Annotated in this window: 63 protein-coding genes and 2 tRNA genes (2 of these 65 only partly in view); 51 read left to right on the forward strand and 14 right to left on the reverse strand. The window is 34.5% G+C overall.

Translation table 11 applies throughout. The features are described from left to right. The 3 genes in view from fliD to ACYQ3X_RS00620 are tightly spaced (at most 56 nt apart) and all read right to left on the reverse strand, a layout consistent with a single transcriptional unit that may run on beyond the window. Positions 1 to 63: the start of a flagellar filament capping protein FliD gene (gene fliD / locus ACYQ3X_RS00610; RefSeq protein ID WP_460179907.1), read on the reverse strand. It extends 1266 nt beyond the left edge of the window; 63 of the gene's 1329 nt are visible here — the first part of the coding sequence; the start codon lies at positions 61 to 63; its stop codon lies beyond the left edge, outside the window. Next, the gene (locus tag ACYQ3X_RS00615) at positions 64 to 465 is read right to left on the reverse strand and encodes a flagellar protein FlaG (RefSeq protein WP_460179908.1); all 402 of its coding nucleotides are present in this window, start codon (positions 463 to 465) and stop codon (positions 64 to 66) included. A 56-nt stretch (positions 466 to 521) separates the two neighbouring features. Beyond that, the gene (locus tag ACYQ3X_RS00620; protein ID WP_460179909.1) at positions 522 to 2084 is read right to left on the reverse strand and encodes a flagellin N-terminal helical domain-containing protein; all 1563 of its coding nucleotides are present in this window, start codon (positions 2082 to 2084) and stop codon (positions 522 to 524) included. Positions 2085 to 2297: 213 nt separating this feature from the next. Here ACYQ3X_RS00620 and ACYQ3X_RS00625 point away from each other — a divergent pair, with 213 nt between their 5' ends. The 13 genes from ACYQ3X_RS00625 (at position 2298) to ACYQ3X_RS00685 (ending at position 13979) form a co-directional block, all read left to right on the forward strand. Next, on the forward strand, positions 2298 to 3221 hold the full coding sequence (locus ACYQ3X_RS00625; RefSeq protein ID WP_460179910.1) for a hypothetical protein: 924 nt from the start codon (positions 2298 to 2300) through the stop codon (positions 3219 to 3221). Continuing rightward, the gene (locus ACYQ3X_RS00630; RefSeq protein ID WP_460179911.1) at positions 3218 to 4312 is read left to right on the forward strand and encodes a hypothetical protein; all 1095 of its coding nucleotides are present in this window, start codon (positions 3218 to 3220) and stop codon (positions 4310 to 4312) included. The genes ACYQ3X_RS00625 and ACYQ3X_RS00630 overlap by 4 nt, the downstream gene beginning before the upstream one ends. 2 nt (positions 4313 to 4314) lie before the next feature. After that, positions 4315 to 6447, forward strand: coding sequence for a tetratricopeptide repeat protein (locus ACYQ3X_RS00635; RefSeq protein ID WP_460179912.1), 2133 nt, complete (start codon positions 4315 to 4317; stop codon positions 6445 to 6447). Then, the gene (locus tag ACYQ3X_RS00640; RefSeq protein WP_460179913.1) at positions 6431 to 6931 is read left to right on the forward strand and encodes a DUF4410 domain-containing protein; all 501 of its coding nucleotides are present in this window, start codon (positions 6431 to 6433) and stop codon (positions 6929 to 6931) included. Before ACYQ3X_RS00635 ends, ACYQ3X_RS00640 begins: the two co-directional genes overlap by 17 nt. 316 nt (positions 6932 to 7247) lie before the next feature. Continuing rightward, the gene (locus tag ACYQ3X_RS00645; protein ID WP_460179914.1) at positions 7248 to 7373 is read left to right on the forward strand and encodes a hypothetical protein; all 126 of its coding nucleotides are present in this window, start codon (positions 7248 to 7250) and stop codon (positions 7371 to 7373) included. After that, a complete protein-coding gene (locus tag ACYQ3X_RS00650; protein WP_460179915.1) occupies positions 7370 to 7588 on the forward strand; it encodes a hypothetical protein in 219 nt (72 codons plus the stop codon). Before ACYQ3X_RS00645 ends, ACYQ3X_RS00650 begins: the two co-directional genes overlap by 4 nt. After that, the gene (locus tag ACYQ3X_RS00655; protein WP_460179916.1) at positions 7561 to 8127 is read left to right on the forward strand and encodes a nucleotidyl transferase AbiEii/AbiGii toxin family protein; all 567 of its coding nucleotides are present in this window, start codon (positions 7561 to 7563) and stop codon (positions 8125 to 8127) included. The genes ACYQ3X_RS00650 and ACYQ3X_RS00655 overlap by 28 nt, the downstream gene beginning before the upstream one ends. Positions 8128 to 8176: 49 nt before the next feature. Continuing rightward, positions 8177 to 8401, forward strand: a complete 225-nt coding sequence (locus tag ACYQ3X_RS00660) for a NifU family protein (protein WP_460179917.1) — start codon at positions 8177 to 8179, stop codon at positions 8399 to 8401. A 4-nt stretch (positions 8402 to 8405) separates the two neighbouring features. Beyond that, the gene (locus ACYQ3X_RS00665; protein ID WP_460179918.1) at positions 8406 to 9605 is read left to right on the forward strand and encodes an N-acetylmuramoyl-L-alanine amidase; all 1200 of its coding nucleotides are present in this window, start codon (positions 8406 to 8408) and stop codon (positions 9603 to 9605) included. Next, positions 9606 to 11159, forward strand: coding sequence for an N-acyl-D-amino-acid deacylase family protein (locus ACYQ3X_RS00670; RefSeq protein ID WP_460179919.1), 1554 nt, complete (start codon positions 9606 to 9608; stop codon positions 11157 to 11159). Beyond that, a complete protein-coding gene (locus ACYQ3X_RS00675) occupies positions 11156 to 11791 on the forward strand; it encodes a gamma-glutamyl-gamma-aminobutyrate hydrolase family protein (RefSeq protein ID WP_460179920.1) in 636 nt (211 codons plus the stop codon). Before ACYQ3X_RS00670 ends, ACYQ3X_RS00675 begins: the two co-directional genes overlap by 4 nt. Positions 11792 to 11794: 3 nt before the next feature. Then, entirely contained in the window at positions 11795 to 12868 is a 1074-nt protein-coding gene (locus ACYQ3X_RS00680; RefSeq protein ID WP_460179921.1) for an AI-2E family transporter, read from the forward strand. Next, the gene (locus tag ACYQ3X_RS00685) at positions 12861 to 13979 is read left to right on the forward strand and encodes a baeRF10 domain-containing protein (protein WP_460179922.1); all 1119 of its coding nucleotides are present in this window, start codon (positions 12861 to 12863) and stop codon (positions 13977 to 13979) included. The genes ACYQ3X_RS00680 and ACYQ3X_RS00685 overlap by 8 nt, the downstream gene beginning before the upstream one ends. Here ACYQ3X_RS00685 and uvrA read toward each other — a convergent pair. Continuing rightward, the gene (gene uvrA, locus ACYQ3X_RS00690; protein WP_460179923.1) at positions 13968 to 16748 is read right to left on the reverse strand and encodes an excinuclease ABC subunit UvrA; all 2781 of its coding nucleotides are present in this window, start codon (positions 16746 to 16748) and stop codon (positions 13968 to 13970) included. The genes ACYQ3X_RS00685 and uvrA overlap by 12 nt on opposite strands. Before the next feature lie 66 nt (positions 16749 to 16814). On the opposite strand from uvrA, the gene ACYQ3X_RS00695 reads away from it, so the two are divergent. The 8 genes from ACYQ3X_RS00695 to ACYQ3X_RS00730 all read left to right on the forward strand — a co-directional run bounded on the left by ACYQ3X_RS00695 (position 16815) and on the right by ACYQ3X_RS00730 (position 23079). After that, complete coding sequence (locus ACYQ3X_RS00695; RefSeq protein WP_460179924.1) at positions 16815 to 17357, forward strand: ferredoxin domain-containing protein; 543 nt, start codon at positions 16815 to 16817, stop codon at positions 17355 to 17357. A gap of 324 nt (positions 17358 to 17681) precedes the next feature. Then, positions 17682 to 19259, forward strand: a complete 1578-nt coding sequence (locus tag ACYQ3X_RS00700; RefSeq protein ID WP_460179925.1) for a tetratricopeptide repeat protein — start codon at positions 17682 to 17684, stop codon at positions 19257 to 19259. Beyond that, entirely contained in the window at positions 19259 to 20104 is an 846-nt protein-coding gene (gene ispE / locus ACYQ3X_RS00705) for a 4-(cytidine 5'-diphospho)-2-C-methyl-D-erythritol kinase (protein WP_460179926.1), read from the forward strand. Before ACYQ3X_RS00700 ends, ispE begins: the two co-directional genes overlap by 1 nt. A 7-nt stretch (positions 20105 to 20111) precedes the next feature. Beyond that, positions 20112 to 20183, forward strand: a tRNA-Gln gene (locus tag ACYQ3X_RS00710). Between the two features lie 44 nt (positions 20184 to 20227). After that, on the forward strand, positions 20228 to 21172 hold the full coding sequence (locus ACYQ3X_RS00715; protein WP_460179927.1) for a ribose-phosphate pyrophosphokinase: 945 nt from the start codon (positions 20228 to 20230) through the stop codon (positions 21170 to 21172). Between the two features lie 16 nt (positions 21173 to 21188). Beyond that, complete coding sequence (locus ACYQ3X_RS00720) at positions 21189 to 21833, forward strand: 50S ribosomal protein L25 (protein WP_460179928.1); 645 nt, start codon at positions 21189 to 21191, stop codon at positions 21831 to 21833. A 5-nt stretch (positions 21834 to 21838) separates the two neighbouring features. Beyond that, positions 21839 to 22408, forward strand: a complete 570-nt coding sequence (pth, locus tag ACYQ3X_RS00725) for an aminoacyl-tRNA hydrolase (RefSeq protein ID WP_460179929.1) — start codon at positions 21839 to 21841, stop codon at positions 22406 to 22408. After that, entirely contained in the window at positions 22405 to 23079 is a 675-nt protein-coding gene (locus ACYQ3X_RS00730; protein WP_460179930.1) for a zinc dependent phospholipase C family protein, read from the forward strand. Before pth ends, ACYQ3X_RS00730 begins: the two co-directional genes overlap by 4 nt. An 81-nt stretch (positions 23080 to 23160) precedes the next feature. Here the strand turns inward: ACYQ3X_RS00730 and ACYQ3X_RS00735 are convergent, their stop codons facing one another. Then, positions 23161 to 23496, reverse strand: coding sequence for an ATP synthase subunit c family protein (locus tag ACYQ3X_RS00735; protein ID WP_460179931.1), 336 nt, complete (start codon positions 23494 to 23496; stop codon positions 23161 to 23163). A gap of 20 nt (positions 23497 to 23516) precedes the next feature. Further along, the gene (gene atpB / locus ACYQ3X_RS00740) at positions 23517 to 24194 is read right to left on the reverse strand and encodes a F0F1 ATP synthase subunit A (RefSeq protein WP_460179932.1); all 678 of its coding nucleotides are present in this window, start codon (positions 24192 to 24194) and stop codon (positions 23517 to 23519) included. 110 nt (positions 24195 to 24304) lie between these two features. On the opposite strand from atpB, the gene ACYQ3X_RS00745 reads away from it, so the two are divergent. Both ACYQ3X_RS00745 and ACYQ3X_RS00750 read left to right on the forward strand, forming a co-directional pair. Continuing rightward, positions 24305 to 25207, forward strand: a complete 903-nt coding sequence (locus tag ACYQ3X_RS00745) for a metal-dependent hydrolase (RefSeq protein WP_460179933.1) — start codon at positions 24305 to 24307, stop codon at positions 25205 to 25207. Continuing rightward, positions 25204 to 25830: a radical SAM protein gene (locus ACYQ3X_RS00750; RefSeq protein WP_460179934.1), complete on the forward strand. Its 627-nt coding sequence runs from the start codon at positions 25204 to 25206 to the stop codon at positions 25828 to 25830. The genes ACYQ3X_RS00745 and ACYQ3X_RS00750 overlap by 4 nt, the downstream gene beginning before the upstream one ends. Here the strand turns inward: ACYQ3X_RS00750 and ACYQ3X_RS00755 are convergent. Then, the gene (locus ACYQ3X_RS00755; RefSeq protein WP_460179935.1) at positions 25827 to 27071 is read right to left on the reverse strand and encodes a replication-associated recombination protein A; all 1245 of its coding nucleotides are present in this window, start codon (positions 27069 to 27071) and stop codon (positions 25827 to 25829) included. The genes ACYQ3X_RS00750 and ACYQ3X_RS00755 overlap by 4 nt on opposite strands. Next, positions 27068 to 28276, reverse strand: a complete 1209-nt coding sequence (locus ACYQ3X_RS00760) for an HD-GYP domain-containing protein (RefSeq protein WP_460179936.1) — start codon at positions 28274 to 28276, stop codon at positions 27068 to 27070. The genes ACYQ3X_RS00755 and ACYQ3X_RS00760 overlap by 4 nt, the downstream gene beginning before the upstream one ends. Positions 28277 to 28343: 67 nt before the next feature. On the opposite strand from ACYQ3X_RS00760, the gene pgeF reads away from it, so the two are divergent. The 3 genes from pgeF (at position 28344) to aroF (ending at position 30285) form a co-directional block, all read left to right on the forward strand. Continuing rightward, complete coding sequence (pgeF, locus tag ACYQ3X_RS00765) at positions 28344 to 29003, forward strand: peptidoglycan editing factor PgeF (RefSeq protein ID WP_460179937.1); 660 nt, start codon at positions 28344 to 28346, stop codon at positions 29001 to 29003. Between the two features lie 10 nt (positions 29004 to 29013). Next, positions 29014 to 29087 (forward strand) — tRNA-Pro (locus ACYQ3X_RS00770). Between the two features lie 184 nt (positions 29088 to 29271). Further along, positions 29272 to 30285, forward strand: coding sequence for a 3-deoxy-7-phosphoheptulonate synthase (aroF, locus tag ACYQ3X_RS00775; RefSeq protein WP_460179938.1), 1014 nt, complete (start codon positions 29272 to 29274; stop codon positions 30283 to 30285). On the opposite strand, the gene ACYQ3X_RS00780 is transcribed toward aroF, so the two are convergent. Then, positions 30282 to 30536 (reverse strand): SemiSWEET transporter, encoded by a 255-nt coding sequence (locus ACYQ3X_RS00780; protein WP_460181675.1) that lies wholly within the window; start codon positions 30534 to 30536, stop codon positions 30282 to 30284. The two genes, aroF and ACYQ3X_RS00780, sit on opposite strands and share 4 nt — an antisense overlap. Between ACYQ3X_RS00780 and ACYQ3X_RS00785 the strand changes: the two genes are divergently transcribed. From ACYQ3X_RS00785 to ACYQ3X_RS00815, 7 genes are all read left to right on the forward strand, one after another. Beyond that, on the forward strand, positions 30532 to 31428 hold the full coding sequence (locus ACYQ3X_RS00785; RefSeq protein WP_460179939.1) for an HDOD domain-containing protein: 897 nt from the start codon (positions 30532 to 30534) through the stop codon (positions 31426 to 31428). The genes ACYQ3X_RS00780 and ACYQ3X_RS00785 overlap by 5 nt on opposite strands. Next, on the forward strand, positions 31425 to 32666 hold the full coding sequence (locus ACYQ3X_RS00790; RefSeq protein ID WP_460179940.1) for a sensor domain-containing diguanylate cyclase: 1242 nt from the start codon (positions 31425 to 31427) through the stop codon (positions 32664 to 32666). Before ACYQ3X_RS00785 ends, ACYQ3X_RS00790 begins: the two co-directional genes overlap by 4 nt. A 130-nt stretch (positions 32667 to 32796) precedes the next feature. Beyond that, positions 32797 to 33582, forward strand: a complete 786-nt coding sequence (gene rpsB, locus ACYQ3X_RS00795; RefSeq protein ID WP_460179941.1) for a 30S ribosomal protein S2 — start codon at positions 32797 to 32799, stop codon at positions 33580 to 33582. A gap of 12 nt (positions 33583 to 33594) precedes the next feature. Then, positions 33595 to 34188, forward strand: a complete 594-nt coding sequence (gene tsf, locus ACYQ3X_RS00800; protein ID WP_460179942.1) for a translation elongation factor Ts — start codon at positions 33595 to 33597, stop codon at positions 34186 to 34188. Then, entirely contained in the window at positions 34181 to 34933 is a 753-nt protein-coding gene (gene pyrH / locus ACYQ3X_RS00805) for a UMP kinase (RefSeq protein WP_460179943.1), read from the forward strand. The genes tsf and pyrH overlap by 8 nt, the downstream gene beginning before the upstream one ends. After that, positions 34905 to 35462: a ribosome recycling factor gene (frr, locus tag ACYQ3X_RS00810; protein WP_460179944.1), complete on the forward strand. Its 558-nt coding sequence runs from the start codon at positions 34905 to 34907 to the stop codon at positions 35460 to 35462. The genes pyrH and frr overlap by 29 nt, the downstream gene beginning before the upstream one ends. Next, positions 35463 to 35855, forward strand: coding sequence for a TraR/DksA family transcriptional regulator (locus tag ACYQ3X_RS00815; RefSeq protein WP_460179945.1), 393 nt, complete (start codon positions 35463 to 35465; stop codon positions 35853 to 35855). Here ACYQ3X_RS00815 and truA read toward each other — a convergent pair. Together truA and ACYQ3X_RS00825 are read right to left on the reverse strand one after the other, a co-directional pair. Continuing rightward, positions 35849 to 36613 (reverse strand): tRNA pseudouridine(38-40) synthase TruA, encoded by a 765-nt coding sequence (gene truA, locus ACYQ3X_RS00820; RefSeq protein WP_460179946.1) that lies wholly within the window; start codon positions 36611 to 36613, stop codon positions 35849 to 35851. The two genes, ACYQ3X_RS00815 and truA, sit on opposite strands and share 7 nt — an antisense overlap. An 83-nt stretch (positions 36614 to 36696) precedes the next feature. Further along, complete coding sequence (locus tag ACYQ3X_RS00825; RefSeq protein ID WP_460179947.1) at positions 36697 to 37650, reverse strand: chordopoxvirus fusion protein; 954 nt, start codon at positions 37648 to 37650, stop codon at positions 36697 to 36699. A 233-nt stretch (positions 37651 to 37883) separates the two neighbouring features. On the opposite strand from ACYQ3X_RS00825, the gene yedE reads away from it, so the two are divergent. From yedE to ACYQ3X_RS00845, 4 genes are read left to right on the forward strand one after another with little or no spacing between them, the layout of a single operon-like run. Continuing rightward, the gene (gene yedE / locus ACYQ3X_RS00830; protein WP_460179948.1) at positions 37884 to 38972 is read left to right on the forward strand and encodes a YedE family putative selenium transporter; all 1089 of its coding nucleotides are present in this window, start codon (positions 37884 to 37886) and stop codon (positions 38970 to 38972) included. A 3-nt stretch (positions 38973 to 38975) separates the two neighbouring features. Further along, positions 38976 to 39194: a sulfurtransferase TusA family protein gene (locus ACYQ3X_RS00835; protein ID WP_460179949.1), complete on the forward strand. Its 219-nt coding sequence runs from the start codon at positions 38976 to 38978 to the stop codon at positions 39192 to 39194. 11 nt (positions 39195 to 39205) lie between these two features. Then, complete coding sequence (locus tag ACYQ3X_RS00840; protein ID WP_460179950.1) at positions 39206 to 39745, forward strand: DUF3343 domain-containing protein; 540 nt, start codon at positions 39206 to 39208, stop codon at positions 39743 to 39745. After that, positions 39730 to 40578: an NAD(P)H-hydrate dehydratase gene (locus tag ACYQ3X_RS00845; RefSeq protein WP_460179951.1), complete on the forward strand. Its 849-nt coding sequence runs from the start codon at positions 39730 to 39732 to the stop codon at positions 40576 to 40578. Before ACYQ3X_RS00840 ends, ACYQ3X_RS00845 begins: the two co-directional genes overlap by 16 nt. Here ACYQ3X_RS00845 and ACYQ3X_RS00850 read toward each other — a convergent pair. Beyond that, positions 40569 to 41465 carry a tetratricopeptide repeat protein gene (locus ACYQ3X_RS00850; RefSeq protein WP_460179952.1) on the reverse strand — a complete coding sequence of 299 codons (897 nt, stop codon included), beginning with the start codon at positions 41463 to 41465 and terminating at the stop codon, positions 40569 to 40571. The two genes, ACYQ3X_RS00845 and ACYQ3X_RS00850, sit on opposite strands and share 10 nt — an antisense overlap. Before the next feature lie 43 nt (positions 41466 to 41508). Here ACYQ3X_RS00850 and ACYQ3X_RS00855 point away from each other — a divergent pair, with 43 nt between their 5' ends. Further along, positions 41509 to 42228: a glycosyltransferase gene (locus ACYQ3X_RS00855; RefSeq protein WP_460179953.1), complete on the forward strand. Its 720-nt coding sequence runs from the start codon at positions 41509 to 41511 to the stop codon at positions 42226 to 42228. After that, the gene (locus ACYQ3X_RS00860; RefSeq protein WP_460179954.1) at positions 42194 to 44113 is read left to right on the forward strand and encodes a 6-pyruvoyl-tetrahydropterin synthase-related protein; all 1920 of its coding nucleotides are present in this window, start codon (positions 42194 to 42196) and stop codon (positions 44111 to 44113) included. The genes ACYQ3X_RS00855 and ACYQ3X_RS00860 overlap by 35 nt, the downstream gene beginning before the upstream one ends. 5 nt (positions 44114 to 44118) lie before the next feature. Here ACYQ3X_RS00860 and ACYQ3X_RS00865 read toward each other — a convergent pair whose 3' ends face one another. Both ACYQ3X_RS00865 and ACYQ3X_RS00870 read right to left on the reverse strand, forming a co-directional pair. Next, positions 44119 to 45204 carry a type II secretion system protein gene (locus ACYQ3X_RS00865; RefSeq protein WP_460179955.1) on the reverse strand — a complete coding sequence of 362 codons (1086 nt, stop codon included), beginning with the start codon at positions 45202 to 45204 and terminating at the stop codon, positions 44119 to 44121. A 40-nt stretch (positions 45205 to 45244) separates the two neighbouring features. Next, positions 45245 to 46312 (reverse strand): MraY family glycosyltransferase, encoded by a 1068-nt coding sequence (locus ACYQ3X_RS00870; RefSeq protein ID WP_460179956.1) that lies wholly within the window; start codon positions 46310 to 46312, stop codon positions 45245 to 45247. 175 nt (positions 46313 to 46487) lie between these two features. Between ACYQ3X_RS00870 and ACYQ3X_RS00875 the strand changes: the two genes are divergently transcribed. The 12 genes from ACYQ3X_RS00875 to ACYQ3X_RS00930 form a co-directional block, all read left to right on the forward strand. Further along, the gene (locus tag ACYQ3X_RS00875; RefSeq protein WP_460179957.1) at positions 46488 to 46817 is read left to right on the forward strand and encodes a nucleotidyltransferase domain-containing protein; all 330 of its coding nucleotides are present in this window, start codon (positions 46488 to 46490) and stop codon (positions 46815 to 46817) included. Further along, on the forward strand, positions 46807 to 47790 hold the full coding sequence (gene galE / locus ACYQ3X_RS00880; protein ID WP_460179958.1) for a UDP-glucose 4-epimerase GalE: 984 nt from the start codon (positions 46807 to 46809) through the stop codon (positions 47788 to 47790). Before ACYQ3X_RS00875 ends, galE begins: the two co-directional genes overlap by 11 nt. A 169-nt stretch (positions 47791 to 47959) precedes the next feature. Next, positions 47960 to 48070 (forward strand): DUF2281 domain-containing protein, encoded by a 111-nt coding sequence (locus tag ACYQ3X_RS00885; RefSeq protein WP_460179959.1) that lies wholly within the window; start codon positions 47960 to 47962, stop codon positions 48068 to 48070. A 180-nt stretch (positions 48071 to 48250) separates the two neighbouring features. Further along, entirely contained in the window at positions 48251 to 49549 is a 1299-nt protein-coding gene (locus tag ACYQ3X_RS00890) for a nucleotide sugar dehydrogenase (protein ID WP_460179960.1), read from the forward strand. A 15-nt stretch (positions 49550 to 49564) separates the two neighbouring features. Continuing rightward, on the forward strand, positions 49565 to 50509 hold the full coding sequence (locus ACYQ3X_RS00895; RefSeq protein WP_460179961.1) for a peptidoglycan-binding domain-containing protein: 945 nt from the start codon (positions 49565 to 49567) through the stop codon (positions 50507 to 50509). A 20-nt stretch (positions 50510 to 50529) separates the two neighbouring features. Next, positions 50530 to 50775, forward strand: a complete 246-nt coding sequence (locus ACYQ3X_RS00900; protein WP_460179962.1) for a DUF433 domain-containing protein — start codon at positions 50530 to 50532, stop codon at positions 50773 to 50775. Beyond that, complete coding sequence (locus ACYQ3X_RS00905; RefSeq protein ID WP_460179963.1) at positions 50775 to 50897, forward strand: hypothetical protein; 123 nt, start codon at positions 50775 to 50777, stop codon at positions 50895 to 50897. Before ACYQ3X_RS00900 ends, ACYQ3X_RS00905 begins: the two co-directional genes overlap by 1 nt. A gap of 1 nt (position 50898) precedes the next feature. Further along, positions 50899 to 51306: a 3TM-type holin gene (locus ACYQ3X_RS00910; RefSeq protein WP_460179964.1), complete on the forward strand. Its 408-nt coding sequence runs from the start codon at positions 50899 to 50901 to the stop codon at positions 51304 to 51306. Positions 51307 to 51437: 131 nt separating this feature from the next. Next, a complete protein-coding gene (locus tag ACYQ3X_RS00915; protein ID WP_460179965.1) occupies positions 51438 to 52730 on the forward strand; it encodes a flippase in 1293 nt (430 codons plus the stop codon). A gap of 20 nt (positions 52731 to 52750) precedes the next feature. Further along, positions 52751 to 53437, forward strand: coding sequence for a phosphoadenosine phosphosulfate reductase family protein (locus ACYQ3X_RS00920; protein WP_460179966.1), 687 nt, complete (start codon positions 52751 to 52753; stop codon positions 53435 to 53437). 33 nt (positions 53438 to 53470) lie between these two features. Continuing rightward, complete coding sequence (locus ACYQ3X_RS00925) at positions 53471 to 54253, forward strand: hypothetical protein (protein ID WP_460179967.1); 783 nt, start codon at positions 53471 to 53473, stop codon at positions 54251 to 54253. After that, positions 54250 to 55470: the 5' portion of a sulfatase gene (locus tag ACYQ3X_RS00930; RefSeq protein WP_460179968.1), read on the forward strand. The gene runs 219 nt beyond the window's last position; 1221 of the gene's 1440 nt are visible here — the first part of the coding sequence; the start codon lies at positions 54250 to 54252; the stop codon falls past the right edge of the window. The genes ACYQ3X_RS00925 and ACYQ3X_RS00930 overlap by 4 nt, the downstream gene beginning before the upstream one ends.

Raw genomic sequence — 55470 nt, forward strand, 5'->3', positions numbered from 1 at the left:
TTTGTCAATTATTGCTCCTGTATCAACTGTTCCTGTAAGTCCTGAAATATAAAGGTCAGCCATTTAAACCTCCTTAGAGTAAAATACTCCTCTTAGTTCTTCCATTCTTCTTAAAATCTCCAAAACCCATTCTGGTGGAATCTGTCTTATTACTTCCTCTGTTCTCATATCAATAATCTTTGAAATAGGCATCTGAAGCTGCTGGTCTATGTCTATCTGTAAATACTTTTCAAGCATGCTGAATTTATGCCTGATTTCATCCATCATTCTATTAAGCTCTTCCTGTGATATTGTTACTTTATTAATACTCTGATTCTGGATTAAATCATTTTGAGCATTAGTTTTGTTTGTCTGGATCATGTTTGCCTGAATAGGCAGATTACTCTGTGCGCTGAGAATGTCTGCTTCTGTCTGTCTGTAGGGATTTATAATTATATTTTCCTTTTCTATTCCATCCACCCTCATATCTGACTCCCTAAGAAATTAAAAAGGGGAGGGAGTCCCTCCCCTTAAGTAATTTATTATCTTAGAAGCTGAAGCACAAGCTGAGGCAGAGCATTTGCCTGAGCAAGCATTGCCATACCTGCCTGCATTCTTATCTGCATGGTGGTAAATGTGCTCATCTCAGCAGCAAAGTCTGTGTTACGGATAACATTTTCTGCTTCCTTTGTGTTGTCATAAGATGTTTTCTGTCCATCCCATATTGCCTGAAGATTATTAATTACTGAACCAATCTGAGTACGAACTCTGTCAACCTTTTTAATTGCAGTATTTGCAATATCAATTGCAAGCTCAGCTCCAGAATTGGTTGTTACATCAATGCTGTTAAGATTATTGAAGCTTCCATTGCCTGAAGCTGCAACACCAAGTCCTTCAGTAGCAGTGCTTATACCAGTAAAATTATAGTTATATGAATCTGTTCCAGCAACTGTTAGATTACCAACTTTTACAGCAGAGCCTGTAGTTGAACCAGCTGCTGTTCCACTATAGGCTACTGTTCCTGATGCACCCTGAAGAAGTGTTGAAAGATCAACAGAAGGTCCTGTCGTAGCAGAACCTGTAGCTGTTGATATAACCTCTACTCCTATTGTTTCTCCTGTTGTTGTGAGGACAAGTTTATTTCCTGAGTTTGAAGCTGTTATATTAAGACCTTTAGTTGAAGCCTGTGTATTTATTTGAGAGACAAGCTGGTCAAGAGTAAGGGTTTCTCCAGCGTTTACTGTAACAGTTATTGCACTTGCAGAATTAGTACTACTACCTACATAAAAGTTTATAGTAGCAGATTGGCCTGTTCCTGCCTGAATATTGCTGAATTGTGTGTCCGCAGTAGAGATATTCTTTGCTCTTGCAGAAATTCCTGCTGCCTGTAATGTGGAATTATTGTTTATTGCATCTGCTATTGCCTTTGCATCCACTGCTCCTGTATAGCTCAGGTAAGGAGAGCCTGTTAAACTAACTCCAGCAACAGTTACTGTATCAGATGATGGATTATACTGCCAGTTTCCTGCAATCAAGCTTGCATAGGCTGTTGTTGCACTTGATGTAACCTTACCATTTGCCTGAACTACATATGCACCGATGTTTGTGGCTTTTACATTTGTAATACTTGTTGTAATTGTCTGATCTGCTCTTGGTCCATAATGGATAACTTTGTTTGCAAATGTTCCATCAAGAAGTTTGATTCCATTGTACTCTGTATCTGTGGCTATTTTTTGAATAGCATCAACAAGATTTGTAATATCACTCTGAAGTGCTGCTCTGGCATTTGGGTCATTGATGTCATTTGCTGCAGACTGTGCCTTTGTGTAAATTGTTTGAAGTTTGTTAACAATCTGACCAACATTTGATTCTGCAATCTGAAGTGCACTTATACCAGTTTGAATATTTCTATTACCTTGATCCAATGCTGCACCAACTGTTGCAAGCTGGTCTGCAATAAACAGACCTGCTGCATCATCAGCTGCTGAAAGGATTCTCTGCCCTGTTGAAATTCTTAAAAGGGATTTGTTCATTGCCCTTTCATTCTGTAAAAGGGCTGTGTGTGTTACTGATGATTCTGCATTAAAGTTAATTCTTAATGCCATTGTTTAACCTCCATGTTTAGTTTTAAGGACGCCTCCTGCGTCCAGACAGCATTGGATGATTCTCTTTCTTCACCTCCTTTCCATCCTGCTGTCTTGTTTTTATATATCGGTGGATTTTTAAAAAAGTTTAACTAAAGATAAAATCAACTTAAAAACTCTCAATGAAAGGAGCATTTTCTTGACCCTGTTAAAGACAAACTGTTAAAATGCTAAGTGAAACTGAAATTTTTGATTGTTTTCTTATTAATTTTAGCTACCAGAATTGCTTACGCAGAAACATATTTTATTCCCAAAACCTTTCTGGTTCTGCCACAGGAAAGTGTGGTGAAAATTAAATGGATACTGTCACCTGAACAGAAAAATAAGCAAGAGGTTACACCTGCTGATAAAATTCAGTTTTTCATTGATCATAAAAATGAGCCTGTTGTTGTTTATGACAATAAGCTACTTTTTAATCCTCTCACAGGATACATGGTGAAGTTTAAACAACCTGTAAAAGATGTTATATGTCTTGACAATGGGGTTTTACTTTTTTCAGATGGTAAAAATCTCGGATTTCTTGAGATTAAAAAAGATGATGGTATTATTCCCTCTGGATTAATAAAAGCTATTTCCAGACTGCCTTTACCAGAGTCTAAACTTTTCAAAGGAGATGACACAGTTTATGCCGCAGGATTTAACAAAAAAACAAAAAAATATGAGGTATATCTTTTTAATAACTCAAAAACTCTTTTTCAAAAAATCGCATCCTTTAAGGAACCCATAAACGCTCTTACAGGTAAGGGAGAGCATTTTTTCATTGCCAGTGGCAAACTGATAGAGGAGTACAGAAATGGCAAACTCTCAGTTCTTTATGAACATCCCCGGCAGGAAATAAAGGAAATTTTTTACAATGAAAAGGCTGGTTTAATTTATAAAACCTCAAATGGAGCAGGATTGGTAAAAAATAATGCTGCCCTTGAGTTTTTGCAGACAGAAAAACCTATACTCTTTCTTAAGAACACCAGTCTTTATGTTTTCTTCAGTTCAGCATCAGGAGTGCTTGAGATTATGAATATTGACGATTTAAAAAACTACAGTTTCAAAATTGAAAAAGTTATAGATATTAAACAAACTTTTCAGGAGGAACTGCCATGAGGCAGAACATTATAGTTTTAGTTTGTTTTTTTCTCTTAATTTTTCAGCCAGTTTTAGTTTCAGCAGGTAGCATTCCCATGCCAACAGGCAGAACCTGTGAAGGAAGTCAGATGCCCGATGGAACTTACATACCCGCTGGTCAGGTAAGGGAAGTAACCTATGGCGGAGTAAAATACAGATGCGTTGGATGCGGAAGCTGTACACCAATAAGCAGTGGTTCTTCATCATATACTCCATATATCCCACCAGCTTCTACACAGATGGCTATAGGACTTATGGGTGCTTTTTTCTCAGGATTTTTCAGCAGTCTTTTTAGTGGAATCTTTGATGACAACTCTGCCTATGATGCTCAAAAGCAGAGGGAGTATGAAGAACAACAAAGAAGGCTCGCAGAAGAGAAGAAAAGGCAGGAGGAGCAGAAAAAACAACTCCTTTCTCAATATAACTCTCTTCTTGCTCAGGCAAAAACTCAAACACAGACAGGAACAAACCAGAGCAGCTCACCCTTTACCTTTCAGACCCTTGGTAGCCAGCTTACAGCTTTTCAGTGGCAGCCTCCAGCTACTTTAAGTCCTTCTGATAATCCAATGCTTAACAGCACTGATGAGAGATTAATAACAGCTTCAGATCTAAATAAAATTTTTGGTAATGTATTGCAGGATAAGACAATTGAAAAAATAGAGGAAAAGATTGATGACTACGGAGGAAAAATTGTTGAAAAGCTTGATAAAAAATATGGTAAAGAATGGGGCTCAAAATATTATGAAAAAGGGCTACCAATTGTTAAAATTGCAATAACTGCAAAGACTGAGGGAATTGCCCAGGCAGGTGCGGAGACAATTGACTTTGGAATTTCTCTTATTCCCATGCCTGCACTTACAGCAGAGATAGCAGATATAGGAAGAAAAATATATACTAAGGTTGCATTCTCAGCGCTTGATAAATTTCTCACTGAAACAGAAAAAGCCTGTGCCATGTTTGGTATGAACTGTGATAAGGAAAAATTCTGGCAGGAAACAGAAAGTGAGATGAATACAGGACAAAAAATTATCTGTAACTGGCTTGGAAGGTGTGAAAAGAAAGGAGAGTGAAGATGAAAAAAATTATTTTTTTGCTTTTTATTCCCTTTATTCTTGCTCTTATAAGTTGTGAACCCATAAGAGTAACAACAAAAGTTGAACCTTTTAAAATTGAACCTCCCAAAGAAACCCCTGCTGTTAAAAAGCTTCCCTATGAAGCGGTTGTATTAGTTGATGATTCTAAGGTTTCCACTGCCACTCATTCTGATTATAATGCAGGCATTATTCACACTGTTGAGTTTCCTACTGGAAGTATTTTAAGACAGGTGCTTCCTTTATACTTTGATTTGATGTTTTCAAAAACAAGATACGAAAAAAATCTTTCTTCCTCTCTGTCACAAAATCAAATAGCAGTTTATACAAATATTGACAATATTAATTTCTCTAAAGAATGCTGTGCCCCTGCAGTATTAAATGTGAATGCAAGAACTATATTCATAATTTATGACAATGATCTGATAGAAATTGCACTGCCCATATATGGATCAGGTTCTGGGAAAACTTCCAAACCAGGGCTTTTTGCCTCAATCAATGAAAAAGACTATGGAAATACAGCCTATCAGGCAATACTTAACTCTGTAAAAGCTGCAGCTGATGGAATTTATCAGGCAATTCAAAATCCAAAGGCTCAGATTTCAGAGGCAAAACAACTTATAAACAAGGATCCATCAAACATTAATGCATACAGAGTTGTTGCAAATTTATCTTTGAAAAACAATGATATTGCAGAGGCTATGGCAGCAGCACAGATGCATGTTCAGCTTGCTCCCAAAGATCCCAATGGTTATCTCCTTCTTTACAAATGTTACCTGGCGCAGAAAAAATACAGAGATGCTCTTTTACAGCTTGAGCACGCAGTCTCTTTAGCGCCAAAGAGTGCAAAACTACATATGAAGCTTAATGAATTCTATACTGAAAGAGGTAAATATGAAAAAGCAATTGAATCAATGAAAAAATATATTGAACAAAGACCTGATGATGAGTATGCACCTTTTAGACTTGCTTTGCTTTATTTTAGAACAGGCAAATATGAAGAAGCTGTAAGAATATCTGAAAAGGCAATAAACAGCCTTTCTTTCTCAGGAATTGGAGTAAGCATTATAAAAAATGAGAATGAATATGCCAGAATAAAATCAGTTGAGCCAAATAGCCCTGCAGAGAAAGCAGACATTCAGGTAAACTACGAGATAGTTGAGATTGATGGTAAATCAACCCTTGAGATGAAATTGAATGACATAGTTGGAAAACTTAGGGGACAGGAAGGAACAGAGGTAAAACTTACAATCAGAAAACCTGAATCAGGTGAAACATTCACAAAGACTCTCTTACGAGAAAAATTCTATACTAACCCTGTGATAACATCTTACATGAGCCTTATTGCTTTAATCAGTCTTGAACTGAATGATAAAGCCACGGCTCAGAGCTATATAGAGCAGGCTCAGAAAATTTACCCTCAGAATGATTATGTAAAAATTGTCAGAGCAGCCTTTTATATAAAAAATATGCAGTATGAACAAGCTCTAAATGAGATCTCATCAATAAAAGACAGTGATTACGCTCTATTCCTTCAGTCAATAGCATACGCAAAAATGGGAAAATATGAGGAAAGCCTGAATTTGTTTAAGAAAACTTCAAAATCAAGCAGTTTACTCATTACAAGCAGAGCGAGAAATGATTTATTTACAGCACTTTATCCCTATTTAGAAAAACTTGAAAATAGAGCCATTGAATACGAAAAAGCCGGGCAGTATGGGCAGGCTCTCAAAGAATATGCCAGACTGCTTGAAATATCAGATTCTGATAAAGCTCAATGGATTAGAAGCAGAGTTGCAAGAATTATATCCCAGAATCCCTCATTAATAGAATTAAAGGATGAGGCAAGAAAACATTTCCTTCATGCAGAGGTTCTTTTCACAAGCAATAAATATGAAGAAGCAATAGAAGAGCTTGACAGAGCATTACAAATACAACCCTTTAACCCTCAGATTTATTTTAACAAAGCAGTAATTTATGAGAAAATATCCGACTATGCAAAGGCTATTGAAAACATGGAGAGTTATCTCCAGTTAAATCCCAATGCACCCAATGCACAGACAATAAAAGATCAGATATACAAATGGAGGTTTATCCTTGAAAAGGAGCTTTAGTTTAATAATCCTGATTGTATTTTTTATAGCAGGATGTGCGGGGCAAACAACAATTAAGCCTGAAGCAGAGTTTAAAATTAAAAACATAAAAACCGCATCTGTTACTGTAAATACTCTCTTGCCTGATTGTGAGAAAGAGATAATACAAATTGAAAAAAATCTTACAGAAAAATTAAAAGAAGCAAATATTTTCTCCAGAATCCTTGAAAAAGAGCAGAGCGCTGATTTAATAATCAAGGTTGACATTGAAGAGCTTGCTAAAGTATCAAAATCTGACAGATTCTGGTATGGAGCAATGGCTGGAAGAGGAAAGGTGGCTGGAAGAATAACATTAATTGAAGGATTTTCAGGCAAAATACTGGGTAGCTTTTATGTGGAAAGCCTTACTTCAGGTGGAACTATTTTTGCAGGCACAACAGAACAGGCAATAGATAATTTCATTGAAAAAATAATAAGTTTTATTCAGGAAAATATAATTCTTTAAAATGGGGGCTAACCCTTCATTTAAAAGCTCAGATACATTCATATTTTTTTCACCTCCTCTTTTATTCTGCATAATGTAGTTCAAATTGAGAGATTCATTGGGAAAATTTTTTATTTTTATAACATGTTCAAACCATTGGAAATCTTTTCTAATGTAGAAGCTGATTTCTATCCCTCAATTTTTGGATTAAGCAAAATATTTACGCCTAAATTAGTTATTACTGAACGGGTTCAGATATATCTCTGAAGGTCTTCAAAACTCTTATCTTTATGCCATTTACGGAGTTTTATTGTCTTGCTGTGGTATAATTTTTATTATGGTTGAGAGGATAGATAAAGAAGAGGCTCTATTACGCTCTAAAGACGAACTCCTGAGGGCAGAAGATGAGGCAATAGAGATGGCGAGAGATTTTTTAGAGAAGGCAAAGGCTATTTTAAAGTGATTAAAAACTACTCATTACTTCAGAAATTTGAGGACTCTTTTATAAGAAATGAGCCTATGAGCTTTGATAGGGCAATGAAGCTCTTTACTGCCCTTTACAATGAGGCAAAGGCCCTTGGAGTTTTTCCTCCAGAAGATCCCATGGAGGGTATAGATGTTGACATAAGGATTGCAAGGATTATTAATTCATGTTTGAAGAACTCCTTGCCAGAATAGGAAAATTACTGCAAAGACACAACATACCCTATATGATTATAGGAGGTCAAGCAGTTCTTCTTTATGGTGAACCAAGGCTTACAAGGGATATTGACATAACACTCGGTGTGAATACTGACAGGTTGGAGGATATACTTAAATTAATAAGAGAAATCCCTTTGAAGCCTTTACCAGATGATACTTATGATTTTGTTAAAAACACGATGGTTCTTCCCTGCCTTCACGAGGATACAGGTATCAGGGTTGATTTTATCTTTTCTTTTTCTGTCTATGAAACTAATGCAATATCCCGCGCAAGAAGGATACCTATATCAGGCAGAGAGGTTTTTTTTGCAAGCCCTGAGGATGTTATAATCCATAAGATATTTGCTGGCAGGCCAAGGGACTTAGAGGATGTAAGGACGATCCTTCTTAAGAATCCTGGTCTGGATATAAAATATATTAAAGAATGGCTAAGGGAGTTTGATAATTCAATAGAGGGCAGTGACTTTCTTAAGAGATTTAATGAGATATTGAACAATGCATGGTTGAGAGAATAGTTTGCAAATAATGTATAATTAATTTAAAAAACAACACAAGGAGGATTGCATGATTGACAGAACAAAGGTTGAGCAAGTCCTTGGCAAAATCAGGGTCGGGCTTATGGCAGATGGTGGTAATATTGATCTTGTTGACATTAAAGATGATGTAATTTATGTAAAGTTAAAAGGAGCATGTGGAACATGTCCAATGGCAACACTTACTCTTAAGAACTGGGTTGAAAAGACTCTTAAAAATGAGATTCCAGAGGTTAAAGAAGTTGTAGCTGTTTAATGGAATGTTCAGATTTTTAATAATTTTATCCATTTTTGTTTTTTTAACACTGAATGTTTTTGCACAGGAAAAAATTCAGGTTAAGGATATAAGATATTACGAGCTTTCTGAAACTTTAAGAGTAGTAATTGAAACAACTGGAGTTGCTGCTTTTGTTAAGGGTGAGCTTAAAAATCCTGAAAGACTATTCTTTGATATAAAAAATGCCTCACTCAATAAAGAATTAAAAAGAGATTACTTAGTAAATAGCCCTGTTGTAAACAAAATTCGCATTGGACAGTTTGATGCCAATACAGTAAGAATTGTTTTTGACCTAAAAAAAGCTGACTATGAATTCAAGATAATTCAGCTGGAAGATCCTTTCAGGATAGTGATTGATATATACATTAAATCATCAAACATAAAATCATCAAAAAAATCTGATGATAGGGAATCAAAAATTACACTGAAGCGAAAAGTTGTCATTGATCCAGGTCATGGAGGTAAGGATCCTGGTGCAATCGGACCTTCAGGATTGAAGGAGAAAGATGTTGTGCTTGATATTGCTCTGAAAGTTAAAGAACTTTTAAAAAATGAGCCGGTCTTTGAAATAATTCTTACAAGAGACAAAGATGTTTTTATTCCACTCAATGAAAGAACAGAGATAGCAAACAGACTTCAGGCTGACCTTTTTATTTCAATTCATGCGAATGCTTCTCCAAATTCGTATGCTCGCGGAATAGAAACATATATTCTTAACTGGACCGATGATGAGGAAGCAATAAGAGTGGCAGCAAGAGAAAACGCTATTTCCATTAAAAAAATGAAACAGTTAAAAGGTGAACTTGGATTTATGCTTGCTTCTCTGGAAAGAGAGGCAAAGAGGGACAGTTCTGTGCGGCTTGCAGGATATATTCATAATTCAATAACTCAAAGTTTAAACTCTGCTTTTTTAAGGCATGATAATGGATTAAAAGGAGCTCTTTTTTATGTGCTTGTTGGAGCTCAGATGCCTTCCTGCCTTCTTGAAGTATCCTATATCAGCAACCCTGAAGAAGAGAAACTTCTGAGCCAGGAATCATACAGAATGCAGATAGCCCAATCAATTGTTGAAGGAATAAAAAACTATTTTATGCATACAGAGCAGATTAAAAAGGTAAAGTATACAAAATACAATCCATCAAAAACTAAACTAAATGGGCAAAAGAGAAAAAAGGCAATTTAAATGGATTTATTCATAGAAAAAGCTTTAATATTTAATGGACTCGGCAGTCCTGCCTTTGAAGCTAACATAGGAATAAAAAAAGACATAATAGTTTACATTGGCAAAGAAAAATACTCTGCCAGGAAAACTATAAAAGCAAAAGAATTGATTCTTTCACCCGGATTTATTGATACCCACTCCCATTCTGATTTCACAATCCTTGCAGATCCCTCTGCAGAGGGGAAAATCACGCAAGGAATTACCACAGAAATAAATGGCAACTGTGGAGTATCAGGATTTCCAATGTTTGGTGAAGTTTTTGAAAGAAGAGCTTCAGAAATAAAATTGCTTGGACTTAAGCCGTGGAATAACTTTCATGAATACATGGATTTATTGAAAAAAGCATCTCCTTCAATTAATTTTGTTACTCTATGCGGACATGGAAATATTCGTGGTTCTGTGATTGGTTACAAAAATTTGAAAGCACAGAAAGAAGAGATAAATAAGATGAAAGAAATTTTGAAATCCTATCTTTCTATGGGTGTTAGAGGTCTTTCAACAGGATTGATATATCCACCTGGAATTTTTTCTGATACAGAGGAAATCATTGAACTTGCAAAAGTTTTAAAACCCTTTAAAGGAATTTATGCCACTCATATGCGGAGTGAAGGTGAAAGACTTCTTAGTGCATTGGAAGAAGCAATTTTAATCGGTATGAAAGCTCAGATTCCAGTTCATATTTCTCATCTGAAAACATCAGGTAGAGAAAACTGGTGGAAGCTAAGCTCAGTTTTTAAGATTATAGAGGAAGCACAAAATCAGGGAGTAAGAATAACTGCAGATAGATACCCTTATATTGCTTCACAAACAGATCTTGATGCTTTTTTGCCATCATGGATAATTGAAGGAAGCAGAGATGAGATTATCCAGAGACTGAAAAACAAAAATGTAAGGCATCAAATCAAGAAATATCTTAAACAGCGGGGGATAGAATTTTTAAGCAGTCTTTTAATCTCTGATGTTGCCTTTGATGGTGATAGAACACTGGAGGGCAGGAGATTGGGAGAGCTTGTAGATATTGAAAATGCCTCTGAGTTTATATGTGATTTACTGATTCGTTCAAATCTTCAGGTTGGAGTAATATATTTTGGAATGAGCGAGGAAAATCTTGAAAAAATTCTCTCTAAACCCTATGTTATGATAGGAACTGATAGTTCTGCAAGAGCTTCAATGGGGATTACAAAACAGGGAAAACCGCATCCAAGAGGCTTTGGAAGCTTTCCAAGATTTATAAAAAGATATGTTCTGGATAAAAAGATATTAAGCCTTGAAGAGGCAATAAGAAAGAGCAGTTTCCTGCCAGCAAAAACTTTCAGAATAAAAAAAAGAGGAGCTATAAAAGAAGGATATTTTGCAGATATTGTTATTTTTGATCCTGCTGAAATTGAAGACAAAGCTACCTTTGAGAATCCATTTAATGTTTCAAAGGGAATTAAATATGTGATTGTAAATGGAGAAGTTGCTGTATTTGAAGGTTCTCTAACAGGAAAAAGAAGTGGAAGAGTTCTTTTATGAAAATTGTTGGAATTACATGTAGTATTGATGAAAAAAAGATTTATTTAAATAGGGATTATATACAGAGCATTGTCAAACTTGGATTTACTCCTTTTATAATTTCGCCAGATATGAGAGAAATTGACAGTATTGATAAAATTTCAGGATTAATAGTCTCAGGTGGTGGAGATATAAGTCCAGAATTTTATGGAGAAAAAAATACTGCCTGTAAAAATCTCGTTCCTGATGAAAGGGTTCAGGCAGAAATTAAACTTCTTGAGCTATTTCTTCATACAGAAAAACCTGTTTTGGGAATATGCTATGGAATGCAACTAATGAATGTTTTTTCAGGAGGAACTCTGTGGCAGAACATTGAAACAGGAATAGATCATACAGGAGGCTTTCATGAAATTCATGTAATTGATGATTTCTTACTGAAAAAGGGCATTTATAAAGTAAACAGCTCACATCATCAGGCAGTTAAAACTCTTGGTAGAGGTTTTGAAATATTTTGCATAGCAAAGGATGGAGTTATTGAGGGAGTTTATCTTAAAGGTCATCCTTTTTTTGTAGGAGTTCAGTGGCATCCAGAAAGAGACTCCTCTGAAGCTTCATTAAGGATTTGGCAGAGTTTTATAAAAAGGATAAAATAGAATATGAGCCCTTCAAAAAAATACAGACTCTCTCTTGAAAGAAATTTTTACATCTGGATTTTATTGTTTTTTATAGGTATTCTTGGTTATCTTAATTTTCAGATACTTAAATCTTTTTTTGCTTCACTGGGCTGGGCTACAGTTATTGCCCTTGTATTTCATCCTGTTTTTGATTTTGTAAAAAAATTTTTAAAATATCAAGGATTGTCAGCATTTGTAACAATTCTGCTTATAATACTCCTTTTTCTTTTTCCTTTTGTTTTTATTTCTTATCAAATCATAGTTGAAGCAGGAGAGCTTATAAAAAAAGTAAATCTTCCAGAACTTGTTAATAATATAACAACCAATCCGTTACTGGCAAAAATTCTTGAAAAGCTGAGCTTTATTACTGCAGGAGATGTTTCATCCATGGAAAATTTAATAAAAAATGAAATCGGGAATTTAATGAAAGAAGGAGCTTTAAGAATTGCACATGGGTTTGGTGATATTGTAACTCTGTTTATAAATCTTGTCTTAACTTTTTTTATCGCTTTTTTCTTTTTGAAGGATGGAGAAAGCTTTGTAAGAAAAATTGGTGAGTTTTTGCCCTTTGCTGAGGCAGATAAAGTCTCCATAAGAAAACAGATAAAAAACATAATTTATACCACATTTTATGGAGGCATTCTTATAGGAATGCTTCAGGGCACAATTCTCGGAATAACCTTTTATTTCCTTGATATTCCTTCAGCAACTCTGTGGGGGTTTGCAACTGCTGTAGCATCTTTTATTCCTGTCTTAGGAGCTTTTGCTGTATGGGGTCCTGCTTCTATTTATTTGCTACTTAAGGGTTATATTTTAAAAGGAGTAATTCTTGTGATTGTGGGAGCACTGGTAATAAGCGCAATTGATAATGTTTTGAAACCTGTAATAATAAAAGGCAGAGTAAAATTACCACTTATTTTCATATTTCTCTCTGTTCTTGGTGGTATTAAGGTTTTTGGACTTATTGGATTTATAATTGGTCCGCTTGTTTTTAGCCTTTTTGTTTCATTTCTTGAGATTTTAAAGAACTTTATAGGAGGTGGTGAAAATGTTTGAAAGAAAGGATTTAGAAAGACTTGAAAAGGAAGACTTTGAAGATGCTTTTGTTGTAAGTCTTTTTCTTAATGTTTCTCCACAGGAGAGAAAAAAGCAGGCTTATCTATCAAAATTTAAAAATCTTGTAAAAGCTTTACCAGAAAAAACTCACAGCCTTGTCAAAGAAGATATAGAAAAAATAGAAAGTTTTCTTCAAGGTGAAAGAGAGTCTTTTAAAAAGTCTCTTGTTATTTATAGCTGCATTAAAAAAGATTTATGGGTACGGTATGATTTAAATATGGAGCTTAAAGAGGATTTAATTGTTGATAAAACTCCTTACACAAGCCCGCTTTTTGATTTAGTTGATAATTATCAGAAATATGGCATTCTTCTTGTTGATAAACGCACAGCAAGAGTTTTCTTAGTTTTTCTTGGAGACATTGAAGAATATGGGATGATTGAACATGAAGATGTTCCTGGTAAGCACAAAAAAGGTGGATGGTTTGCACTGGCAGAGAAAAGATATGAAAGACACATTGATTATCATGTAAAAATGCATCTTAAGGATGTTATAGATAAGTTCGGAGATTTTCTAAAAGACAAAGAGATTAGAAGACTTATTGTTGCAGGTCCTGATGAAGCAATTTCCCATTTGATGGATATGATTCCTGATGAAGTGAAGCTAAAAATAGTGGGAAGGGCAAACATTGAAAAGCATGCTTCAAAAGAAGAGGTTCTGGAAAAGGTTCTTCCAATTATTGAAGGATATGAAAAATCTAAGGAAAAGGAAACAGTTTCCGAGCTTATTACAAGGACATTGAAAAATGACAACTCTGTTACTGGAATTGATGATACTTTGAAATATCTAAGAGAAAGAAGAGTGATGAAGCTTGTCATAGCGAGGGATTATACTGTAGAGGGTTTTGTCTGTGAAAACTGCGGTTTTGCAACAACTCAGCCTGTTGAATGCTGTATGGAATGTGGTGGCTGCGTAATGAAAGCTGACAATTTACTGGAAAAGGCTACAGAGATGGCAATTGAGCAATCTGCTTTAGTTGAGGTTGTAAAGGATGAAAAAGATAGACAGAGACTTATTGAATATGGCGGTATTGGTGCTTTCTTAAGATTTTAAGTATTCTCTTAAATATTTTGCAGTATAGGAGTTTTTAATTTTAAGGAAATCATGGAGGTTACCTTCGTAGAGAAGATAACCTCCTTCATCTCCGGCTTCAGGTCCAAGATCAATTATCCATTGAGCTTCTGCTATTACCTGAAGATTGTGTTCAATTATGATTACTGTTGCCGATTTATCAATGAGTCTTTTCACAATGTGGAGAAATTTCTTTATATCTTCATAGTGAAGTCCAACAGTTGGTTCATCAAGAATGTAAATAAAGCCTTTAAGACTGGATTTTCTTGATGTGATTGAATTAAGAATTTCTTCACAGATTTTGATTCTCTGTGCCTCACCACCAGAAAGAGTTGTTGCCGGCTGTCCTAATCTGAGATAACCAAGCCCGAGTTCTCTCACAATATTTATTTTTTCTCTTAATGTAACTTCATCATAAAAAAAATCATAGGCTTCATCAAAGCTCATTGATAGCACTTCATGGATGTTTCTGTCTCTGTATTTTACTTCCAGGACCTCTTTTTTGAATCTTTTCCCTTCACAGTCCTCGCATGGTAAAAATAAATCTTCAAAAAAATACATCTGAACTCTTATAAATCCTTCACCTTTGCAGGTTGGGCATTGACCTTCTGAACTGTTTACAGAAAAGGCACCAGAAGACAGTCCTCTTACTCTTGCATCTTTTTGAGAGGCAAATATGTCACGAATTCTGCTGTAAAGTCCGAGATATGTAACTGGCATGGATTTTGGTGTTTTTCCAATGGGAGATTGATCAATGAGTTTTATTGTTTTAATATTTTTTATTCCTTCAACTGCTTCAAATGAAAGAGGCTCTTCATTGTCAATGCCAAGCTGTTTTGCTACTGCTTTATAAAAAGTATCAACAACAAGAGAGCTCTTTCCTGAGCCTGAAACTCCTGTTACTACTGTAAGAGCATTCACTGGAAAATGAACTGTGATGTTTTTGAGATTATGCCCCCTTGCATTTTTCAAAGTGATGAATTCTTTGTAAATCCTTGAAGGTTTAGCTATAAAAGAACCACCATTTTCTTTAAGATAATTGGCAGTGGGTGTGTTCATTTTTAAAAAATTCTTCATTTTTCCAGAGTAAATTACTTTTCCACCAGAACTACCACCTCCTGGACCAAGTTCTACTATCCAGTCTGCCTTCTTTATTACGTCTCTGTCATGTTCTACAACTATTACCGTGTTTCCATAATCTGTAAGCTCTTTCATAACTTTAATAATTCTATCCGTGTCTCTTGGATGAAGTCCCACAGTTGGTTCATCAAGAACATAAAGAGTTGCTGTAAGCTTATTGGAAAGCTGATTTGATATATTAAGTCTCTGATACTCTCCACCAGAAAGAGTTTTAATTTGCCTGTCAAGAGTTAAATAACTCAATCCTACTCTTTCAAGAAACTGAAGCTTTTCAGAAATCTGTTTTAAAGGTTCTTCTGCGATTTTGGCTTTTTCCTGAGGAAGTTTAAGTGAATGAATCCATTTTTTAAGCTCATTTATTGACATAAAGTTTAACTCTCCGATATCAAATCCATCTATTTTAAACATCAGTGCTTCTTTTTTTAATCGCTTTCCTTTACAAACAGGACAAAGAGAAGGCTTTCTGATTCTTGAAAGAAAAATTCTTACATGAACCTTGTATCTTTTTCTTTCAAGTTCTTCAAGGAAATCATTCACTCCATAAAAATACTGATTCCCTGTAAAGATGAGTTTTTTATGCTCTTGTGGTAGAGTTCTATATGGGATATTTACATTTATTCCTGAAAGTTTTGCTCCTTTGAGAAGCTGCTGTTTCCACCATCTGAGTGATGGTCTTTCCCATATTTCAATAGCTCCTTCAGAAAGTGAAAGCTCCTTATCGGGAATAATAAAACTTTCATCATATTTGAGTACATAACCAAATCCTTTGCATTCTGAACAAGCACCCTGTGGATGATTGAAGGAAAAAAGAAGTGGAGAGACATCAGGAGCTTTTATACCGCATTGAAGACATATTGCCTCAGAAGGGAAACTAATCAATATATTGTCTTCAACAATGTAGACTTTAACATCTCCCATCTTGAAAGCGATTTCCACTGAATCATTAAGTCTTGAAGCATCTGAAATGCGCAACCTGTCAACAATTACCATTTTCAGTCTTTCATGAAATTCTGAAGGGGCACCCCAAAAAATCAACGATTTTTTGGGGACCCTAAGCTCTTTTACCAATGGATGGCTATTTTCATATGTGAAAACTCTTGAAAAACCAAGTTGAATAAGTTTTTCCACAGAGTCTTCACTTTCAAACATTATAAATGCTCTTTTGTCAGAATAGCTTTCTAAGAGTTCCTGAACAATCTTTGAAGGGTTCCATGCTTTTATTTCTCTTTTGCATTCTGGACATATGGGAATTGCTATCTTTGAAAAAATTATTCTCAGATAATCGTAAATTTCAGTATGGGTTCCTACAGTTGCTCTTGACCCTTTAACTGGATTCCTCTGTTCAAGAGCTATTGATGGTCTGAGATTGTCAATAAGGTCCACATCCGGTCTTGGAAGTTTTTCAATGAATACTCTTGCATAACTTGACATGCATTCAATAAAACGCCACTGACCCTCAGCATAGATTGTGTCAAAAGCAAGGGATGATTTGCCAGAACCTGAAATTCCTGTAATTACAGTTAATTTATTGTGAGGAATGGTTAAATCTATGTTCTGCAGATTATTCTGTCTTGCTCCTTTAATTATGAGATAATCCTCAACTTTACTCATGGACATCTTTTATTCTAACTGTATGATAAAATATTTAATCAACATTAAATTGAAGGAGGTACTGCAATGAAGCTTAATCCAGAGAAAGAGGCAGTTGAAGCTGTAGCAAAAATAATGCTCATTTCAGCAAGAACAGCACCTAAAGCAAAGGGAGATGATGAGATTGTTACAGGAGTTGTTACCCCTCAAGAAAAGGAAGAAATTGCTCAGGAGATGGAAAAGCTTGGCGAAAAGGAGACTCATAAATTTTTCAAAAGAGATGCTCAGAATGTGAGGGATGCTGAAGGATTAATTCTTATCGGGCTAAACTTTAAAAAACCTGCTGGAGTAAACTGTGGTGCCTGTGGTTATGACTGCAATTCAATACTTAAGCAAAAGACATATGAAGTGGAATATTCAGGACCTGTCTGCACAATAAGGGCAATTGATCTTGGCATTGCAATAGGCTCACTTGTTTCAGTTGCCAAAGAACTGGGAGTTGATAACAGGGTAATGTATTCTGTGGGTGTTGCTGCAAAAAAACTTGGAATTATGGATGCACAGATTATACTGGGTATTCCATTAAGTATAAAAGGTAAAAATATTTTTTTTGATAGAAAGCCTTTATAAGTGTCCCCAAAAAATCGTTGATTTTTTGGGATGCCCCAATGATATAATTGTTTTAGAGCATGAAGCTCTAAAAAAACCTCATGAAGAGGTTTAAATCCCTATGAAAGGGAGGTGCCAGAATGATTAAGAAAGTTTCAGGAAAAGCAATGCCTACCTGTAAATGCAAAGGTTCCTGCTAAGTTTCAAAGAGGGGAGAGAAAATCTCCCCTTTTTTTATTGCTTCAGATTATGCCATAATATTTTATGCGATATGTTTTATTGTTGATTTTTATTTTTTTTCTTTTTATTCCATTCTCAGCAAATGGAGAAGTTTATTTTAATTTCATGGCTGGATATTATGCCAGCATAAACGGAGACTTAAATAAAGCAATTGCCTTTTACAAAGAAGCATTAAAAGAAGATCCTTCATCAAAATTTCTGAAAGTTCTTTTAGCTGATTCATATTTAAGAATTGACGAACTGGAAACAGCAAAAAGCTACATTAATGAAGTATTAAAAGAAGATTCTGAAAATACAAAGGCTTTACAGGTTCTTGCTTCTATATATGTGAAGGAAAAAAAAGTTAATGAAGCAGTTGAAATATATGAAAAGATTCTCAATCAATCACCAAACAGGATTGAAATGCTTTCAAAAATCGGAAATTTATATCTTCTCTCTCAAAACTATGATAAAGCAATTGAAACCTTTAAAAAAATACTGAAAGAAGACCCTGACAATATAATGGCTTTACATTTTCTTGGAGTAATTTACATTGAAAAAAAGGAGTTTCAATCAGCACGGGAGAGTTTTAAAGCAATTCTTCAGCTTAATTCTGATTATGAGCCTGCATATACAAATTTAGGAGCAATTGAGGAGTTTTCTGGAAATCTGAAAGAGGCTGAGAGATATTTCAAAAAAGCAGTGGAGCTTAATCCTGAAAATCTTTTTGCAAGACAACGCTTGATAAATTTATATCTTTCGCAGAAGTCATACGGAGAAGCGATAAAAGAACTTGAAACACTGAAAGAACAAAAATCAGAGGCAGAGCAGATTCATGAAAAACTCGCTCTTCTTTATCTGCAGACAAAACAGTATGAGAAAGCTCAGGAGGAGCTTGAGTATCTTCTAAAAAAACATCCAGATGATCTGAATCTTATGTATTATCTTTCCTTAGTTTACATTGAAACAGGAAAATTAACAGAGGCAGAAAAGATACTGAAAAAAATTATTTCAATCAATCCAAGGCAGATAAACGCCTTTTTAAATCTTGCCACAGTTTATTTAAAGCAAAAAAACTTAAAAGAAGCCTTAAATATTTATGATGAGCTTCTTCAGTTCACAAATAATGTGCCTGAGATTTATATTTATGCCACAGAAACTGCAATGGATTTAAAAGATTATCAAAAAGCAAAACATTATATTGAAGAAGCACTTAATAAATTTCCTGACAATACGGATGTGAACTTTACTGCAGGTGTTGTTTTTGATAAACTTGGCAAATTTGAAGAAACAGAGAAATTGATGAAAAAAGTCATTTCTCTTAATCCCGAACATGCTGAAGCTCTTAACTATCTTGGATACAGTTATGCTGACAGAGGCATTAATCTTAAAGAGGCTCTATCAATGATAGAAAAAGCAGTTAAACTCAAGCCAAACAATGGATATTATCTTGACAGTCTTGGATGGGTTTACTTCAAACTTGGAGAGAAGAAAAATGCTTTAAACTATCTTCTTGAAGCAATAAAATATGTAAAAGATGATCCTGTAATCCTTGAACATCTTGGAGATGTTTATAAAGAACTGGGAGATTTTAAAAAAGCTCTTCAGAGCTGGCAGGAAGCCTTAAAATATAATGAAAAAGAAGAGGGTTTAAAAGAAAGAGTAGAAAAAAAGATAAAAGAAATTCAGTCTTTAATTAAATAATGCTCACCTTTAAAGCATTCGCTAAAATAAACTGGGCTCTTTCAGTTTTAAGAAAAAGGCATGATGGTTATCATGACATTATTACATTAATGCATGCTATAGATTTATATGATAGCCTGAGTTTTACAGCTTCTAAAAATATAGAAATTGAAACAAACCTGCCAGTAAAAAAGGAGAATAACCTGGTATACAGGGCAATTCAGGCTTTACAAGAATATACTAAAATAAAAAAAGGTGTTCACGTTGTTTTAAAAAAGGAAATTCCAGCAGGTGCAGGTCTTGGTGGAGGTAGTTCTGATGCAGCTGTTACTCTCAAAGCTTTAAATGAGCTGTGGCAGCTTAATCTTGACATAGAAACACTCCATAAAATAGGAAGCTCAATAGGCAGTGATATTCCTTTTTTCTTTTATCTTCCACTATGTATTGTGGAAGGAAGAGGTGATAAAGTTAAGCCTTTAAAAATTCAAAAATCTTACACACTTTTACTGGTTAAACCCGATTTCAGCATTTCTACAAAGTGGGCTTATGAATCTTTAAATTTGAAAACTCAATTGACAACAGAGTATGAAAAAATAAATAATAATATTTGGCAGTTGTATAGTCAACTCTGTAGTGGCAATATTGATAGTTTTAAGTTGTGGAATGATTTTGAAAACACAGTTTTGGGAAACTATCCTGAGATAGATAAAATTAAAAGAAAATTGATTGAATCTGGCGCTAAAAAAGCTCTGATGAGCGGAAGTGGTTCTACGGTGTTTGGAGTGTTTAACAATGAAGTTGACGCTAAAAAAGCATTGAAAAATTTTGAAGGGTATTGGTGTAAAGTGGTTCACACTCTTTGTTGACAGTTTTTGGGGAGTCGCCAAGCGGCAAGGCAGCGGATTTTGGATCCGCCATCCGCAGGTTCGAATCCTGCCTCCCCAGTAAAACCCTCAGAAAGAGGGTAATTTTATTTTAAGGAGTTCAGAATGCCTGATGGTATTAAGTTAATAACTGGAAATGCAAATCCTGAACTTGCTAAAAAGGTTAGTAATTATTTACAAATTCCTTTAACTGAAACAATTGTCAGCACTTTCAGTGACGGTGAAATAATGGTTCAAATCAAGGAAAATGTGAGAGGCTCTGATGCCTTTGTTATTCAACCCACCTGCACACCTGTAAATCACAATATAATGGAACTACTTTTAATAATTGATGCATTAAAAAGAGCATCTGCTGGAAGAATTACAGCAGTTATTCCCTATTATGGTTATGCAAGACAGGATAGAAAAGCTCAGCCAAGAGTTCCCATATCAGCAAAGCTTGTTGCAAACCTTATTACAGTTGCAGGAGCAAGTAGAGTTTTATCCATTGATTTACACGCAGGTCAGATTCAGGGATTTTTTGATATTCCTGTTGATCATCTTTTAGCTGCTCCTGTAATCCTTGATTATTTAAAGAAGAACAACCTTTTAAATAACATCATTGTTGTCTCACCTGATGCAGGCGGAACAGAAAGAGCAAGAGCTTTTGCTAAAAAGATTAATGCACCTCTGGCAATAATAGATAAAAGGCGTGATGCTCCAAATGTTTCAAAGGTAATGCATGTAATAGGAGATGTAAAAGATAAAGATGCTTTAATAATTGATGATATGATTGATACAGGTGGAACACTGGTTCAGGCTGCAGAAGCATTAAAAGAAAAAGGTGCGGAAAGAGTTTTTGCCGCATGCACTCATGCAGTGCTTTCAGGTCCTGCAATTGAAAGACTTAATAATTCAGTGCTTGAAGAGGTTATAGTTACAGACACTATTCCTCTTCATGACAAAAAAGATAAATGTCCAAAAATAAAAGTTCTTACTGTTGCTCATCTTTTAGGTGAAGCAATAAAAAGAATACATGAAGAAACTTCTATAAGCTCATTATTTGTATAAGGAGGAGGAATATAGTATGGAAAGATTTATTTTAAATGCAGAAAAAAGAGAAAGGACAGGAAAGGGAGTAGCAAGGCAGTTAAGGAATAAAGGTATAATTCCATGTGTTATTTATAAAGGAGGGCATTCTGTTCCTGTCCAGATAACTGCAAAAGAACTTCTTCCATTTATGAATATTGCTACAAGAGAGAAACTATTTGTTACTCTTAAACTGAATGGAGAAGAAAAACAGGCAATACTTCAGGATTATCAGGTTGATCCAGTTAGTGGAAAACTTTTACATGTTGATTTTATGGAAGTAAGTGCCACTGAGAAAATCAGAGTTACTGTGCCTGTTGTTCTTGTTGGTGAACCAATAGGAGTTAAACAGGACAAAGGCGTGCTTCAGCACGGAATTTCAGAAATTGAAATTGAGGCAATTCCTGAAAAAATACCAGGTCATATTGAAGTTGATGTCTCCAACTTAAAAGTCTGGGATGCAATACATGTAAGAGACATCAAATTTGAAGAAGGAATAAAAGTTATTTCTGATCCAGATGAAGTTATTGCTACAATTACATTAGAAGAGGAAGAAGTAGAAGCAGCTGCACCTGTGGAGGAAACACCAGAACCTGAAGTTATAAAGAAGGGCAAGAAAGCTGAAGAAGAGGAAGAAAAATAAATTGAATGACTATAATTGTTGGACTGGGAAATCCTACAAGAAAATATGCAAATACACGACACAATGTGGGTTTTATGATAGTTGATGAACTTGCCAGAAAGCTTAATGCGAAGTTTAAAGAAAAAGAGGATTATTTAATAGCAGAGGTAAAGATTCAGGATAAAGATATAGTAATTGTAAAACCGCTAACCTATATGAACTTAAGTGGAAAAGCTGTAAAAAAGCTGGTAAATGAAAAAGTTTTGCAGTGTCTTCCTTCTTCCCTGATTGTTGCCCATGATGATCTTGATTTACCCTTAGGCAAAATAAAGATAAAAAGGAATGGTTCTTCAGGAGGGCATAAAGGAGTGCAATCAATCATTGAAAATATTGGAACAAAAGATTTTATCAGAGTAAAACTGGGAATCAGTAAAGATCCTGCTCAAGATACATCGGATTATGTTCTGACTCCATTTAAAAAAGAAGAAAAGGCAATAATTAAGGAAAAAATTGCTTTAGCAGCGGACGCAATTATTGCTATAATTACTGAAGGTATTAGTAAGGCAATGAATATTTACAATCAGGCTGGCAGATGAGCTGGTTTTTGTTAATCACTATTTTCATATTTTTACCTGAACCTTCCTATGCATGGGGACCGCTTACTCATGCATATCTTTCTGGTCAGATATTTTCTCTTTCAGGACTATTGGCTACAGAGATTTTAACAATGATAAAACTTTACAAAGATTATTTTATTTATGGTAACATTATTCCTGATACAGTGATTGGCAAAAAATATCTGCCTCAGGAAAAAAATCCCCACTCATGGAAAACAGGTTTTATGCTGTTAAATAAGGCAAAGACACCTGAAGAAAAATCCTTTGCCTATGGATTTTTAACTCACTTAGCAGCAGATGCAGTGCTTCACAATGAGATTAGAGAACTGAATTCTTTTCAGCATATAATTTTTGAAATAAAGGCAGACAGAATAGTTGACAGATTTTACTGGCTTCAAATAATGAGCATTAACAAAAAAGTTAAAAAGATAAGTGAAAGATTTTTTGAACAAACACTGCTAAAACCGGTTTCTTTTAAAACCTCAAAGAAAATATACAAATCATTGATTTTTCTCTCAGCATTCAATACAGGCGAATTAAAAAATCCTGAAGTATTTGATATTTTCCATTTAAAGTCTTTAACTGCCATGTTAGACATTCTTAACCATGGAGAAAATTCAAAAATAATAAGCCTTCCACCTCATAATTGATTTACAATTTTAGCTTTTTACAAAAAGTCTAAAATAAAAAGGAGGAGCAAAAGCCCCTCCTTTTTTGAAAAAGTAAAAAAATTACTTTACAAAAGGATTTGCATAGTAAGTTATAAGAACTATGACAAGCGTGTAAATAACAAGGGTTTCAATCAATGCCAATCCAATGATGAAGGTGGTAAGAAGTTTACCTGCTACTCCAGGATTTCTTGCAGAACCTTCCATTATTCCTCTCAAACCATGCCCCATTCCAATTCCACCACCACCTGCTGCAAGACCAATTCCAACTAATGCACCCAAGCTGGCAAAACCGTAATAATTTAACTTAGCAGCATCTGGAGTGGTTTCTGCAGCAAATACACTACCTGCAAAAAGAATTAAACTCAAAAGTACTACTGCTACCAAAACTTTTTTCATTTCTCACACCTCCTTTCTTTTTAATGATGCTCTTCTACAGCACCACCAATATAGGCTGCTGTAAGTATCATAAATATATATGCCTGAATAAAGCTAACAGCTGTCCCTAAAATTAAAACAAGTGTAGGAACAAGCAAAGGTGTTAAAACTCCGAGAACCATCAAAAGAAGATGTTTACTCATCATGTTACCAAAAAGTCGGACAGAAAGTGTAACAGGTCTTGCAAGATGGCTGATCCACTCTACAATAAACATAAAAGCCATAAAAGGAATTGCATAAATGCTTCTGATTGGACCTAAAAAATGCTCAAGATATCTTATTCCATGAACCTTAAAACCATAAAATTGATAGATTAAAAACACTGGAACAGCCATTGCAGCATTTGTATTTAGATTTCCTGTAGGAGACTCAAAACCTGGAATAAGTCCAAATAAATTGCAAGTAAGAATGTAAAGAAATAACGTTCCAAGAAGTGGAATAAAAGTTTTTGCATACTTACTCCCAACTGCATCTCGTGCCTGACTTGATAAAAATTCCAGGATAACTTCCATAACATTCTGAATTCCCGAAGGAACTAAAGATAACTTTCCTCTGATAATTAAAGATAAAATGATAAGAAATATAATTGCTAACCATGAATAACTAACAAAAGGTGGGATTGATGGTAATAACATTCCTAAAAAGGTTGGTGCTTCCACACTATGCCTCCTTTCTTTTTTTTGATTAAGTTATAATACATAAATTTTTTTCAAATGTCAAGCACAAAACAAAACTTCTTTTATTTATTTATTTTCTGTTACAATTTTTTATGGATCCTGTTACTCATACCCTTTCTGGATTTGTAATTGGTAAATCAATAACTAAAAACAAAACCATTCTTGCCATTATTCTTGTTACTTCCCTGATACCTGATATTGATATTCTTTTAAGACTTCACAGTAGAGAGCTTTTTTTGATGTATCACAGAGGAATTACTCATGGAATTGGAGCGTTGTTTTTGTTTCCTCTTTTACCTGCAATAATTTTTCGCAAAAAATTAGGTTTCTTAAAAGCCTATGCTTCGGCATTCATAGCCTATGCACTTCATCTTTTTCTTGACCTCACAAATCAATATGGAACAAAAATTCTTTCTCCCTTTGACTGGAACTCATACAGTCTTTCTTTAACATTCATAGTGGACCCATATGTTTTATTTCCTCTTTTGATAGTGGTAGCTGTATCAGTAAAAATTAAAAAACATGCAAAATTTTTATATATATTTTCAATGGTTTTTATTGCTTTATACATTGGAACAAAGGCATATCTTAAAGCAGAGGCAAGAGATTTCCTTAAACAAAAAATTGAAGCACATCAATACAGGGTTTATCCCCTTGTCAATGATTTTTTAAGATGGTGGTTTGTAGCAAAGCATTCAGATGAATACATAACAGGATTTGTAGACCTGTTTACAAAGCGTGTTTATATTGATGAAAAATACAGAATTAAGAATGACCCTGCAATTATAAAATCAAAAGAAGCTGAAGCAGTAAAAGCATTGCTTTCCTTTGCAAAACATCCTTTGGCTGAATTGAAACACGAAGGTGATGTAACTGTGGTAATTTGGAAAGAGCTTTCATATGGATTTTTACCTGATGATAGATTTACTGCAAAAGTATGGCTAAAGGAAACACCTGAGGGTTATAAAATAATAAATGATCGTCTGAAAATATGAAAGTCTGCGAAATCTTTGTAAGCATTCAGGGAGAAAGTTCTCTTGTAGGGATTCCTATGATTTTTGTAAGGCTAACAGGATGTAATCTAAGATGTACCTACTGTGATACAAAATATGCCTATTATGAAGGGCAGGAGCTTTCAATTGATGAAGTTTTGAAAAAAATTCATTCCTTTCCATTTAAATATGTTGAAATTACAGGAGGAGAGCCACTTTTGCAATATGAAGTTTATGAACTTATGAATGAACTTGTAAAAACTCATATGGTGCTTATTGAGACAAATGGCTCTGTATCTTTGGAAAAAGTTAATTCTCAGGTAAAAATAATCATGGACATAAAAACTCCTGGAAGTGGAATGAATGAGAAAAACTGCCTTGAAAATTTGAAGATTCTTAAAGAAACTGATGAAGTTAAGTTTGTTTTAACTGACAGAGCAGATTATGAATGGGCAAAGGATTTTATAAAGACCCATAGAATAAAAGCTAAAGAAATTCTTTTTTCTCCTGCTTATGGAATTCTCAATCCTGAAGAGCTTGCTAAATGGATAATTAATGATGGGCTTTTAGTAAGGCTTAATCTTCAAGCTCATAAATACATTTTTGGTGATACAAGAGGAGTCTAAGGCTTATAATACTTTTTCTTTTCAGGAAGATACTGCTGCTTTACATAACCACCATAATCATGAGGATATTTGTAATCCTTTCCATGACCAAGCCTTTTAGCTCCCCTGTAATGCGCATCTTTAAGATGCTCTGGAACCTGGAGTGTGCGCTGTCTTTCAATATCTTTTAAAGCTTCCTCTATTGCCCTGTAACAGGCATTGCTTTTTGGTGCAGTAGCTACATAAATGGCAGCTTGAGCAAGAATTATTCTCGCCTCTGGCATTCCTACAAATTCAACTGCCTGAGCTGCAGAACTGGCAATAACTATAGCCATTGGATCAGCATTTCCCACATCCTCACTTGCTGCAATAACTATTCTGCGAGCAATAAAACGAGGATCTTCTCCTGCATAAATCATTTTTGCAAGCCAGTAAACTGTTGCATCAGGATCGCTGCCACGCATACTTTTAATAAATGCTGAGGCTGTATCATAGTGTTCATCTCCTGCTCTATCATAGACAATATGCTTTTTCTGAATAGTTTCCTCAGCAATTTTGATGTCAATTCTTATAAAACCATCTTTATCAGGCTCTGTGGTTAATACAGCAATTTCAATGGCAGAAAGAGCCTTTCTTGCATCTCCATCTGAAGACTTTGCAAGATGAAGCAATGCTTCATCACTAATCTCAATTTTTAAATCTCCAAATCCACGTTCTTTATCACTTAAGGCTCTTTTGAGAATTGTTATAATCTCCTCTTCAGTTAAAGGCTTTAGCTCAAATACATGGCTTCGGGAAAGTAAGGCAGAGTTAAGATAAAAAAATGGATTCTCCGTTGTTGCTCCAATAAGGATGATGTTTCCCTCTTCAATATCAGGAAGTAATGCATCCTGAGAAATCCTATTGAGTCTATGAATTTCATCTATAAAAAGAATGGTTTTTTCGCCTTTACTGAGCCTATGTTTTGCTGTAAAAATCTGCTTTCTTATCTCTTCAATATTCAGAGTTGTTGCATTAAGCCACTCAAAATGAGCCTTTGTTTTATTTGCAATGATTCTGGCAAGAGCTGTTTTACCTGTTCCTGGAGGACCATATAAAATAAGCGATGTTATTCTATCTGAATCAATTGCTCTCCTTAAAAGCTTTCCTTTAGAAAGAAGGTGATTCTGTCCCACATACTCATCAAGATTTCTCGGAGTCATTCTGTAGGCAAGAGGCTCAGTTTTTAAAGGTTCTGATAGTTTATCAAATAAATCATTCATTTTATTTTCCCAAGCATCTTTATAAAAGTTTTTAAGAGTTCAGGATCATAATCACCTTTTTCTTTAACGATTATGGAAAGAGCAAAATATGGAGTTAAAGGAGGTTTGTAGGGTCTTCGGGTTGTTAAAGCATCATAACAGTCTGCAATTGCTGTAATTCTTCCAAAAAGTTTAATTTCTTCAGGTTTCAAACCAAAAGGATATCCCCTTCCAGAAAGCTTTTCATGGTGCTGAAGGACTGCTGTGAGAGAGTCTTTTGGAAATTCTTTCTGATTTTCAAGAAGTTCATAACCAAATAAGACATGCTGTTTTATAATATTGTATTCTGTATCATTAAGTTTTCCCTGTTTGTTTAATATTTCATGAGGAATCTGACTTTTCCCTAAATCATGTAAAATTGCACCCATTCCGAGTTTGAATAAAGCATCTCTGTCAAGTCCTATCTGTATTCCCAGCCCTGTAGATAAAACTCCCACATTAACACAGTGAGTGTAGGTATAATAATCATACCCCTTTAAACTTAAAAGACTATAAATTGAATCAGGCTCATCAATTATTGTTTCTATGATATCACTGACAACTTCGCCCACCTTTTTTATATTTTCTCCACTTCTTGGTTCATTTAAAATTTCCGTTATTAATACCTTAGCAGATTCTTTAATTATCAGTTCTTTTTCTTTAACTCTCTTGCTAAGAAATTCAATGTATTCTCTGAATAAAGGCAAATCCCTTCTTTCAATTAAAATATCACCTTCCTCAGGAATTGTATCCTCATAAATCATAAATGGTTTTTCCGGTGAGGCTTCAATGAGTTTTTTGAATTTAAAATCCTTTAGATTATAAATAGAAAACTCCACTTCAACACCCGGGATTAAAAGGTTTCTGTCAATCTGATAGAAATTTTCTTTGAAAAAAGAGTAATTTTTAAATGCCTTAGGAGAGTCTAAAACAGATTCAGGCAGTGCTCTTGATTTATAAGTATCTACAGCAGATTTTTCCACATAAACAAAAGTTATTCCTTTTTCCTTCAATACTTCAAGAAAACTGTTTGAAACTATTGTCCCTTTGTTGAAAATTTTTTTATTTATTCCTGAGTCACGAATATACACATCAAATGGTAAAGTTTTGTTTATTTTTAATTCTTCAATGTTGATTTTAATTAGATTTTGTTCATTTAACTTTTTTATTTTAGTTGCATAGCCCATTAATTAATTATCACAAAAAATTCTTAAAAAATGAAACATACTTTTTTTGAGATGTATAATAAAAATAATGACCATTTATCCAGAAATATTTAGAGGACTACAGATTGAGGCGTTTTTTACAAAAAAAATAGAAAACTTTGAAGATTTTAAAAATTCGCTTCCCTTTAAACTTTATATTCCTGTTCAAAGACATACAGATTTTGTAGTAAATTTGAATGCTCTAACTGAGCCATCAGTAGCAGATGCTGTGATTACAGATCAAAAAAATCTTTTTATAGGTATAAAAACAGCAGATTGCCTACCAGCGCTGATATTTGATCCTGAAGAAAAAGTAATTGCTGCAGTTCATGCTGGATGGCGTGGAACAGCAAAGGGAATTTTAAGGAAAACAATTCTCAAAATGAATGAGATTTATGGATGTGAACCTAAAAATCTATTGATTGCCTTTGGACCATACATTAAAGGATGTTGTTATGAAGTGGGGGAGGAAGTTATTGAAGCATTGAGAAAAGAAATTCCCGAGGAAAATTACATCTTCAGAGTAAATAGGAAAAAACATGTTGATATCGGAATAGCGAACTGTTTTCAGGCTATTTCAGCAGGAGTAAAAAAAGAAAACATATGGATTTCAGAGGACTGTACATACTGTAAAAACATTGAGTATGCTTCTTACAGATTTCATGGTAAAAAAGCAGCAAGACAATACGGAGTCATAGGAATGTTATAATAGAAAAAAACGGGGTGTAGCGCAGTCTGGTAGCGCGCACGGTTCGGGACCGTGGTGTCGGAGGTTCAAATCCTCTCACCCCGATAAGAAGTTAAATGAGAGGTTAAATGACACACAATATTTATTATTCATGGTTTGGTTTTTACTTTAGATAATCTGCCTCTGACAGTTTAGTCTGGCAGGAAAATTCAAAGCAGACAGGTCAGGGGCAGATGAAGCCCTTGACCTGTCTGCTTTTTTATTTAAAAACTTTGATGGAGGTTTAAAAATGGTAATTGTAATGAAACCAGAAGCAACAGAGGAGCAGCTTAGAGAAGTAATATCTAAAATTGAAGAGCTTGGTTACAAACCACATGTAATTTATGGCGCCACAAGAAATGTAATCGGAGCTGTTGGAGATGAAAGGGGCAAATTTATACTTCAAAGTCTTGAGAGTCTTGATGGAGTAGAGGCTGTTATACCGATTCTTAAGCCCTATAAGCTTGCCTCAAAGGAAGTAAAAAAGGACAAAACTGTTATCAAAGTTGGAGATGTTTCAATTGGAGGCAAAGAAATTGTTATAATTGCTGGTCCCTGTGCTGTTGAAAACGAAGACCAGATTATCAATACTGCAAAAACTGTAAAATCAATGGGTGCTCATATTCTAAGAGGAGGTGCTTACAAGCCAAGAACCTCTCCCTATTCTTTTCAAGGACTCGGCAAGGAAGGGCTTGAATTACTTAAAAAAGCAGGTGAGATTGCCAGAATGCCTGTAGTAACAGAAGTCGTTAATCCTGAACATGTTGACCTTGTCTGCGAATATGTTGATATTCTCCAGATTGGAACAAGAAATGCTCAAAATTTTGAACTTTTAAAAAGAGTGGGACAGGTGCAGAAACCTGTAATACTTAAAAGAGGAATGTCAATGACCATTAAAGAATGGCTTATGAGTGCTGAATATATCCTAAGCGAAGGTAATAGAAATGTTATTTTATGTGAAAGAGGAATCAGAACCTTTGAAACTGCTACAAGAAATACTCTTGATCTTTCAGCCATAGCAGTGCTTAAAGAAGAAACTCATCTTCCTGTAATTGTTGATCCAAGCCATGCAACAGGTTATGCAAAATATGTTCCTTCTATGTCTTATGCTGCTGTTGCTGCAGGAGCAGACGGATTAATGATTGAGGTTCATCCTCAGCCTGAAAAAGCCTTTTCAGATGGACCACAATCTTTGAATTTCAGCTCTTTTGGTAAATTGGTTGAAAAACTGAAACTTTTCACCTCAGTTGTAGAAATGATTTAATCGTAACGGATTTTCATAAAAATTATTGAAAAAATTAAAATTAAAGAAACAAAATTTGCTAAAATTACTGGTAATTCTTTAATCAAAACTCCGTAAATAAACCAGAGCGATATTCCTACTGCCATAAAAATGAACATTGTAAGAGAGACATCTCTGGCAGATTTTGTTTTATAAATTTTCAATGCCTGAGGAATAAGCGCACCTGTTGTTATTATTCCTGCTACAATTCCTATGATGTTATTCAAATTGATTGAAAACTCCATAATTTATATTGTATTATTTAGAATAATTTTAAAGCAAGGAAGAACAATGAACTCAGATATAAGAATTGATATTCAGAAACTTAAAAAACTTCCTACGCTTTCTTATACTGCAGAAAAAATACTCAATTTAACATCAAAAGAACTAACACATCTTGATGAACTTGTCAGCATCATTGAGAGAGATCCTCCGATTATGTCAAAGGTTCTTGGTGTTGCCAATATAGTTTATCTTGGACTTTATAAACCTATAACAACACTCAAAGATGCTCTTCTTAAAATAGGATTTAAAACTTTGAAAAATATTGCTTTAAGTATATCCATATTTAGCCTTTTTAAATCTTCTCCTGAAAAAGAAAAAAGTTATACAGGGCTTTTTAAGCATTCTATTGCTACAGGCACAGTTTGTCAGATTATTTCGGAAAAATTTTTGAAAGAGGCTTCTGAGGAATATTTCACTGCCGGTGTTCTTCATGATATAGGATTTTTTGCTCTTCATTATGCTTTTTATGAAAAGCTTCAAGAAATAGAGGAAGCTTTCAGGGAAAGTTCTTCTCTTAAGGAAGCAGAAGAAAAAATTATTGGCACAAATCATTCAGAAATAGGAAAATGGATTGCTGAAATGTGGGGATTGCCAGAGATGGTAGTTGAGGTAATTCTTTATCATCACGATTTCCCTAAGAAGTCATTAAAATATGCAAAAACTGTTGCCCTGGTTCAGCTCTCCAATTTTATTGCTGAAAAACTCGGATTTTATCCACTTCAAGTTAAGAAAGAGTCCGAATTCTATAAAGACAGGGTTTATCAAATTTTAAATCTTCCAGAACCAGAGGATTTAATTCTTGAATTAAAAGAAATTGTGAACGAAGTAGAAAATCTATGAGAGAATTTTTATTAGAAATAGGAAAGCTTTTAAAACTTAAAAATTTGGATAACTACAGCAACGAAGAGCTAAAACAAATCATTTTTGAGCATATAAAAAAGACACAGGTTATAAAACAATCTCTATTTGAACTAACCGAAGATTTTGCCTGCAGTGCAGAGCTTTCTGTAAGAGTTATGTCTTCTATCAATCGGATTCTTGACAGGATTTACAATGAAAAAGACATCTACAGCTTTATATCGTACTGTTTTGATGAGTTTATAAAGTTGCTTCCTGTTGAAAATATATCATTTATGGAAAAACATCCTAAACTGAACTGGCTTGTTTTAAAAGTTGCATCAGGCAAAATTAAATTGAAAGATTTTAAAAAGAAAATATTTAATATTGAGAATACTCTGGCAGGTGCGGTTTTCAGGGAGTGCAACTTTATTTATTCTCCTGATGTAAAAAATGATGAAAGATTTGATCCAAAACTTTCATCACTTCCTATAAGATCAGTTTTATCCGTACCTGTAAAATTTCAAAATAAAATAATCGGTGTTATTAATTTTTCTCATCCTGAAGCAAATGCCTTTGATGAAGCATGTATTTTCTTTCTTGTTTCAATGGTGCAACTTTTCTCTGCTGTAATAACACTTTTCAAGCTTTACAGTGAAAATTTAAAATTTAACGAATTATTACAAAAAGAAGTCAGCAGGAAAACATCAGAATTACAGAAGATAAATAAGAAACTTTACAAAGCATCTATAACAGATTCTCTTACAGGAATACACAATAGAAGATTCTTTTTCCAGAGACTTGAGGAAGAATATGCAAGGGCTTTAAGATATGGAAATAGCTTCTGTTTAATTCTTTTTGATCTTGACAGCCTGAAAAAAGTCAATGATATGTTTGGACATCCTGAAGGAGACAGGCTTATAAAGCTTTTTGCAAAAATTTTAAAAACTGTGAAAAGAAAAGAAGATATTGTTGCCAGAATTGGAGGGGATGAATTTGGATGTATTTTGATAGGAGCTTCAATAGAGGGAGCTAAAAAATTTGCTGAAAGAATAAAAGAAGAGTTTAAAAATAGATATAAAAAAGCTTCTGTTAGTGCTAGTGGTGCTGTAGGCTGCATTGGTAAGGGTGAGAATTTTAAATTTTACAAGAACTTTAAAGATTTTTTCAAAGAAATTGATAAGCTTCTTTTTAAAGCCAAGAAATTAAAGGATACGATAGAAACGATTGAAACAAATTAAAAAAATATGATAAATTTTAAACTTAATGTAGAGTCTTTGACTCTTTAAAACACACGCCCTGGAAATTCTCCGATGGTCCCTAAAGGGTTAAGGAGAAAGGGCGGAGGCAAAACCAACAGAGGAGGTTTTTATGTCAGTAATTACAATGAAAGAGCTTCTTGAAGCAGGCGCTCACTTTGGACATCAGGTTAAAAGATGGAATCCAAAAATGAAAAAGTACATCTTTGCAGAGCGTAATGGGATTCATATTATTGATCTGCAGAAAACTGTAAAAGGTATTGAAGAGGCTTATGAATTTTTAAAAACTGTTTCAGCTGAAGGAGGAAATATTCTTTTTGTTGGCACAAAAAAGCAGGCACAGGAAGCAATCCAGGAGGAAGCTAAAAGAGCAGGAGTTTTTTATGTAAATCATCGCTGGCTTGGAGGAATGCTTACCAATTTTTCCACAGTGAGAAAAAGTGTTGAAAAATGGCAGAGAATTGAGCAGATGAAAGAAGACGGAACACTGTATTTACATACTAAAAAAGAGATTTCCAAATTAGAAAAAGAAAGACAGAAGCTTGAAATAAACCTAATTGGAATTAAAGATATGATGGAACTTCCAAAGGCAATTTATATTGTGGACATAAAAAAGGAAAAAATAGCTGTTACAGAAGCAATAAAGCTTGGAATTCCTATAGTTGCCATAGTTGATACCAATTGTGATCCTGATCTTGTTGATTATGTTATTCCAGGGAATGATGATGCAATTAGAGCAATAAAATTGATTACATCAAAGATGGCTGATGCAGTGATTGAAGGTAAGGAAATTTTCCTGAAACGTCTTGAAGAAGAAGCTGAAAAGGCAGCAATAAAAGAAAAGATACTTCAGGAAGAAGAGTATCAAAAATCAATGGATGAATATATTGAACAGTAAAGGAGGAGAAAAATGGCAATAACTGCTCAGATGGTAAAAGAACTCAGAGAAAAAACAGGTGCTGGAATGATGGAATGTAAAAAAGCACTTGAAGCCTCAGGAGGAGATTTCAATAAAGCAATTGAATATTTAAGACAAAAAGGACTTGCAACTGCTCAGAAAAAAGCATCTCGTGAAGCCAGAGAAGGAATCATAACATCTTACATTCACATGGATAAAATTGGAGTAATGCTTGAACTTAACTGTGAGACAGATTTTGTTGCAAGAAATGAAGAATTCCGTCAGCTTGCCAAGGACATTGCAATGCAGATAGCTGCATCAAATCCCCAATACATACAGAGAGAGGATATTCCTCAGGATGTTATAGAAAAAGAAAAGGAAATTTATAAAGCTCAAATAAAAGGGAATAAGCCACCTCAGGTTATTGAAAAAATTATTGAAGGAAAGCTTGAGAAATTTTATGAAGAGATGTGTCTTCTTGACCAGCCTTTTATCAAAGAACCTGACAGAAAGATAAAAGACCTTATTAATGAAAAAATTGCAAAATTCGGTGAAAATATTGTAGTAAGAAGGTTTGTGAGATTTCAGGTAGGTCAAAGTGATTAAACCTGTTTATAAGAGGATTCTGCTGAAGCTAAGTGGTGAAGCACTTATGGGAGAAAAGGGTTATGGTATTGACCCTTTTACTGTAAAATACATGGCAGAGGAAATAAAAAAAGCCTATCAGATGGGAGTTGAAATTGCTGTTGTAATTGGTGGTGGCAATATATGGAGGGGTTCTGAGGCAGAGGCACAGGGGATTGAAAGAGCAACAGCAGACTATATGGGAATGCTTGCAACAGTAATCAATGCACTGGCACTTCAGAATGCTCTTGAAAAACAAGAGGTTGACACTCGTGTTCAATCTGCAATTGAAATGAGAGAACTTGCTGAGCCTTACATAAGAAGAAAAGCAATAAGACATCTTGAAAAAGGCAGAGTGGTAATATTTGCTGCAGGCACGGGTAATCCTTATTTTACAACTGATACAGCAGCAGCCCTCAGAGCAATTGAAATCGGTGCAGATGTTATCCTGAAGGGAACAAAGGTGGATGGAATCTACTCATCGGATCCTGTTAAAGATTCAAAGGCGAAAAAATTTGATATACTTACCTATATGGATGTAATAAGAGATTCCCTTAAAGTAATGGATTCTACTGCAATCACGCTTTGCATGGATAATAATCTTCCTATTGTGGTATTTAATATCCGCAAACCAGATAATTTAAAGAAAATAATTTTAGGCGAGAAAATAGGAAGCATTGTCTTAAAAGAGGTGAAAAATGATGCAGGAATTCAAGAAGAAAGCTAATGAAAAAATGAATCAGGCAGTGGAGGTATTTAAAAAAGACCTCTCTACATTCAGAACTGGTAGAGCTTCTCTCAGCATTCTTGACAACATTAAGGTTGATTATTACGGAAGTATGGTTCCACTTAATCAGGTTGCCACACTTGGAATACCTGAGCCAAGAATGATCACAATTCAGCCATGGGAACAGAGAATGCTTGCAGAGATAGAAAGAGCCATCATGAAATCAGACCTCGGGCTCACTCCAATTAATGATGGAAAAATAATTAAAATCGTTATTCCACCTTTAACAGAAGAAAGAAGAAAGCAACTTGTAAAAGTGGTCCGTAAGAGGGCTGAAGAAGCAAGAGTAGCAATAAGAAACATTCGCAGGGATATAATTGAAGAGATTAAAAAAGCGGAAAAAGAAAAGAAGTTAAGTGAAGATGATTCTCGCAGACTTCAGGAAGAAATACAGAAAATAACGAATTCTTTCATTGAAAAGGTTGACAAGGCTCTTGAACAGAAAGAGAAAGAAATCATGGAGGTTTAAATGAAAATTGACCAGGAGAGAAAAGATAGATTAAAAAAAATGCTCAATAAAATGAAAGAACAGATTCTTCAGGAAGCTCGTGAAGAGATGAAAAAGTTTCAAACTGGAGAAAAGCGACAGATTGTTGAAGCAGTGATGGATGATGCTGATTTAAGCGTAATTGATCTTTCAGAGGATATAAGCCTAAAACAGTTAAGCACACACAGAGATATCCTCAAAAAAATTGAAGAAGCCTTAAGAAAACTTGAAGAAGGCACATATGGAATATGCGAGATGTGTGGAGATGAAATTCCTGAGGAAAGGCTAAAAATCCTTCCATTTGCCATATACTGCAGAGACTGCCAGGAGAAGATTGAAATGATAGAAAAATTTGAAGGTGAGGAAGGTCAGTAATATATTTTCTCTAAAAAAAGTCCATGGGAAGGGGCTGTCTGCATGGGAGAGGGTCTCTTCCCACTTTTAAAAGCTTCATAAATTGATTCAACACTTAGTTTCTGTCTTCCCAATTCCACAATACATCCAACAATGTTTCTAACCATGTATCTTAAAAATCCATCTGCTTCTATCCTGAATTTGATAAAATTACCAATTATGTTTATATCCATGAAACAGAGATTGTCAAGCCTCTGCATGGTAAAATCATGAACAGTTCTTATTTTATTCTTTACCTCTGTTCTGCCTGAAAAAGCTGTGAAATCTCTGGTCCCCTTAAACAAATTTAAAGATTCTTCCATTAAAGATAAATTGAGTTTTTTAGGATAATGCCATACATATCTTTGAATGAAACAGGAACACTCTTCATCAATGCATAAATAGTAAACATAAGATTTTCTTTTTACTGAATACTGAGGATGAAACCCAGGCTCAACTTCTTCAATCTCAACTACTCTTATATCTTCTGGAAGCAAAGAATTTAAAGCTTTTTTAAGACTGCTTAAAGGCATTTTAATCTCCCATTTAAAGCTTGCAACCTGTCCAAGAGCATGAACTCCTGCATCAGTTCTACCAGCTCCCCGAATCTTTATTTCTGCTTTAAATATCTTTGAAAGAGCTTCTTCAATTAATGCCTGAATAGAATAGCCCTTTTTCTGTCTCTGCCAGCCAGAATAATTACTGCCATCATACTGAATGATCATCTTAATATTAGTCATTGTTTAAAATTATAACATCAAGAAACATAGTTCAAAATTCAAATTTCAAAAGCTAATGTTATGGATTCCTGTATGGACAAAATCTACAGAGGCATTTCATAGGAAAAATACAGGTTGACTCCCTTTTCCTCTGCATACTTTCTTACAGGAGGTGATGCCTGATAGGTGACTGTAATAAGTATCTTTTTTCCTTTAAGATGGGGATCAATTCTTCTTACTTTACTGAGAAAGCTGTCTATGTCTGTTTTTTTAAGCTGGGTTTTACATTCTCCCAGTATCCATTGCTCTTTATCATTTATTATTACTTTGCCAAAGATGTTTATTTCTTCATACCTGTTAGGTGAAATTTCAATATAGTCTCTTCTAAGGAATTCTATGCTTTCTACTGCAAAGTCTCTTTTGAGAAGAACAGGAAGACCTTTATAGGCTCTGTCTTCAAGAACATATCCAATTGCATGAGAGAGTCCTCCAAGCTGTTCCCTTGTTTTCCTGTGCTCTCCTATAAGTTGCCTGAGTTCTTCCTCAGTCTTTTTCTGAGCCTCAGCGAGCTCTTTAACAGTGGTTTCAAGCCGAGTAAGTCTTTCTTCGCTTTTTTTCTGAGCCTCAGCGAGCTCTGTGACAACAGTTTCAAGCCGAGTAAGTCTTTCTTCGCTTTTTTTCTGAGCCTCAGCGAGCTCTGTGACAACAGTTTCAAGCCGAGTAAGTCTTTCTTCGCTTTTTTTCTGAGCCTCAGCGAGCTCTGTGACAACAGTTTCAAGCCGAGTAAGTCTTTCTTCACTTTTTTTCTGAGCCTCAGCGAGCTCTGTGACAACAGTTTCAAGCCGAGTAAGTCTTTCTTCACTTTTTTTCTGAGCCTCAGCGAGCTCTGTGACAGCTTTTGTGAGTTTTTCAACTTCTCTTTGCAGTTTAAGGAAGTCTTCTCGGGTTACTACTTCACCGATTGCCTTCGCAATAAGTTTAAGAATTTTCAGAAACGCTGCCCTTATCTGTGGATCAAGATTTTCAAGTTCTTCAATGATTTCAACATTAATAAGCATAAAATAGTTTACAACTTTTTTGAGGTAAAAATAAATAGTTTCCCATCTGTTCAAAAGCTGAAATTGCAAAGATTTCTTCTGAAAATTAAGTCTATAAAAATTACACGATAAAACCTCAATAGCAAAAATTGCATTGAAAAAATCTATCAAAATTCTATGATTTATTGACAAAAACAATTTTACATATCGGTATAACTAAAGTAAAATATTCAAAAAATTCTGGAGGAAGGTAGATGGAGTTTAAGAATTTCTTTGCAACACGATTGGGCATTATTTTTGTTGGTTTAATTATTGGTGCACTTGCTCCTGTGCTTCAAAATCTCGGAAATCCACCAAACATGGGTATATGTGTTGCCTGTATGGAAAGAGATATTGCAGGCGCTCTTGGGCTTCACAGGGCAGCAGTTGTTCAGTACATGAGACCTGAAATCATAGGCTTTGTTCTTGGAGCTTTTCTTTCTGCTCTTGTCTTCAGGGAATATAGACCTCGTGGAAGTTCAGCACCTTTTATAAGATTTATTCTTGGTGTTTTTGCAATGATAGGTGCCCTTGTTTTTCTTGGCTGTCCCTGGAGAACAATTCTCAGACTTGCAGGTGGAGACGGAAACGCTATTTTTGGCTTATTTGGTCTAATTTTTGGTATCTGGATTGGAACAAGGTTTCTTAAAGCTGGTTATTCACTGGGAAGAACTCAAATAGCTTCATCAAAAGCAGCAGGAGTTGCATTCCCTCTTTTGATGTTTGGTTTTCTTTTACTTTTACTGATTGATCCTCAGCCACAGGGTGAAGGCAGAGGAATGCTGCTTTTTTATAGCATAAAAGGTCCTGGCTCCCAGCATGCTCCTTTGTTTATATCTCTTGGAGTTGCCATGTTAATAGGTGTTCTTGCTCAGAGAAGCAGATTCTGCACAATGGGAGCATTTAGAGACCTTATACTTTTCAAACAGGGACATTTATTTTCAGGTGTGGCTGCATTTTTTATCGCTGCTTTGATTACAAATCTCATACTCGGACAATTTAATCCTGGTTTTGAAAAGCAACCAATTGCCCATACAATGCAACTCTGGAACTTTCTTGGAATGACACTTGCTGGACTTGCTTTTACTCTTGCAGGTGGATGCCCGGGCAGACAGCTTTTCATGTCCGGTGAAGGAGATGCAGATGCTGCAATATTTGCATCTGGTATGATTGTTGGTGCAGCAGTAGCACATAACTTTGGATTGGCAAGCAGTCCTTCAGGAATTGGTCCAAATGGAGCTGTAGCAACAATAATAGGGCTTGCTGTTTGCATAATAATTGGTTTAACAATGAGAAGGAGGTAAAAAATGGCTGAAATTGTTGATGCAAGAGGACTTTCATGTCCTGAGCCTGTGCTTTTGACACTTGAGGCAATTAAAAAGCTTGGCAAAGGTGAGATAGAGGTTCTTGTTGACACTGATACATCAAAGGAGAATGTATCCAGGGCTGCTACTTCAATGGGATGGCAAATTATAGAGACAGCTCAAGAGCAAACAGGCTACAGAGTGAGAATCAAGAAGGACTGAAAGGATGAGTAATGAAAATATTTAAAAAATTATTCAAACAAAAGCATGATTCTACTGACAGGGGAATCCTTATATTTGAAAACACCTCAGAAGTCATAAGGGCAGAAAAGATTCTAAAAGAGCATGGATATGACATAAAAGTTGTAGGACCTCCTCCACATGTAAGAAAGGGATGTGATCTTGCAATAGAGTTTCCAGTTGTAGAAGCAATGGGAATTCTTAATACTCTTGAAGCTCAGGGACTTATACCCCTTGATTTTTTGCCTTCCAATGATGGCAACTTAAAACCTGTTGACCTTTTTCATGTTAAAGACTACGGCAGATTTATTATGGTAAGAGCAGCAAACATGAAAATAACAGTTCATAAAAGCAGTCTTACAATTGTTAATGTATCAGGTGGTGGATGCCCTGATGTTCCCTATTTAGCAGCCTGCCTTGTAGGTAAAAAAATTAATGAATCAGCAGAACCAAGAATGCTTGGACACACTCTCTGCGGATATGCCCTTCAGTTAGCATATGATAAAATAAAAGAATTATGCTTGCGGTCATAGGCACTGTTCCAGAAGAGGATTTTCCTGTTACATCAGGAAATGTTCAACTGGAAGACAACTTTTTAATTGTAAAGGGCAAAAAGATTTCCATACAGAGAGGAACACCCGCCCTGATTGCATCAGCATGCAAAATTCTTGAAATCTCAGGTAAATCTGAGCTATACGTTTATCTTGCAGGAGATACAGGAAAAGGCTATGGAAGCAGAAGACTATATGAATTTTTTGTCAGTGACATTAAAAATCATGATTTTGATACACTTACATTTCACTACTTAATGCCTGATGCTGACTGGTGTAATAAAATTTTACTTGCTGTTGGAGAGCTTTATAAACGCCCTTTTTTAATAGCTGATGCAGGTTTTATGTATGCTGCAAAGATGAGTGGAAATGCAAGCTGCTTTGATCTTTTTACACCAGACCCTGGAGAGCTTGCATTTTTAGCTGATGAAGAGGCACCTCATCCATTTTATACAAGAGGCTTTCTTCTTCAGGATGAAAGCAGAGTGAAAGAACTTATTGAGAGAGCCTATAAATATGAAAATGCAGCTAAATACTTGCTCGTTAAAGGCAGGGCAGACTATATTGTAAAAAATGGTAAAATCATGGAGATTGTCTCAGAACCATGCATTGAAGCTCTTGAACCAATTGGTGGGACAGGAGATACTCTAACAGGCATAGTTTCTGCTTTAATTGATTCAGGATATGAAATAGAAAAGGCATGCACCATGGCAGCAAGGATTAACAGAATTGCCGGTCAGCTATCTAATCCAGAACCATCTACTCAGATATCAGAGATTATAAACTACATTTCTGAGGCAGTAAGCTATCTCTGAGACCTTACCCTCTGAATTGCCTCTGCTGCCTGTGGGTCACCAAGCTGATAAAGTTTCTCATATAGTTTCAATGCCTCTTCGTATTGTTTTTTCTTTTCTTTTAAAAGGGCGAGATTATAAAGTGCTGTTTTGTTTTCAGGATTCATAGAAAGAACTTTTCTGAAACATTCTTCAGCTTTTGTGAGATTCCCAATTTTTGCCTGAATTACACCATAATTAATAATTATTGGGATATTATCAGGAGCTTGATTTAGGCTCAACTGAGAATAATGGGAAGCTTCTTTTAAATCACCAATCAAAAGATAGAGAGTTGCAATTTTATCAAGAATTTTTGGCTCCTGCTTTCCTGTAATTCTGAGATATTCCCTGTATTCAGAGATTGCATCAGAGTAATTTCCCCTTGCTTCATAATCCTGAGCCCTATAAAGATAATCTGCTGCTTTGACTGTTTCTGTATTAAACTGCTCAAGAGGAATTTCAGTGAGCCTATTTGATGTTTTTTCTGCTGAAGGCTGCTTTGATGGTTTTTTCTGTGCCAGAGTCTTTTGTTTTTCTGAAGATTTTGTTACTTTTTTAGATATTTCAGCAACGGAGTATTTAGAAGGCTTTATTTCCTCAGTTTTTGTCTGTGTAGTTTCATTCTGAACATAAATAGGCTGTGTTTGTTGATTTTGAGGTAAAGAGGCTGGGGTAACAATCTGTGATGCTGGTTTAGAAGTTTTTTGCAATTCCGGTATCAATTGATTATAAAGAAAAACTAAAACAAAACCTATAGCAACAATCAATGCTGATAATGCAATTAAAAAAATAGATTTTTTTGAACCTTTTTCTTTTTTTACAACTGTTATAAGTCCTGGTGGTATATCTTTTTTCGTTCTGAATAACATTTTAATATTATAAAACAAAGCAAACTTTTTTAGTAATTTCAGATTGACAACTTTAAGCTTTACAAAGTCATACTATAACGATATGGAAAACATGGAGTTTTCTCTCATAATTCCTGTTTACAATCAAGGAGATGTTTTAAAGGAAACTATAAAAAAAATAGTTGATACCTTTGGAAACAGCTGTGAAATTATAATCATAAACGATGCAAGCACTGATAACACTGAAAAAGCAATTGAACATTACAGAGAGCAGATAATCTACATTAAAAACTCTGAAAACATGGGTAAAGGATACAGCGTAAAAAAAGGAATTTTGATGGCAAAATCTTCTTACAAAATCTTTACAGATGCTGATCTTCCCTATGGTGTGGAAGGAATTAAAAAAGTTTTTGAAAAACTTAAAACTGAATGTGATATTGCCGTTGGGCATAGAGTGAATCCCTATTGTCAAAACCCTGTAAGACTTCTTGGTCACAAAATTTTTAATCTTTTTATAAGAACCTATTTAAAAATTCCTCTCAAAGACACACAGTGCGGACTTAAAGGTTTTAAGGCAGATGTAGCAGATGAAATATTTAAAAGTTTAACCATAGATGGATTTGCCTTTGATCTGGAGATTTTCTGCCTTGCCTTGAAAAAAGGCTACAAAATCTGTAAAGTAGATGTAAGGCAATTGTCAGCAGGACTGTCAACCATAAACATGAAAGCTTTACTTAAAATGTTAATAGATGTTAGAAAAATTAAAAAAGCTTATAATTCATAATTCATCTGTTGTTATTTTTTGCCTTATATATTTCTATCTTCTATACATTTTCAAGCCTTCTTTAATTTTTCTTGATACAACAGTTTCAGGAGGAGACACAGGCTCTCACAACTATGTTTTTTACCATCTTAAAAGAATATTTCCATCAATTCATGGCTGGTCAAATGACTGGTACTGTGGCTTTCCATTTCTTTATTTCTACCCTCCTCTTCTTTATGTGCTTTCTGTTCTTTTAAGTTATTTAATCCCTGAAAACATTGCCTTCAAAATTGCTACATTATTAGGAACCTTTATTTTGCCTTTAAGCAGTTACCTTTGTTTAAAAATAATAGGTAAAGAAAAAATAATGCCTGAAGCTGCAGCAATCCTGAGTCTCTTTTTTCTCTTTCTTGAACAATACAATATATACGGAGGAAATATTCCAAGCACACTTGCTGGAGAATTCTCCTATTCATTCAGTTTTGCCATCTTCTGGCTTTTTATTGCTTTGATGAAAAAAGGCATGGAAGAAAAAAAATATTTAATTTCAAACACTTTTTTGCTTTCATTAATGGTTCTTTCTCATCCCATACCTGTTATTGTATCTATTTTGATTATGCCATTTTTTCTTTTTTTAGACTTTAGAAAAAATTTAGTCTATATATTGAAAGTTTATGCCTTTGCATTTATTCTTACTTCCTGGTGGTCATTACCTTTCATTCTTTATTTTGATTATACTTCTTCCATGATGTGGAAAAAATTTATAAGGGTTTCAGATATCTTTCCTTCAAATCTGATCCCACTTCAAATTATTGCACTGGCTGGCTCAGTTTATGGCTTATTTAAGAGGGATAGAAATATTATGCTTTTTTTATTTATTGCGATTGTTAGCTTTTTTATCTATCTTTTTCTTGATAATTCAAAGATATGGAATACAAGATTTCTTCCATTTTTTACAATGAGTTGTATAATGCTATCAGCATATTTTCTGGGATCAGCTTCCTTCTTCAGTCATTCAAACTTCAAATTTCAAGGTTCAAGGGTTAAAGTTCTTGTTGTTCTCATATTGATTGCCGTGGGTTCAATTGTATTTATAAACAGTCAGCTTAAATACATTCCTTTATGGGTAAAGTGGAATTATGAAGGCTTTGAAAAAAAACAGGCATGGAATGAACTAAAGCAACTTTTTGATTTTTTAAAATCTCTCCCTTATGGAAGAGTAATGTGGCAGTATACACCTGATTACGAAAGATTTGGCACACCAAGAGTTCTTGAATTAATTCCACTTTTTTCAGGAAAGCCAACAATGGAAGGACTTTTAATTGAATCAGCACTATCAGCTCCATTCCATTTTATTCTTCAGGCAGAGACAACCAATACTCCTACATCTCCTGATTTTGGTTTTCAGTATCCATCCTTTAATATGAAAAGAGCAGTTAAGCATATGAAACTCATGGGAATAAGATATTTTATTGCATATACAGAGGATGTAAAACATGAGGCAGACAATTTTTTACAAATTATTGGCTATACTGGGAGATTTAAAATATACCAAATTCCTGATGTAAAACTTGTTGAGCCAATTTCTGATTTTGAAATTCAAAAAAAAGAAGAATGGTTGATTAAATCCATTGAGTGGTTTAAAAAAAGTGAGTTATTGAAGCCTATAATTTTTACTGAGAAAATTTTAGAAAAAGCAGAGCTTAAAAATATAAAATGTATGCTCATCAAATTTGACCACAAAGAGATAGTCTTTTATACAGAAGGAATAGGAATACCTCATATCATAAAGATTTCATATTTTCCGAAATGGAAGGCAGAAGGAGCAAAGGGACCATACCTTATCTCACCCTCTTTCATGGTTGTTATTCCAGAGAAAAATTACGTAAAAATAAAATGGAAATAATTTAATTATTGAACACACTGATAGCAGAGAAGTGATCCGCAATATGCTGGCAAACAAATTCCTGTTTTACATACTCTTCTGCACTGCCCAAGGTTAGAATACATTCCACAAGAGGCACAGCTCAATGTAGTAGTTGTAGTAGTTGTCGTTGTAGTTGTAGTAGTTGTGGTTGTTGTAGTTGTGGTTGTCGTGGTTGTGGTTGTTGTAGTTGTTCCTGAAGGATAAATGGTTAACGAAAGTGTTTTTGATGCAGTCTGATTTTTACTGTCTGTTACATTAATCGTAATTGAAAATGTTCCATAACTTGTAGGGATTCCGCATATACATGGAGAGGTATTACTGCATGGCAAGTTGATAGAGTCATAGGTGCAACTTCCTGAAGTTAATAAAGAAAGTCCTGAAGGAAGTCCTGTTATATTCCATGTATAATTTGGAAACCCTCCTGTAACGCTTATTTGAGCACCATAACGAGATCCCTGATAACCATAATGTAAAGACTCTGTTGTTATTCGGAATTTCGGACATCCGACAAGATCTCTTATCTCATCAAGAGAGACATAGGCAACAATATCATCATAGTAATACTGAGGATTTGTGGGATTATACGTACAAGGGCTAACATACGGCATTCCCTGCTCTCTTACATAAAAAGGAGAACTGGTTCCTGTACAGCTTCCGTCAGAGTCTTCACCCTTTGAATACACGATAAAAGCAACATTTGACTTTGTATTGTATGTTGAGCATTGAGTGTCAGTGCATTCTCTAACTTCATAAGATGTTGAATTTATAGCGCAAACATATTTTGAAGAACCAAGAAGTTCACTCGCAGGAAAATACTGTAAATCCCTTCCCCATGCATCAAGTTTTCTTGCACCTGCAGAGTCAAGATCTGATGGAAGATAACCGTTTTTTACTGCGAATCCAAGAAGTGCTTCTTTTGCCTGCTTTACTGTCTCCCTTGTTTCAGTTAATTTTGCTCTCTTTGTAAGAGGTCCAATAAGGCTTGCGCCAAGTCCAACAAGCAAGCCCAGAACTACAAGAACAATGGCAATCTCAACAAGGGTTAATCCTTTTTTTGATTGAATTGGCATAATTTTTTATACCATAAAAGCCTTATTTTTTCAACTATTATTAAAACTTTAAAATCTTCGGCGTTCTAAATTTTATAATTCTAAAGTAAAGCCAAATATAAAAAACTGCAAATGCAATGCAGGATAAAATAAGAAGTATTTTATCTCTCCAAAATAAAAGAGCAGGAATTGTGCAGAGTGTCTGCATTATCCATAAGTAAGGTGATGTTAATGAATTCCTGAGCCTTATTGTTATTTTTCTGAATTTTGGTCTTACAACTCTTCTGTATATAAGCGTATGCAAATGAACACTGTCTGGTTTAAAAGGACTTAATGAATGTGCAAATTTTCTTCTCCATATTGAAAAAACAGTTTCCCATATTGGATAAAGAAGAAGTAAAAAAGGAAACCATGCAGAGACCTGTGAATGATTGTTAACAAGCAAAACTCCTGTTAATCCAGCAAGAAAACCCATTGTATATGCTCCACCATCACCTAAAAATATCTTGCCAAAGGGATAGTTCCATAGAAAAAATCCCATCAAAGAGGCAAAAATGCATAGATTAAGATAAAGCAAAAAACTGTCACCAGCAAGAAAAGAAACATAGGCATAGGATAAAAAAACAAGAATGCTTACACCTGATGCAAGACCATTAAATCCATCTATTATGTTTATTGCATTTGAAACTCCTGTTAAAGCAAAGGCTGTAAAAAGAATAGAAAATATATGAGATTTCATGAGAGCATCATCAAAATATGGAATGTCAATCCTCAAAAGATTTGCATCCAGTAAGAAGCATGCTAATATGCCTGATAAAAATGCAAAGGCAAGCCTTATCTTTGCACTTACTCGTTTTGTTAGATCTTCTATAAAGCCTCCTATAAAAACAGGTATGCATGAAAGAATAACAGAAAGAAATTTATGAGAAAAATCTTTCCCTGCAATGAAAAATGAAATACAAACAAAAATGAGAGATAAAAATATTGCAAATCCTCCTGTTCTTGAAACCTGCCAGCTATGAAACTTCTGGACTCCGTCAGAACTGTCAAGATGGCTTTCATGTTTAATTTTTATAAGAATCAGGCATAAAAGAAAGGATGAAATAAAGGCAATAAGCAGAAATGGCATATTTCCTCCTGAATCGCCTGATTTTTCTATAATAGCATATAAATTGTTTTTGTGATAATTCTGCGATTGACAAAAGTATCATATTCTGATAATCTAACGTTAATAAAATCAGGATGCTATGATGTAAACTGTTATGGAATAATTGAAATAAATTCTTAACATTACAGGAAGAAAAATGACAAATATTACAAATGATACACAATTTGGCATGATACAGCAAACTTTGCAGAAATTAAGAGATATCTTTTCACGACAGAGAAAAATAAAAAAAGCAATTATATATGGCTCAAGGGCTAAAGGAAATTTTACAGCAGGTTCAGATATAGATGTTACAGTAATAGCTCCAGAGATGACATTTTCAGAATATTTAATTTTGCTTTCTGAGATAGAAGAGCTTGATATTCCCCAGAAGATAGATTTAACAAAATATGAACTACTTGAAGACAATATCAAGGAACACATAAAAAGAGTTGGCAAAGAGATTTATGAGAGAGATGAACTCTAAGATCAAAGTTCTTGTTACAGGTGGAGCAGGTTATATTGGAAGTCATGTAGTAAAAATGCTTGGTGAAAGAGGATACAGTGTTCTCACCTATGACAACCTCTCCTTTGGACATCGTGAAGCAGTGCTCTATGGAGAAGTTGTGGTGGCAGATTTATCAGACAGACAAACCCTGAATCAGACATTCAAAGAATTTAAACCAGATGCAGTTATGCACTTTGCAGCATATATAGTAGTGCCAGAATCAGTGAAAGAACCTTTGAAATATTACAGAAACAACTTTTGCAATACTCTTAATCTCGTGGATGCATGTCTTGAAAATGGTGTAAAAAACTTTATATTTTCATCATCAGCAGCAGTATATGGTATACCTGAAAAATGCCCTGTAAATGAAAATGCACCACTTAATCCAATAAACCCCTATGGAAACTCAAAAGCAATGGTAGAAAGGATGCTACATGAAGTGGCTCAAGTAAATGATTTTAGATATGTATCTCTTCGTTACTTCAATGTAGCAGGTGCTGATAGTTCTGGCAGGTTGGGACAGAGAAGAAAAGATGCTACACATCTTATAACTGTTGCAGTAAAAACAGCATTTGGTAAAAGAGCTTATCTTGAAATATATGGAACTGACTATCCTACAAAAGATGGCACATGTATAAGAGACTACATCCATGTAGATGACCTTGCAGATGCTCATATACTTGTGCTTGATTATCTCTTACAGGGTGGTAAAAGCGATATATTTAACTGTGGATACGGGCATGGATACTCTGTAAGAGAAGTTATTGAAGCTACAAAGAAAGTAACAGGCATTGATTTCAGAGTAATAGAAACAGGACGCAGGGATGGAGATCCTCCAGAACTTGTAGCAGAAAGCACAAAACTGAAAAGCTCTCTTGGATGGCAACCCAGATACGATGACCTTCACTATATTATAAAAACAGCCTATGAATGGGAAAAGAAGCTGTTATAGGAAGATTACAATTACCAGCATAAACAGAGGATATTCATCGCACCCGTTGAGATGCTCGTAATGAGAAAAAAGCGGATGGCTCAAGCAATTATTAATTTTGGATTGGAGAACTTGGGTATAATATGTATAATGAGTGCTAAAAAAGAGGAGAAATTCAGGGAGGAGATTTATGTCAACTCTTGAAGAATATATTAAAAATTTACCACCTGAACTTGAACAAGAGGTAATAGACTTTATAGAATTTCTAATTGAAAAAAAGAAGAAAAAAATAAAAGGATAGAGATTTTAAATTTGACTGGGAAGGAGGTTTAGAGGATTTAAAAGATAAGTACACTTCAGTAGAGCTTCAACATAAAATCTTAGAATGGTGGGCAGAGGACTAAGAGGAAGAAAAACTCCTTATGAGATCTTGAAGTAGTGTTACAGGGGAGGATGGCTTATATCTTGAAGGAAAACATCTATGGAACTTATCAATAAGATAAAAACAAAACAGGCTAAAGTAGGCATAATTGGACTTGGCTATGTTGGTTTACCTCTTGTGATAGAGTTTTGCAAAGCAGGCTTTCAGGTTTATGGCTTTGACATTGATGAAAAGAAAGTAAATCTTCTTTCTCAGGGGAAAAGTTACATAAAACACATTGATAGCTCTTTTATCTTTGAAATTCTTCCTAAATTTCATCCAACAACTGATTTTTCAAAGCTTTATGAGACAGACTGCATAATAATATGCGTTCCTACACCATTAAACAAATATAGAGAGCCTGATTTAACATATGTTTTCAACACAGGTGAGACCATTGCCAGATACATGAGAAAAGGGCATCTCATAATTCTTGAGTCAACCACATATCCTGGAACAACAGATGAAGACCTAAGAAAAATTCTTGAAAAATCAGGGCTTAAAGCAGGTATAGATTTTTATCTTGCCTATTCACCAGAAAGAGAAGATCCTGGAAATAAAGAATTTAGCACATCAAAACTACCAAAAGTTGTTGGAGGTTTTAGCCCTCAATGTCTTGAAGTAGCAAAAACTCTTTATGAGCAAGTAGTTGTTAAAACAGTTCCTGTATCAAGCACAAAGGTTGCTGAGGCAACGAAACTTCTTGAAAACATATATCGTGCTGTAAACATAGCACTTGTAAATGAATTAAAAATACTTTTTGACCGAATGGGAATAGATATCTGGGAAGTTATTGAAGCTGCAAAAACAAAGCCTTTTGGATTTCAGGCATTCTATCCAGGACCAGGACTTGGTGGACATTGCATTCCTATTGATCCTTTTTATCTCACATGGAAAGCCCGTGAGTATGATTTTCATACCCGGTTTATTGAGCTTGCAGGTGAGATTAACACTAATATAACATACTATGTTTTAGAAAAGATAATTCAGGCTTTAAATGATAGAGGAATCTCAATAAAAGGAGCAAAAATTTTGGTAGTTGGAGTGGCATACAAAAAAGATGTGGATGACACAAGAGAATCTCCAGCATTAAAGCTTATTGATTTGTTAGAGAAAAAAGGTGCTTTAGTGGACTATAATGACCCTTATATACCTGAACTTCCTGAAACAAGAAAGTATAAAATTAAAAAGAAATCTGTTGAGCTTACACAGGATAATCTATCTGCATATGATTGTGTTGTAATAATTACTGACCATAGTGCATATGACCCTGATTTTATTGCAAAAAATTCAAAGCTAATCATAGATACCAGAAACCTTATCAAATCAAGGACATATCCAAATGTAGTAAGAGCATAACATGACAGGACAAAGATGCTTAGGCTTGGTAGTGTTGGAGATGATGTAAGAAGGCTACAGGAAAGGCTTAGAGAGCTTGGATTTTACAGTGGAAGAATTGATGGAGTCTTTGGAGGAGCTACACTTTCTGCTGTAAAAAATTTTCAGGCTAAGCGAGCTCTTAAGGTTGATGGCATTGTTGGTGAGGAAACATGGAAGTCTCTCTTTGAAACTCAAAAAATGGTAGCTTCCGAAATCTCATCTTATCCACTTGACTACAGATGCCTCACTCTAACTGGAACATTTGAGACAGGAAAGCCACCATTAGAGTGCTTTTCAGCAATAAGCGGAAACTTTGATGGTCAGGGAATGAGCTTTGGTGCACTTCAGTGGAATTTTGGTCAGGGCTCACTTCAAAGGCTTTTAAAAGATATGTTAAATGACTACAGAGATGTTATGGAGCAGATATTTGGTGATTATTTAAATGTAATAGAGACAGTGATAAATGAGAATACCCATGAGGCAGTTCAGTTTGCTCAATCTATACAACATCCTGTAAAGCATTATATTTATGAGCCATGGAAAGGAATGTTTAGAGAACTGGGGAGAACTAAGGAGTTTCAGGCTATCCAACTAAGGCATGCAGAGGCTATATTCAATTCTGCATTAAAGCTTTGTAAAAAGTATGAGCTTAATACAGAAAGAGCAGTAGCTTTAATGTTTGATATTATTGTTCAGTGTGGTAGTATTAAGAAAACAACCCATGCAAAGATAATGGCAGATTTTGAAGTTTCAGCTCAGGAGTCTGAAAAGCTGATTGCAATAGCTCAAAGGATTTCAGAGCAAGTAAATCCAATGTGGAAAGAAGATGTTCTTTCAAGAAAGCTATGTATTGCCAGAGGTTCTGGTATAGTTCATGGATTGTGGTATAATTTAGAAGAGCAGTTTGGGATAAGGTTAATTAAAGTAGAGGATGAGTAAGAATTTAAAAGGAGTAAAAAATGAAACAAGAGGAGCTTTTGAAAAGAATAACTTTTAATCCTTCAATTTTTGGTGGTAAACCTATTATTAGAGGAATGAGAATAGCAGTTGAACATGTTCTTGGTATGCTTGCTGCTGGTTCAACGGTTGAAGAGATTTTAGAAAGATATCCTTTTCTGGAAAGAGAGGATATTCAAGCATGTCTTATGTATGCTCATAAGGCAGTAGCTAATGAACGGATAGAACCGGTTCTTATATTAGAGTAATGAAATTCTTGGTAGACAGTTGTATTTCAAAATTTGCTGTGGAAGCTTTGAGAAAAGCAGGATTTGAAGCCTTAATAACTGTTGATAGATTCAGAGTAAGGGTGCGTTTAAAGGAGGTTTAAGATGGGAATCTTAGGAGTCTTACCAATAGTAGGACCAATAATTGAGAAGGTTCTTGGGATAGTTGATCAGACAGTAGCTGATAAGGATTTGAGAGAGAAGATTAAAGCTGAGCTACAGCTTAAGCTTATGACAATGGATTACTCTTTAATAGAAAAAGAGATTGAGGCAAAGGCAAAAGTGCTTGTATCAGAGGCAGAGGGACATAGCTGGTTACAGAGGAACTGGAGACCTATCACAATGCTTGTATTCGTCTATATAATTGCACATAACTATATATTTGCTCCAGTTTTTGGCATACAGTCCTTGCCAATACCACCTGATATGTGGACACTTCTTGAGATAGGAATAGGCGGATATGTTGTAGGCAGGTCTGCAGAAAAGATTGTAAAGACATGGAAATCAAGCTAAAATTAATATTATACAAGGAAGTAATAAAATATAAGGCGAAGCCTCTGAGATAAAATGAAAAATTTCAGAATTCTCTCTGATATTTATCTCCAGAGGAGTATGAGTTAAAATACTACGAGGAGCAAAAACAGATGCCTAAAGCTCTACAAATTGAAATACAAAAGCATTCTCAAGATAGGGAGCATTATAGAAATATCACTCAACGTACTCTTTTAAATCTTTGGTGGTCAATAGTAGGTGAAGGAATTAGTAGAGGCATATTCTTTCTCAGTAGTATTTATCTCGCAAGAACTCTTGGAGTATCAAATTTTGGTCTTTTTACGCTCGCTCAAACAGTCGCTATTTATTTCTGGCTGTTTAGTGACCTTGGAATAAATATGTATGGTATAAGAGAAATAGCAAAAGACAAAAAAAATGCAGAAAAAATAATTAACCCGCTTTTTACTATAAGAATTACAATAGGAATGATAATCTTTTTATTATATGTATTTGCCCTTAGTTTGATTAATATATCTCTTATAAAGAAACTTACATTTATTGGTTGCGGCCTATATATTATCACCTATGCTTTCTATCCTGAGTGGATATTAAAGGGGCTTGAAAAATTCAAACTTGCAGCATATGGGATTTTTGTAACTTCATTGTTTTTCATTTTGGGGCTTTTATTTTTTATAAAGGACAATAAAGACATCCCACTTAGTGCATTAATATGGTCATTATCGTACGGTGTGGGTGGTATATTACTGTTTTGTTGTATTTATAAAAAAATTCATATTAAATATAAACCTATTTTTAATCTAAGGGTATGGTTTAATCATTTAAGGGATTCTGTTTATTTTACTACTTCAGCTGGATTAATATTGTTATATCAATATCTTCCAATATTTTTATTGAGTATATTCTTTGACACATATGAAGTAGGTCTATTTTCAGCCCCTTATAAAATTGTAACCTCTATAAGTATAGGAGGGTCTATAATTCTAATGGCATTTTACCCTGTGTTTTCTGACTTATATCATAAGGATAGGGAGGAGTTCAAAAAAATTCATAGAACCTCACAAAAAATTATATTGAGTATAGGGATTTCTATTGGAATTGTTGGAATTTTGTGGGGGGATAAAATTATTAATCTTTTTTTCGGAATTCAATACGCGCAAAGTGCACTCGGATTTAGTATACTCATTTTGGTTGTTCCAGTAACCTACTTAAGATATACATATGGAATGGCGATATTAGCAATGGGTTTTCAAAGGGCTCATAATATAGCAACATTTATAGGAGTTTTATGCATGTGCATTTCAGGCTTGTTTCTAATTCCAAAATTTAGCATTGTTGGAGGAGCGATATCCGTGCTATTATCGGAAATAGCTACAGGGGGATCATTGGCAATAATTTTTTATAATAAATTATCCATTAGAAAATAACTGAAGGAGGAAAAAAACTAATGGACGAGAAATTGATAAGTATGCAGTTACATGAAAAAGAAGCATATAGTAAGAATCTCATCAAAAATGTATACGATAGGTATGGCGATGACGTTGGTGTTGCCTGGAGTGGAGGCAAAGATTCCACAACACTTTTACATCTTATTAAAAGTTTATTTAATGGGAAAGTTCCATGGAAGGTTTTTACAATTGATACAGGTGTAGAATTTAAGGAAATTATTGAGTTTATTCATAAAATACATAAAGAGTGGGGTTTTGAATTAATAACTCTGAGCAATAAAGAAGCTTTAAAAACACTTGAAATAGCAAAAAACAAGGTAGAATGTTGCTATCTCCTTAAAACTATTCCAATAAATAAAGCTATAGCTGATTATAAGCTGAAAGCACTCTTGGTTGGGCTCAGATGGGATGAACAAGAGGCAAGAATAAATGAAAAATTTTTTGCTCAGCGAGATAATCCCTTTCATATGAGAGTGTACCCGATACTGCATTTCAAAGAGATTGACATCTGGACATATATAAAGAAATATAATATTCCATATTGCGAACTTTATAAAAAGGGTTATCGTTCAATTGATTGTGAACCATGTACAAAACTGTACAGCGGGGAAGGGCACGAAAGGATGTCAAGAGATCAGGATAAAGAAAAAGTTATGAAGCGACTTAGGGAAATGGGCTACTTTTAATATTCATTTCAAGATTTTCAAAGGAAGCTATTTATGTACAACATTTTAAAGGATTATAAAAGTTTTGTAGGTCCCAGGGAATTTTATGACATTGTCAGTGCGTTGCAATTTAGTATATTGACTTTTTTTGGTTTAAGAGAACACCATTTTTTACTGGATATCGGGTGTGGTTCTTTGAGGGGGGGGAAGTTATTTATTCCCTATCTATTACCGGGCCGATATTTTGGGATAGAACCAGAACAATGGTTAATAGAAGAAGGAATAAAAAATGAGCTTGGTAAAGAAATATTACAAGTAAAAAGACCTATGTTTAGTAACGACAGTAATTTTAATCTCACAATATTTAATCAAAAATTTGATTTTATTTTGGCTCAATCAATCTTTTCTCATGCTTCTCAAAAACAAATCTCTAAGTGTCTTTCAGAAGCCAAAAAAGTTATGAAGGAAACTTCAATCTTTATAGCAACTTTTATGGAAGGTGAAAAAAATTATAAAGGTGACAATTGGGTTTATCCAGAATGCGTTACTTATACTTGGGATTATATGCGAGAACTGGTGAGAATGGAGAATTTATGTTGTGAAAAAATTTTTTGGCCGCATCCAGCAGGACAGACATGGTTTGCAATATTTTTTTGTGAAAATAAAAAAAATATCAGGATATTATTTGATGATAAAATAAAACAGAAGTCCTTAGAAACTGAATTAAAAATATGCAGAGAAAGACTTAGAAAAATAGAAAATCATCCTTATGTTAAGATAGGTTTAAAGGTATACCGTTTATTAAAGCTGCTTAAGAATAATTTGATGAGAGGATGACAATTAGCACCAACAAACCAAATATAATTTTAATAGTTTGCGACACTCTGGGAGCAAAACATATGTCCCTTTACGGGTATTACAGAAAAACAACGCCGAATCTGGAGAGGTTAGTGGAGGAGGGTAATTTCACCGTCTACACCCGATGCTTTTCTCCTGCACCATGGACTGTTCCAGCACATGTCTCACTTTTTACTGGATTATATCCTGCAGAGCACTTGATAGATGGTAGTAATTTTTTTCTATCAGATAAATTTTTCACTCTACCTGAAATATTAAAAAGTATAGGATATAAAACATTCGGAATATCCGCTAATGCTTTAATCTCAAAACTTTTTGGATTTGCACGAGGGTTTGATGAATTTTATGAATTATGGAACATATTCAGTGAAGGGAAAAAAGAGAAACAGATTACAAAGAATTTTATTGGTAAAAAAGATTTGGAAAAGCTGAAAATTCTTATTAAATCCATATCTGATAATAATTTAAACTCATTTATTAAAGTATTTATTAATGCAATATATAAAAAAGCGCGGCCTATTTCAAAAAGTGCTACTTTTTCTACTTTAAAAGCTTTAAAAATTTATAAAAAAATTATTTCAAAAAATACACAATTGCCAATTTTTCTATTTATCAACTTAATGCAAACTCATGACAAGTATAATCCCCCAACTAAATATCGCAATGTTTTTGTAAAGGACAATCCCGTTATGGATAGAAGACATCATAAAGAATCAGAATATATTCATTATGCTGTAAACCCATTTGATAAGCAATATCTGGAATATTTAAAAGGACTATACGATCAAGAAATACTGTTCCTTGATACAATTCTTTATGAAATGTTTAAAGAATTGAAAACCGAATTGCAAGATAACACTCTTTTTATTATTACCAGCGATCATGGAGAATTGTTTGGCGAACATGGTCATATTCATCATTTGTTCACAACATATAATGAGCTCATTCATGTCCCTTTACTTATCAGGTATCCTGAAAAATATAGCCAAAAAACTTCTTCTAATAGCAACCTTATACAGTTACATGACATATTTTCAACTATTATGGACTTAGTAGATGCCCCTTTTCCTAAACCTCAAAGTTCAATTTCAATAATTGGTTCAGAAAAAAGAGATTTTAGCATTTCTCAATTATTAGATGTGGAATTTAAAATAGAAGCCTGTAAGCAGCGAAACCCTAATTTCAATAAAAATGAA

This window comes from Thermodesulfovibrio sp. TK110, assembly GCF_054658355.1.

What these genes read in the sequence shown, in the direction of transcription:
- ACYQ3X_RS00655 (WP_460179916.1), top strand. Translation starts at nt 7,561, where the DNA reads ATGTTTGAAGAACTCCTTGCCAGAATAGGAAAATTACTGCAAAGACAC.
- ACYQ3X_RS00615 (WP_460179908.1), bottom strand. Translation starts at nt 465, where the DNA reads ATGAGGGTGGATGGAATAGAAAAGGAAAATATAATTATAAATCCCTAC.
- ACYQ3X_RS00735 (WP_460179931.1), bottom strand. Translation starts at nt 23,496, where the DNA reads ATGAAAAAAGTTTTGGTAGCAGTAGTACTTTTGAGTTTAATTCTTTTT.
- ACYQ3X_RS00745 (WP_460179933.1), top strand. Translation starts at nt 24,305, where the DNA reads ATGGATCCTGTTACTCATACCCTTTCTGGATTTGTAATTGGTAAATCA.
- ACYQ3X_RS00910 (WP_460179964.1), top strand. Translation starts at nt 50,899, where the DNA reads ATGGGAATCTTAGGAGTCTTACCAATAGTAGGACCAATAATTGAGAAG.
- ACYQ3X_RS00720 (WP_460179928.1), top strand. Translation starts at nt 21,189, where the DNA reads ATGGAAAGATTTATTTTAAATGCAGAAAAAAGAGAAAGGACAGGAAAG.
- ACYQ3X_RS00760 (WP_460179936.1), bottom strand. Translation starts at nt 28,276, where the DNA reads ATGGGCTATGCAACTAAAATAAAAAAGTTAAATGAACAAAATCTAATT.
- ACYQ3X_RS00835 (WP_460179949.1), top strand. Translation starts at nt 38,976, where the DNA reads ATGGCTGAAATTGTTGATGCAAGAGGACTTTCATGTCCTGAGCCTGTG.
- ACYQ3X_RS00685 (WP_460179922.1), top strand. Translation starts at nt 12,861, where the DNA reads ATGTTTGAAAGAAAGGATTTAGAAAGACTTGAAAAGGAAGACTTTGAA.
- ACYQ3X_RS00845 (WP_460179951.1), top strand. Translation starts at nt 39,730, where the DNA reads ATGCTTGCGGTCATAGGCACTGTTCCAGAAGAGGATTTTCCTGTTACA.
- ACYQ3X_RS00925 (WP_460179967.1), top strand. Translation starts at nt 53,471, where the DNA reads ATGTACAACATTTTAAAGGATTATAAAAGTTTTGTAGGTCCCAGGGAA.
- ACYQ3X_RS00755 (WP_460179935.1), bottom strand. Translation starts at nt 27,071, where the DNA reads ATGAATGATTTATTTGATAAACTATCAGAACCTTTAAAAACTGAGCCT.
- ACYQ3X_RS00700 (WP_460179925.1), top strand. Translation starts at nt 17,682, where the DNA reads ATGGCTGGATATTATGCCAGCATAAACGGAGACTTAAATAAAGCAATT.
- ACYQ3X_RS00865 (WP_460179955.1), bottom strand. Translation starts at nt 45,204, where the DNA reads ATGCCAATTCAATCAAAAAAAGGATTAACCCTTGTTGAGATTGCCATT.
- pth (WP_460179929.1), top strand. Translation starts at nt 21,839, where the DNA reads ATGACTATAATTGTTGGACTGGGAAATCCTACAAGAAAATATGCAAAT.
- ACYQ3X_RS00715 (WP_460179927.1), top strand. Translation starts at nt 20,228, where the DNA reads ATGCCTGATGGTATTAAGTTAATAACTGGAAATGCAAATCCTGAACTT.
- ACYQ3X_RS00915 (WP_460179965.1), top strand. Translation starts at nt 51,438, where the DNA reads ATGCCTAAAGCTCTACAAATTGAAATACAAAAGCATTCTCAAGATAGG.
- ACYQ3X_RS00875 (WP_460179957.1), top strand. Translation starts at nt 46,488, where the DNA reads ATGACAAATATTACAAATGATACACAATTTGGCATGATACAGCAAACT.
- yedE (WP_460179948.1), top strand. Translation starts at nt 37,884, where the DNA reads ATGGAGTTTAAGAATTTCTTTGCAACACGATTGGGCATTATTTTTGTT.
- ACYQ3X_RS00890 (WP_460179960.1), top strand. Translation starts at nt 48,251, where the DNA reads ATGGAACTTATCAATAAGATAAAAACAAAACAGGCTAAAGTAGGCATA.
- ACYQ3X_RS00905 (WP_460179963.1), top strand. Translation starts at nt 50,775, where the DNA reads ATGAAATTCTTGGTAGACAGTTGTATTTCAAAATTTGCTGTGGAAGCT.
- rpsB (WP_460179941.1), top strand. Translation starts at nt 32,797, where the DNA reads ATGTCAGTAATTACAATGAAAGAGCTTCTTGAAGCAGGCGCTCACTTT.
- ACYQ3X_RS00630 (WP_460179911.1), top strand. Translation starts at nt 3,218, where the DNA reads ATGAGGCAGAACATTATAGTTTTAGTTTGTTTTTTTCTCTTAATTTTT.
- ACYQ3X_RS00885 (WP_460179959.1), top strand. Translation starts at nt 47,960, where the DNA reads ATGTCAACTCTTGAAGAATATATTAAAAATTTACCACCTGAACTTGAA.
- ACYQ3X_RS00895 (WP_460179961.1), top strand. Translation starts at nt 49,565, where the DNA reads ATGCTTAGGCTTGGTAGTGTTGGAGATGATGTAAGAAGGCTACAGGAA.
- ACYQ3X_RS00790 (WP_460179940.1), top strand. Translation starts at nt 31,425, where the DNA reads ATGAGAGAATTTTTATTAGAAATAGGAAAGCTTTTAAAACTTAAAAAT.
- frr (WP_460179944.1), top strand. Translation starts at nt 34,905, where the DNA reads ATGATGCAGGAATTCAAGAAGAAAGCTAATGAAAAAATGAATCAGGCA.
- ACYQ3X_RS00860 (WP_460179954.1), top strand. Translation starts at nt 42,194, where the DNA reads ATGTTAGAAAAATTAAAAAAGCTTATAATTCATAATTCATCTGTTGTT.
- galE (WP_460179958.1), top strand. Translation starts at nt 46,807, where the DNA reads ATGAACTCTAAGATCAAAGTTCTTGTTACAGGTGGAGCAGGTTATATT.
- ACYQ3X_RS00750 (WP_460179934.1), top strand. Translation starts at nt 25,204, where the DNA reads ATGAAAGTCTGCGAAATCTTTGTAAGCATTCAGGGAGAAAGTTCTCTT.
- ACYQ3X_RS00680 (WP_460179921.1), top strand. Translation starts at nt 11,795, where the DNA reads ATGAGCCCTTCAAAAAAATACAGACTCTCTCTTGAAAGAAATTTTTAC.
- truA (WP_460179946.1), bottom strand. Translation starts at nt 36,613, where the DNA reads ATGACTAATATTAAGATGATCATTCAGTATGATGGCAGTAATTATTCT.
- ACYQ3X_RS00840 (WP_460179950.1), top strand. Translation starts at nt 39,206, where the DNA reads ATGAAAATATTTAAAAAATTATTCAAACAAAAGCATGATTCTACTGAC.
- ACYQ3X_RS00675 (WP_460179920.1), top strand. Translation starts at nt 11,156, where the DNA reads ATGAAAATTGTTGGAATTACATGTAGTATTGATGAAAAAAAGATTTAT.
- pgeF (WP_460179937.1), top strand. Translation starts at nt 28,344, where the DNA reads ATGACCATTTATCCAGAAATATTTAGAGGACTACAGATTGAGGCGTTT.
- ACYQ3X_RS00620 (WP_460179909.1), bottom strand. Translation starts at nt 2,084, where the DNA reads ATGGCATTAAGAATTAACTTTAATGCAGAATCATCAGTAACACACACA.
- ACYQ3X_RS00730 (WP_460179930.1), top strand. Translation starts at nt 22,405, where the DNA reads ATGAGCTGGTTTTTGTTAATCACTATTTTCATATTTTTACCTGAACCT.
- ACYQ3X_RS00665 (WP_460179918.1), top strand. Translation starts at nt 8,406, where the DNA reads ATGTTCAGATTTTTAATAATTTTATCCATTTTTGTTTTTTTAACACTG.
- ACYQ3X_RS00920 (WP_460179966.1), top strand. Translation starts at nt 52,751, where the DNA reads ATGGACGAGAAATTGATAAGTATGCAGTTACATGAAAAAGAAGCATAT.
- ispE (WP_460179926.1), top strand. Translation starts at nt 19,259, where the DNA reads ATGCTCACCTTTAAAGCATTCGCTAAAATAAACTGGGCTCTTTCAGTT.
- ACYQ3X_RS00660 (WP_460179917.1), top strand. Translation starts at nt 8,177, where the DNA reads ATGATTGACAGAACAAAGGTTGAGCAAGTCCTTGGCAAAATCAGGGTC.
- ACYQ3X_RS00695 (WP_460179924.1), top strand. Translation starts at nt 16,815, where the DNA reads ATGAAGCTTAATCCAGAGAAAGAGGCAGTTGAAGCTGTAGCAAAAATA.
- uvrA (WP_460179923.1), bottom strand. Translation starts at nt 16,748, where the DNA reads ATGAGTAAAGTTGAGGATTATCTCATAATTAAAGGAGCAAGACAGAAT.
- ACYQ3X_RS00870 (WP_460179956.1), bottom strand. Translation starts at nt 46,312, where the DNA reads ATGCCATTTCTGCTTATTGCCTTTATTTCATCCTTTCTTTTATGCCTG.
- ACYQ3X_RS00635 (WP_460179912.1), top strand. Translation starts at nt 4,315, where the DNA reads ATGAAAAAAATTATTTTTTTGCTTTTTATTCCCTTTATTCTTGCTCTT.
- ACYQ3X_RS00670 (WP_460179919.1), top strand. Translation starts at nt 9,606, where the DNA reads ATGGATTTATTCATAGAAAAAGCTTTAATATTTAATGGACTCGGCAGT.
- ACYQ3X_RS00815 (WP_460179945.1), top strand. Translation starts at nt 35,463, where the DNA reads ATGAAAATTGACCAGGAGAGAAAAGATAGATTAAAAAAAATGCTCAAT.
- ACYQ3X_RS00825 (WP_460179947.1), bottom strand. Translation starts at nt 37,650, where the DNA reads ATGCTTATTAATGTTGAAATCATTGAAGAACTTGAAAATCTTGATCCA.
- ACYQ3X_RS00645 (WP_460179914.1), top strand. Translation starts at nt 7,248, where the DNA reads ATGGTTGAGAGGATAGATAAAGAAGAGGCTCTATTACGCTCTAAAGAC.
- aroF (WP_460179938.1), top strand. Translation starts at nt 29,272, where the DNA reads ATGGTAATTGTAATGAAACCAGAAGCAACAGAGGAGCAGCTTAGAGAA.
- tsf (WP_460179942.1), top strand. Translation starts at nt 33,595, where the DNA reads ATGGCAATAACTGCTCAGATGGTAAAAGAACTCAGAGAAAAAACAGGT.
- ACYQ3X_RS00850 (WP_460179952.1), bottom strand. Translation starts at nt 41,465, where the DNA reads ATGTTATTCAGAACGAAAAAAGATATACCACCAGGACTTATAACAGTT.
- ACYQ3X_RS00900 (WP_460179962.1), top strand. Translation starts at nt 50,530, where the DNA reads ATGAAACAAGAGGAGCTTTTGAAAAGAATAACTTTTAATCCTTCAATT.